The sequence below is a fragment of the Amycolatopsis sp. lyj-23 genome, from assembly GCF_046549135.1.
Taxonomy (GTDB): Bacteria; Actinomycetota; Actinomycetes; order Mycobacteriales; family Pseudonocardiaceae; genus Amycolatopsis.
Genome location: NZ_JAJPWN010000007.1, coordinates 226121 through 283791, shown reverse-complemented (window position 1 = coordinate 283791; position 57671 = coordinate 226121). Strand labels below are relative to the sequence as shown.

44 protein-coding genes (2 of these 44 running past the window's edge) are annotated in these 57671 nt (G+C 73.2%); 36 read left to right on the top strand and 8 right to left on the bottom strand.

Annotation, left to right across the window (positions count from 1 at the left end):
• On the top strand, positions 1 to 1135 hold the 3' portion of the coding sequence (locus ACLJPY_RS19470; RefSeq protein ID WP_410590295.1) for an MFS transporter. Its footprint begins 257 nt before the window's first position; only the last 1135 of its 1392 coding nucleotides appear in the window; the start codon falls outside the window, past its left edge; it ends in the stop codon at positions 1133 to 1135.
• The gene (locus tag ACLJPY_RS19465) at positions 1132 to 2727 is read left to right on the top strand and encodes a tannase/feruloyl esterase family alpha/beta hydrolase (protein WP_410590293.1); all 1596 of its coding nucleotides are present in this window, start codon (positions 1132 to 1134) and stop codon (positions 2725 to 2727) included. Before ACLJPY_RS19470 ends, ACLJPY_RS19465 begins: the two co-directional genes overlap by 4 nt.
• 46 nt (positions 2728 to 2773) lie before the next feature.
• Here the strand turns inward: ACLJPY_RS19465 and ACLJPY_RS19460 are convergent, their stop codons facing one another.
• Positions 2774 to 6430, bottom strand: coding sequence for a glycoside hydrolase family 3 C-terminal domain-containing protein (locus ACLJPY_RS19460; protein ID WP_410590292.1), 3657 nt, complete (start codon positions 6428 to 6430; stop codon positions 2774 to 2776).
• Positions 6431 to 6771: 341 nt separating this feature from the next.
• On the bottom strand, positions 6772 to 6915 hold the full coding sequence (locus tag ACLJPY_RS19455; RefSeq protein WP_410590291.1) for a hypothetical protein: 144 nt from the start codon (positions 6913 to 6915) through the stop codon (positions 6772 to 6774).
• 272 nt (positions 6916 to 7187) lie between these two features.
• Between ACLJPY_RS19455 and ACLJPY_RS19450 the strand changes: the two genes are divergently transcribed.
• Positions 7188 to 8582: an endo-1,4-beta-xylanase gene (locus tag ACLJPY_RS19450; protein ID WP_410590290.1), complete on the top strand. Its 1395-nt coding sequence runs from the start codon at positions 7188 to 7190 to the stop codon at positions 8580 to 8582.
• A 48-nt stretch (positions 8583 to 8630) separates the two neighbouring features.
• Here the strand turns inward: ACLJPY_RS19450 and ACLJPY_RS19445 are convergent, their stop codons facing one another.
• Complete coding sequence (locus ACLJPY_RS19445; RefSeq protein WP_410590288.1) at positions 8631 to 9830, bottom strand: PucR family transcriptional regulator; 1200 nt, start codon at positions 9828 to 9830, stop codon at positions 8631 to 8633.
• Positions 9831 to 10005: 175 nt separating this feature from the next.
• On the opposite strand from ACLJPY_RS19445, the gene ACLJPY_RS19440 reads away from it, so the two are divergent.
• The 8 genes from ACLJPY_RS19440 to ACLJPY_RS19405 are packed head-to-tail and all read left to right on the top strand — an operon-like array spanning position 10006 to position 17101.
• A complete protein-coding gene (locus ACLJPY_RS19440; RefSeq protein ID WP_410590287.1) occupies positions 10006 to 10263 on the top strand; it encodes a phosphopantetheine-binding protein in 258 nt (85 codons plus the stop codon).
• Positions 10260 to 11507, top strand: a complete 1248-nt coding sequence (locus tag ACLJPY_RS19435) for a beta-ketoacyl-[acyl-carrier-protein] synthase family protein (RefSeq protein ID WP_410590285.1) — start codon at positions 10260 to 10262, stop codon at positions 11505 to 11507. Before ACLJPY_RS19440 ends, ACLJPY_RS19435 begins: the two co-directional genes overlap by 4 nt.
• 13 nt (positions 11508 to 11520) lie before the next feature.
• Complete coding sequence (locus ACLJPY_RS19430; protein ID WP_410590284.1) at positions 11521 to 12531, top strand: 3-oxoacyl-ACP synthase III family protein; 1011 nt, start codon at positions 11521 to 11523, stop codon at positions 12529 to 12531.
• Entirely contained in the window at positions 12528 to 13286 is a 759-nt protein-coding gene (locus tag ACLJPY_RS19425; protein WP_410590283.1) for a glycosyltransferase family 2 protein, read from the top strand. The genes ACLJPY_RS19430 and ACLJPY_RS19425 overlap by 4 nt, the downstream gene beginning before the upstream one ends.
• Complete coding sequence (locus ACLJPY_RS19420; RefSeq protein WP_410590282.1) at positions 13283 to 14464, top strand: cytochrome P450; 1182 nt, start codon at positions 13283 to 13285, stop codon at positions 14462 to 14464. Before ACLJPY_RS19425 ends, ACLJPY_RS19420 begins: the two co-directional genes overlap by 4 nt.
• Complete coding sequence (locus tag ACLJPY_RS19415) at positions 14461 to 14664, top strand: hypothetical protein (protein ID WP_410590280.1); 204 nt, start codon at positions 14461 to 14463, stop codon at positions 14662 to 14664. Before ACLJPY_RS19420 ends, ACLJPY_RS19415 begins: the two co-directional genes overlap by 4 nt.
• A complete protein-coding gene (locus tag ACLJPY_RS19410; RefSeq protein ID WP_410590278.1) occupies positions 14661 to 16196 on the top strand; it encodes a class I adenylate-forming enzyme family protein in 1536 nt (511 codons plus the stop codon). The genes ACLJPY_RS19415 and ACLJPY_RS19410 overlap by 4 nt, the downstream gene beginning before the upstream one ends.
• Positions 16193 to 17101, top strand: coding sequence for an NAD-dependent epimerase/dehydratase family protein (locus ACLJPY_RS19405; protein ID WP_410590276.1), 909 nt, complete (start codon positions 16193 to 16195; stop codon positions 17099 to 17101). The genes ACLJPY_RS19410 and ACLJPY_RS19405 overlap by 4 nt, the downstream gene beginning before the upstream one ends.
• 222 nt (positions 17102 to 17323) lie before the next feature.
• Here the strand turns inward: ACLJPY_RS19405 and ACLJPY_RS19400 are convergent, their stop codons facing one another.
• On the bottom strand, positions 17324 to 18283 hold the full coding sequence (locus tag ACLJPY_RS19400) for a LysR family transcriptional regulator (RefSeq protein ID WP_410590275.1): 960 nt from the start codon (positions 18281 to 18283) through the stop codon (positions 17324 to 17326).
• A gap of 105 nt (positions 18284 to 18388) precedes the next feature.
• On the opposite strand from ACLJPY_RS19400, the gene ACLJPY_RS19395 reads away from it, so the two are divergent.
• Both ACLJPY_RS19395 and ACLJPY_RS19390 read left to right on the top strand, forming a co-directional pair.
• Positions 18389 to 19183 carry an alpha/beta hydrolase gene (locus ACLJPY_RS19395; RefSeq protein WP_410590273.1) on the top strand — a complete coding sequence of 265 codons (795 nt, stop codon included), beginning with the start codon at positions 18389 to 18391 and terminating at the stop codon, positions 19181 to 19183.
• A gap of 4 nt (positions 19184 to 19187) precedes the next feature.
• Positions 19188 to 19982 carry an SDR family NAD(P)-dependent oxidoreductase gene (locus ACLJPY_RS19390; protein ID WP_410590271.1) on the top strand — a complete coding sequence of 265 codons (795 nt, stop codon included), beginning with the start codon at positions 19188 to 19190 and terminating at the stop codon, positions 19980 to 19982.
• A gap of 52 nt (positions 19983 to 20034) precedes the next feature.
• Here ACLJPY_RS19390 and ACLJPY_RS19385 read toward each other — a convergent pair whose 3' ends face one another.
• Positions 20035 to 20448, bottom strand: a complete 414-nt coding sequence (locus ACLJPY_RS19385) for a nuclear transport factor 2 family protein (protein ID WP_410590270.1) — start codon at positions 20446 to 20448, stop codon at positions 20035 to 20037.
• A gap of 225 nt (positions 20449 to 20673) precedes the next feature.
• On the opposite strand from ACLJPY_RS19385, the gene ACLJPY_RS19380 reads away from it, so the two are divergent.
• The 12 genes from ACLJPY_RS19380 (at position 20674) to ACLJPY_RS19325 (ending at position 33158) form a co-directional block, all read left to right on the top strand.
• Positions 20674 to 21159, top strand: a complete 486-nt coding sequence (locus tag ACLJPY_RS19380) for a GNAT family N-acetyltransferase (RefSeq protein ID WP_410590268.1) — start codon at positions 20674 to 20676, stop codon at positions 21157 to 21159.
• Entirely contained in the window at positions 21156 to 22079 is a 924-nt protein-coding gene (locus tag ACLJPY_RS19375; protein WP_410590266.1) for an amino acid ABC transporter permease, read from the top strand. The genes ACLJPY_RS19380 and ACLJPY_RS19375 overlap by 4 nt, the downstream gene beginning before the upstream one ends.
• The gene (locus tag ACLJPY_RS19370; RefSeq protein WP_410590264.1) at positions 22076 to 22843 is read left to right on the top strand and encodes an amino acid ABC transporter ATP-binding protein; all 768 of its coding nucleotides are present in this window, start codon (positions 22076 to 22078) and stop codon (positions 22841 to 22843) included. The genes ACLJPY_RS19375 and ACLJPY_RS19370 overlap by 4 nt, the downstream gene beginning before the upstream one ends.
• Positions 22844 to 22851: 8 nt before the next feature.
• Positions 22852 to 23790 carry an ABC transporter substrate-binding protein gene (locus tag ACLJPY_RS19365; protein ID WP_410590262.1) on the top strand — a complete coding sequence of 313 codons (939 nt, stop codon included), beginning with the start codon at positions 22852 to 22854 and terminating at the stop codon, positions 23788 to 23790.
• Between the two features lie 55 nt (positions 23791 to 23845).
• Positions 23846 to 24007, top strand: a complete 162-nt coding sequence (locus tag ACLJPY_RS19360) for a hypothetical protein (protein WP_308676469.1) — start codon at positions 23846 to 23848, stop codon at positions 24005 to 24007.
• A gap of 87 nt (positions 24008 to 24094) precedes the next feature.
• A complete protein-coding gene (locus ACLJPY_RS19355) occupies positions 24095 to 24259 on the top strand; it encodes a hypothetical protein (protein WP_410590261.1) in 165 nt (54 codons plus the stop codon).
• A 236-nt stretch (positions 24260 to 24495) separates the two neighbouring features.
• Positions 24496 to 26076: an RICIN domain-containing protein gene (locus tag ACLJPY_RS19350; RefSeq protein WP_410590259.1), complete on the top strand. Its 1581-nt coding sequence runs from the start codon at positions 24496 to 24498 to the stop codon at positions 26074 to 26076.
• Between the two features lie 28 nt (positions 26077 to 26104).
• Positions 26105 to 29305: a BTAD domain-containing putative transcriptional regulator gene (locus ACLJPY_RS19345; RefSeq protein ID WP_410590257.1), complete on the top strand. Its 3201-nt coding sequence runs from the start codon at positions 26105 to 26107 to the stop codon at positions 29303 to 29305.
• A gap of 100 nt (positions 29306 to 29405) precedes the next feature.
• Entirely contained in the window at positions 29406 to 30332 is a 927-nt protein-coding gene (locus ACLJPY_RS19340) for a 3-oxoacyl-[acyl-carrier-protein] synthase III C-terminal domain-containing protein (protein ID WP_410590256.1), read from the top strand.
• Between the two features lie 10 nt (positions 30333 to 30342).
• Complete coding sequence (lysA, locus tag ACLJPY_RS19335; protein WP_410590254.1) at positions 30343 to 31638, top strand: diaminopimelate decarboxylase; 1296 nt, start codon at positions 30343 to 30345, stop codon at positions 31636 to 31638.
• Between the two features lie 4 nt (positions 31639 to 31642).
• Positions 31643 to 32458, top strand: coding sequence for a hypothetical protein (locus tag ACLJPY_RS19330; protein WP_410590252.1), 816 nt, complete (start codon positions 31643 to 31645; stop codon positions 32456 to 32458).
• Positions 32459 to 32513: 55 nt separating this feature from the next.
• A complete protein-coding gene (locus ACLJPY_RS19325) occupies positions 32514 to 33158 on the top strand; it encodes a LuxR C-terminal-related transcriptional regulator (RefSeq protein ID WP_410590250.1) in 645 nt (214 codons plus the stop codon).
• A gap of 7 nt (positions 33159 to 33165) precedes the next feature.
• Here ACLJPY_RS19325 and ACLJPY_RS19320 read toward each other — a convergent pair whose 3' ends face one another.
• Positions 33166 to 34443: a sensor histidine kinase gene (locus tag ACLJPY_RS19320; protein ID WP_410590248.1), complete on the bottom strand. Its 1278-nt coding sequence runs from the start codon at positions 34441 to 34443 to the stop codon at positions 33166 to 33168.
• A gap of 153 nt (positions 34444 to 34596) precedes the next feature.
• Here ACLJPY_RS19320 and ACLJPY_RS19315 point away from each other — a divergent pair, with 153 nt between their 5' ends.
• The 11 genes from ACLJPY_RS19315 to ACLJPY_RS19265 all read left to right on the top strand — a co-directional run bounded on the left by ACLJPY_RS19315 (position 34597) and on the right by ACLJPY_RS19265 (position 55101).
• Complete coding sequence (locus ACLJPY_RS19315) at positions 34597 to 35391, top strand: ABC transporter ATP-binding protein (protein ID WP_410590246.1); 795 nt, start codon at positions 34597 to 34599, stop codon at positions 35389 to 35391.
• Positions 35391 to 37961, top strand: coding sequence for an FtsX-like permease family protein (locus ACLJPY_RS19310; RefSeq protein ID WP_410590244.1), 2571 nt, complete (start codon positions 35391 to 35393; stop codon positions 37959 to 37961). The genes ACLJPY_RS19315 and ACLJPY_RS19310 overlap by 1 nt, the downstream gene beginning before the upstream one ends.
• 106 nt (positions 37962 to 38067) lie before the next feature.
• Complete coding sequence (locus tag ACLJPY_RS19305; RefSeq protein ID WP_410590243.1) at positions 38068 to 39744, top strand: phytoene desaturase family protein; 1677 nt, start codon at positions 38068 to 38070, stop codon at positions 39742 to 39744.
• A gap of 87 nt (positions 39745 to 39831) precedes the next feature.
• Positions 39832 to 40110: an acyl carrier protein gene (locus ACLJPY_RS19300; protein WP_410590242.1), complete on the top strand. Its 279-nt coding sequence runs from the start codon at positions 39832 to 39834 to the stop codon at positions 40108 to 40110.
• Positions 40111 to 40113: 3 nt separating this feature from the next.
• Positions 40114 to 40731: a DUF2786 domain-containing protein gene (locus ACLJPY_RS19295; protein ID WP_410590240.1), complete on the top strand. Its 618-nt coding sequence runs from the start codon at positions 40114 to 40116 to the stop codon at positions 40729 to 40731.
• On the top strand, positions 40728 to 41945 hold the full coding sequence (locus ACLJPY_RS19290; protein ID WP_410590239.1) for an acyl-CoA dehydrogenase family protein: 1218 nt from the start codon (positions 40728 to 40730) through the stop codon (positions 41943 to 41945). The genes ACLJPY_RS19295 and ACLJPY_RS19290 overlap by 4 nt, the downstream gene beginning before the upstream one ends.
• The gene (locus ACLJPY_RS19285; protein WP_410590238.1) at positions 41936 to 42901 is read left to right on the top strand and encodes a pyridoxal-phosphate dependent enzyme; all 966 of its coding nucleotides are present in this window, start codon (positions 41936 to 41938) and stop codon (positions 42899 to 42901) included. The genes ACLJPY_RS19290 and ACLJPY_RS19285 overlap by 10 nt, the downstream gene beginning before the upstream one ends.
• Positions 42901 to 53040 carry an amino acid adenylation domain-containing protein gene (locus ACLJPY_RS19280; RefSeq protein ID WP_410590237.1) on the top strand — a complete coding sequence of 3380 codons (10140 nt, stop codon included), beginning with the start codon at positions 42901 to 42903 and terminating at the stop codon, positions 53038 to 53040. Before ACLJPY_RS19285 ends, ACLJPY_RS19280 begins: the two co-directional genes overlap by 1 nt.
• Positions 53037 to 53855 (top strand): ABC transporter permease, encoded by an 819-nt coding sequence (locus tag ACLJPY_RS19275; RefSeq protein WP_410573142.1) that lies wholly within the window; start codon positions 53037 to 53039, stop codon positions 53853 to 53855. Before ACLJPY_RS19280 ends, ACLJPY_RS19275 begins: the two co-directional genes overlap by 4 nt.
• Positions 53856 to 53932: 77 nt before the next feature.
• Positions 53933 to 54136 (top strand): MbtH family protein, encoded by a 204-nt coding sequence (locus ACLJPY_RS19270; protein ID WP_410590235.1) that lies wholly within the window; start codon positions 53933 to 53935, stop codon positions 54134 to 54136.
• A complete protein-coding gene (locus ACLJPY_RS19265; RefSeq protein WP_410590233.1) occupies positions 54136 to 55101 on the top strand; it encodes an ATP-binding cassette domain-containing protein in 966 nt (321 codons plus the stop codon). The genes ACLJPY_RS19270 and ACLJPY_RS19265 overlap by 1 nt, the downstream gene beginning before the upstream one ends.
• 305 nt (positions 55102 to 55406) lie before the next feature.
• Here the strand turns inward: ACLJPY_RS19265 and ACLJPY_RS19260 are convergent, their stop codons facing one another.
• Both ACLJPY_RS19260 and sbnA read right to left on the bottom strand, forming a co-directional pair.
• Positions 55407 to 56711, bottom strand: a complete 1305-nt coding sequence (locus ACLJPY_RS19260) for an MMPL family transporter (protein ID WP_410590231.1) — start codon at positions 56709 to 56711, stop codon at positions 55407 to 55409.
• 143 nt (positions 56712 to 56854) lie between these two features.
• Positions 56855 to 57671, bottom strand: partial view of a 2,3-diaminopropionate biosynthesis protein SbnA gene (gene sbnA / locus ACLJPY_RS19255; protein WP_410590230.1) — the 3' portion only. Its footprint extends 161 nt past the window's final position; 817 of the gene's 978 nt are visible here — the last part of the coding sequence; the start codon falls outside the window, past its right edge — the gene reads right to left on this strand; its stop codon occupies positions 56855 to 56857.

Below are 57671 nucleotides of genomic sequence, written 5' to 3'. Positions count from 1 at the left end.
GCTGGCCGGGCACCTCGGGGACAAATACGGGCGCAAGCCGGTGGTCGTCGCCTGCCTGGCGCTGATGGGGGCCGCGACCTTCCTGATCGGCTGCCTGCCCAGCGCGGCCAGCGTCGGCGCCCTCGCCCCGACGCTGCTGGTCGTCCTGCGGTTCGTCCAGGGCCTCGCGGCCGGCGGGCAGTGGGGCGGCATCGTGCTGCTGCTGACCGAATCCGCCAGTCCCAAGCGGCGCGGGTTCGCCGGGACCTTCGGGCAGACCAGCGTGCCGGTGGCCGTGGTCCTGTCCAACCTGATCTTCGTGGCGGCCAGCGGCCTGATGCCCGACGCCGCCTTCCTGAGCTGGGGCTGGCGCATCCCGTTCCTGCTCAGCGTCGTGATGTTCGGGGTGGTGCTCTACATCCAGGCCAAGGTCGAGGACACGCCGGAGTTCCGGCAGCTGCAGGAACGGGTGGCGCACCAGGACGGCCCGGTGGTCCGGGCGCCTCTGGCGCAGGTGCTGCGCAGCAAGTGGGGGACCATCCTGCTCGGCTGCGGGCTGCTTTCGGCCACCAACAGCCTGTTCTACGTCAGCATTTCCGGCCTGCTGAGCTACGGCACCGGCACCCTCAAGCTCCAGCGCGACTCGCTGCTCGCGGTCGTGCTGCTCAGCTCCGCGGCGATGCTCGCGACCATTCCGTGGTCCGGCCACCTCTCGGACAAGGTGGGCCGTCGTCCGCTGATCCTCATCGGCGGTCTGGGCGTCGCCGTCTGGGCGTTCCCGTACTTCGGGCTGGTCGGCACCGCCTCGCTGCCGCTGATCTTTGTCGCGGTCGCGGTGGGGTTCGTGTTCCAGTGCCTCACCTACGGCCCGATCGCGAGCTTCCTCGGCGAGCTCTTCGCGCCCGACGTCCGCTACTCGGGTGCGTCGCTGGCCTACCAGCTGTCCGCGATCGTCGTCAGCGGCGGGACGCCGTTCCTGATGACCGCGCTGATCGCCGGGACCGGCAGCACCTGGCCGGTCGCGGTCTACATCACGCTGATGGGGCTGATCACCTTCGCCAGCGCGTGGTTCCTGCCCGAGACCAACCCCGCCGAGGTCCGGGCCGACCCGGACGCCGTCCCGGGGGCGCACCTGCACGGAACGGAGTCGCGATGAGGAAGACCGTCGTGTGGGCCGCCGTGGTGCTGGCGGCGAGTGTCCCGCAAGCCGCCGCCGCGTCGCCCGCCGGTCCGGAGTGCGCCGGGCTGGCCGGGCTCCGGATTCCCGCGTCGGCGTTGAGCCTGCCGACGTCCGGCGGGGTCGTCACGGCGGCTTCTCCCGTGCCCGGTGACTACTGCCGCGTCGACGCCGACCTCTTCCCGGTCGACCCGGCCGCGCCCGCCATCAAGCTGCGGGTCGCCCTGCCCCGCGCGTGGAACCACAAGGCGCTGATGTTCGGCGGCGGCGGGTACGACGGGACCATCCCGGACGTGACGGCGAACGTGCCGTTCGGTCCCGCCGACCGGCCGGCCCCGCTCGCCCGCGGGTACGCGACCTTCGCGAGCGACTCCGGCCACCAGCAGAACCCGGCGCGGCCGCCGTCGCTGGACGGGTCGTTCGGCGTGAACGACGAGGCTCTGAAGAACTTCGCCGCCGGGGACGCCCTGAAGAAGACGCGGGACGCGAGCCTGTTCCTGATCCGGCACGCGTACGCGGCGACGCCGACCGAAGTGTTCTTCGCCGGCGGCTCGACCGGCGGCCGGGAGGCCCTCGTCGTCGCCCAGCGGTGGCCGTCCGCGTTCGACGGCGTGATTTCCGCCTACCCGGCCTGGAACAACCTGGCCGAGATCCTCGACCTGGGCTATCTGACGCAGGTCCTGTCCCGGCCGGGCGCGTTCCCCGATCCGGCGAAGCAGACGCTGCTCTACGACAGCGTCATCAAGGCGTGCGACGGCCTGGACGGGGTCACCGACAAAGTCGTTTCGAACCCGGCAGCGTGCCGGTTCGACCCCCGCGTGCTGCGCTGCCCGGGCGGGACCGACACGGGCCCGGCGTGCCTGTCGGACGCGCAGATCAGGGCCGTGACGACGATGTCGTCCCCGTTCCGGTGGCCCTACCGGATCGCCAGCGGCGAAACCCGGTACCCGGGCTTCCCGTTCCTGTCCGGGGCGGACATGCGGACGCCGTTCCTCGGCTTCGGCACCACCGCACCGGCCGATCCCATGCCCGTGACCAGCGGCTACGGGATGCAGTACTGGGACCAGTGGGTCAAGTACTTCCTGACCCGGGACCCGGGCCACTCCGCGCTGGACGTCGACCCGCGGCACCCCGGCCGGTGGCTCGCCCGGATCAGCGCCCTGTCCTCGATCCAGGACCGCAACGACGCGGACCTGCGTCCGTTCGCCCGCGCCGGCGGCAAGCTGATCCTGCTCCACGGCGCCGCGGACGAGCTGGTCTCCCCGTACTCGACGAGCGACTACTACGAGCGGGTCCGCGCGGTGGCCGGGCCGCGGGCGACCGATGCCTTCCTGCGCTACTACGTCGTGCCGGGCGCCAACCACGCCAACTTCGGGACGCCGGCGTTCGCGGCCGGGTGGGACTCGCTGTCGGCGCTCGAGCGGTGGGTCGGCACCGGCCGGGCGCCGGTGCACCCGGTCGTCACCGACCTGGCCCACCAGCGGACCCGGCCGCTGTGCGCCTACCCGGAGTGGCCCCGCTACCGCGGGGGTGACCCGGACAGCGCGGCGAGCTTCGGCTGCGTGCGGTGAGAAGGGTGTCCCGCCGGCGGGGGGCCGGCGGGACACCTCCCCTCGGTCAGCCGATGGCGACGCTGAAGATGTGCATCGCCGCGGTGCCCATGTTCGCGCCGTCGCTGACGTCCGGCAGGGTCAGGTACCGGACGGTCTTCCCCGGCTGCAGCGGGATCGGGGCGTAGTACAGGCTGACCTGCTGCTGCAGCTGCCCGCTGCTGTTGTTGAGGTACGGCAGCGTGGTGAGGACGTCCCCGCCGGTGGCCGCGTTGGACCACCAGTCCGCGAAACTCACCGAGTGCGACTCGGTCGTCCCGTCGGTGTAGGTCACCGTCGCCGTGCCGCTCGGGCTGCCGTAGTCGCCCGCGCCGATGAGGCCGAGGGTGTGGCCGGACCCGGAGATCGCGATGGTCTGACCGCCGGCGGAGCTGCCCGCGACCACGTTGTCCGGGCTGCCCGGGCGGACGTCCGGCCAGGTGAACGTCAGCCCGTCGTGGGTGAACGTGGCGCCCGGGGTCAGGCTCGGCGTCGCCGCGGCCAGCGCCTGCGCGGAGTAGCTGGCGTTGCCGCCGTCGAAGTTGCCCGCACCCGGGGTGGCGTCGTCGCTGACGCCGACGTTGTCGTACGCCGCCGCGAACGACGGGTACGGCGGGTGCGGCAGCAGCACGGTGGTCGCGTCCACCGACGACCCGCGGCCGTTGGCCGACGTGAACGTGGCCTGCGCCGAGACGTCGAACTTGCCGGGTTCCGCCGACGCGGGCACGCCGATCTCCCACGTGGTGCTGACGGTCTGCCCGGGCTGCACGGTGGCGAACGTCGAAGGCGAAGTGGCCTTCACGGTCCAGCCGGCGGGCACGCTCAGCGTCATCGCCACGTCCCGCAGCGGCCGGGCACCGGCCGGGTTGGGCAGCGTGGTGGTGGCTTGGTACGTCGTGCCGGCCTGGACCTGCGCCGGGGCGGTGAGCGTGAACGGCTGCTCGACCACCACCGGCGTCGTGCCGGTGACGCCGTCGACCGTGACGCTGATCGTCGCGACGCCGGGCGCCACCATGGTCACCCGGCCGTCCCGGCCGACCTGGGCCACCCGCGGATCGCTGCTGCGGTAGCCGATCCGGGCCCGCGAGAGGTCGACGAAGGACTGGTCGTCGTGCACGGCTTCGACGACGTGGTCGGCGGGCACGTGCTGGGCCGCCTGGGCGGTGTCGTCGGCGATCCACGGGTTCTTGCCGGTGAGGTCCAGGCGCTGCCCCGGCGTGAACACGACCTGGCCGGGCTGCACGGTCACGTACTGCGTCTTCGGCTTGAGCGCCCCGGTGACGGCGACCGTCGCGGTGCCGGCGAGGTGGCCGGAGTCCGCGCCCACACCGAACCGGTAGGGGCCGGGGTACACCACTTCGCGGCGCTTGCCCTCGTCCCAGAACGCCAGCTCGGCGATCCGCACCGGGATGGCCAGGTGCTGGGTCCGGCCCGGAGCGAGCACGTCGGTCTTCTGGAAACCGGCCAGCCGCTGCCGCGGCAGTTCCACCCCCGGCACGCCGAACGCGGTGGCCGCGTACAGCTGGGCGACGGTGGCCCCGGGCGTGCGGCCGGTGTTGGTCACGTCGACGTGCACGGTGATCCGGCCGTTCGCGTCGACGGCCCGGGTGTCCGCGTGCACGTGGGAGTAGGTGAAGCCGGTGTAGGAAAGGCCGTAGCCGAACGGGTACGCCGGCGTGCCGGTGAAGTACTGGTAGGTGCGGCCGAGCCCGGCGGTCTGCGACGGCGTCAGCCCGTAGTTCTTGATGGCGGGCAGCTGCGAGTCGTCGGCGTACCAGGTGAAGTTCAGGTGCCCGCTCGGGTTCTGCTTGCCGAAGAGCACCTCGGCCAGCGCGGTGCCCTGGCTTTCGCCGTTGTACGAGCTGAACACGATGCCCGGGATCCCCGCGGCGTGGCCGAGGGAAACGGCGCCGCCCGCCTGCACGGCGAGCGCGGTCCGCGGGTTGCCCGCCGCCTTGACCTGGTCGATCAGCGAGTCGTAGTTGCCCGGCATGGCGATGCTCGTGCGGTCGCGGCCCTCGGTGGCCACGTTCCCGTCGGTCCCGGCGACCACGACGACCAGGTCGGCCGTCTTCATCGCGGCCAGTGTCCCGGCCGAGCAGCTCGCGGCCGTGGTCGTGCCGGTGGAGGTCCCGCACGCGTCGAACGTGACCGTGGCGTCCGGGCGGGCGGCCTTGACCGCGGACGTGATGCCCTGCACCGCGCTCACCTGCAGCGCCGGTTCGCCGGAGTAGCCGCCGAGGGTGACCTTGCCGGCGAGATCGCCGACGACGACCACGCTGCCGAGCTTCGCCGGGTCGGCGGGCAGCAGCGGCGCACCGGTGCCGGCGACCGGGTCGTTCTTCAGCAGCACCAGCGAGTTCGCGGCGACCTTCTCGGCCAGCGCCTGGTGCTCGGCGCTCTGGATCGTGTCCTTGGTGATCTTCGTGTACGCCACGCGGTCCGGCGGGTCGAACTCGCCGGTCTGCATCCGGGTGGTGAACACGTGCACCAGCGCGGTGTCGAGGACGCCTTCGGACAGCACGCCGGCCTTGATGGCCTCCTGGATGTTGGCCACGGTGGCTTCCGAGCCGGTGCAGTTGAGCTGGGTGCCCGCGCGCAGCGCGTACGCCTGGCCACCGGCGGCGCCGGAAACCTGCTGCCCGGTCGCGGTGTTCGTCCACTGCGTCGCCGCGCCGGCGGTCGACGTGGTCCAGCCCGGTGGCGCCCAGTTGTGGCTGCCCGGTGCGTAGACGTCGCCGACCGCGCCGCAGTCGGAGGTGGTGTAGCCGTCGAAGCCGTAGGTGCGCTGGGCGATGGCGTTCGCCGTGTACGTGTCGGCGGGCGAGGGCGTGCCGTTGATGGCGTTGTACGACGTCATCAGGCCGGACACGTGCGCGTCCTGGATCAGGTGCCGGAACTGCCGCGTGTAGTAGTCGCGGATGTTGGCTTCGGTCGTGTCCGAGGAATCCGCGTGCCGGTCGTTCTCGACGTTGTTGAGCGCGTAGTGCTTCGCGGTCGCCGCGACCTTCAGGTACGGCGTCTGCGGGCGGCCCGCGGCGGTCTGGCCCTGGTAGCCGTTGACGAACGCGCCGGCCATCTTCGCGACCAGGTACGGGTCTTCGCCGAAACCTTCGTCGGTGCGGCCCCAGCGCGGATCGCGGTCGAGGTTCACCGTCGGCGCCCAGTAGGTCAGCGAGCCGTAGGCGTTCTTGTCCGGGCCGATGTTGTTCTGCGCGACGCCCCACAGCGACTTGTCCAGCATGCCCCGGGCTTCGTCGGAGATCGCGGTGGTCTCCTGCTGGATCAGCGCCGGGTCCCAGGACATCGTGCTCGCGAGGTTCGTCGGGAAGCTCGTGGCGTGCACGCCGCCGCTCGCCGTGCCGTGGTCGGTGTTCGCGCCGAGCGTGTTGAGGCCGTGCTGGCCCTCGCTCCAGTACGTGTACTGCTGCACGCCGAGCCGCGGGATGGCCGGCGCGCTGTTGGTGCGCAGCTGCAGCACCTTCTCGGGCAGCGTCATCCGCGCGACGAGGTCGGCGGCCCGTTCGGCGAAGCTGTAGTGGGTGTCGCGGTAGACCGGCACGTCGGCCGCTGGGGCCGGGGCCGCCGAAGCGGCCGGGACGAGCGTGGCCGCGGTCATCGTCACGGCGAGCAGGGGTGCGGCAGTCAGCCGTACCCGTCGCCGGCCGGGGAAGCGCAAGGACATCGGATCTCCGTCGCAGAAGTCTGGACTGGGTGCTCCGGCCGTGCCAGGGCGACTGGCGCGCCGCCGGCCGAGGGGAACCGCCGGTTCGCGGGCTGGTCCGTCACCATCGTTGGCAAGGGATCCGGTTCTGGCAAGTGGTTCACCGCCGCCGCGGCGTCCCCGCTGGCCGGAGCGCGGCGGCGGCTGAAAGTTTCACGGGCGGAGGAGCAGGAGCGCGGCACCGCGGCCGGTGCGCTCGTCTTCGACGGGCACGTCCGCGACCACCAGGGACATGGCGACGGCGGACCACCATCGCTGCCACCGCCAAGACGTCCGGCGGCGGCGATGGTGGAGAGCGGGCCCTACGCCGGGGCGGCGAGCAGGAACGCGTCGATGATCGTTTGCTCCACCCGGCTGCTCGCCGGATCGGTCGCGGTCGCCTTCAGGGACACCGTCTTCGCCCCCGCCGGGTGCACCAGGAGCGCGCCCCGGTCCGTGAAGAGCACCGCGAACTTCCTGGACGCACAGGGGAAGCCGCCGCCGAACTTCTCCTACTCCTTCACCGATCTCGACCAGCGTCGCGACTTCGGCGGCGAGGCCACGACGGCCCGCGTGCCGAAGGGGCGGTTCTCCCTCCAAGCCACCACCTGGACCGCTCGACGTTTCGGCCAGGGCGGGGGGTGCGCCGGTCCGAAAGTCGACCGAAACTTTTTGCGTGGCGCTCCGGCGGCGTGCTCTGCTGCTGGGAACGGGGGAATTTCACCGAAGGAGACCACGGATGGCGGAAAGTTCGTCGGACCTGCGCCCCAGGCGCTGGTGGCGGTCGACGACCACTCGAGTACTGGCGGGCGTGGCGACCGTGGCCGCGACCGCAACCGTTCTGGTGGCGGCGCCCGGCGCGGACGCCGCGGCGAGCACGCTGGGTGCCGCGGCCGCGCAGTCGGGCCGGTACTTCGGCACCGCGATCGCCGCCGGACGGCTCGGCGACTCGGCCTACACCACCATCGCGGCACGCGAGTTCAACATGGTGACGCCCGAGAACGAGATGAAGCCGGACGCGACCGAGCCCAACCAGAACCAGTTCAACTTCTCGTCGGGCGACCAGGTCTACAACTGGGCGGTCAGCCACGGCGCGCGGGTCCGCGGGCACACACTCGCCTGGCACGCGCAGCAACCCGGCTGGATGCAGAGCATGAGCGGCAGCAACCTGCGCAACGCCATGATCAACCACATCCAGAAGGTGATGGCCCACTACCAGGGGAAGCTGGCCTACTGGGACGTCGTCAACGAAGCCTTCAACGAAGACGGCAGCCGCCGTCAGTCGAACCTGCAGAGCACCGGCAACGACTGGATCGAGGTCGCGTTCCGGACCGCGCGCGCGGCCGACCCGTCGGTCAAGCTGTGCTACAACGACTACAACATCGACAACTGGAGCTACGCCAAGACCCAGGGCGTCTACCGGATGGTCCAGGACTTCAAGTCCCGCGGCGTGCCCATCGACTGCGTGGGCCTGCAGGCCCACTTCACCGGCGGCAGCTCCGTGCCGGGCAACTTCCAGCAGACGATCTCCAGCTTCGCCGCGCTCGGCGTCGACGTCGCGCTGACCGAGGTCGACGTCACGAACGCGAACACCTCGCAGTACTCGGCGCTGACCCAGGCGTGCATGAACGTCGCGCGCTGCGTCGGCATCACCGTGTGGGGCGTGCGGGACAGCGATTCCTGGCGGTCCAGCGAAAGCCCGCTGCTGTTCGACGGCGGCGGCAACAAGAAGGCCGCGTACAACTCGGTGCTGAACGCCCTCAACGCCGGCGGCACGACCGCGACACCCACCACCACCCCGACGGGTCCGACGACCACCACCACGACTCCGACGGGACCCACGACCACGACCACCACCCCGGGCGGCGGCAGCTGCACCGCAACGCTTTCGGCCGGGCAGTCGTGGGGTGACCGGTACAACCTGAACGTCTCGGTCAGCGGCTCCTCCTCGTGGACGGTCACGATGAACGTGCCCAGCCCCGAGCGGATCAGCACCACCTGGAACATCAACGCCACCTGGCCGAGCAGCCAGGTGCTCGTCGCGACACCCAACGGCAGCGGCAACAACTGGGGTGTCACCATCATGACCAACGGGAACTGGACCTGGCCCAGCGTCAGCTGCAGCGCATCCTGATCGGTCCGCAGGGCGTGCAGGCCACCTCGGGAACCTCCGAGGTGGCCTTCACGGCGTTTCCCCGTGCACCATCAGGGCCAGGCGGCAGCACAGCTGGTGGCGGTCGTCCTCGAGGGACGCGCCGGTGAGCTGCTCCAGCTTGCGCAGCCGGTTGAGCACGGTGTTGCGGTGGCAGTACAGCAGTTCCCCGGCGCGGGTGGCGGACCGGTCCGCGCGGAACCAGGCCCGCAGCGTGTCCAGGAGCACCGCCCGTTCGTCGTCCTCGAGGTCGAGGACGCGGCCCAGCGTCCGGGCCGCCAGGCGCTGCGCCAGCCGCGGGCTGGCGGCGACGAGGGCCTCGGGCAGCCGGTCGTCGAGCACGGCCAGGCCCGGTACGCCGGGCGCCTGCGTGTGCAGCGCGAGTTCCGCGAGCCGGTGCGCGATGCCGATCTCGGCCAGTCCGTCGACCTCGCCGGACAGGCCCGCGCGGTGGTGCAGGTGGGGTGCCAGGACGCCGGCCAGCCGGTCGGCGGAGACCCCGCCCAGCTCGGCCAGCCACACCACCCGGTCCCGGTAGGGTGCCGCGACCACGCGCACGCCGAGCGCCGCCAGCTCGGGCCCGGGCGGCGCCACGTCTTCGGCCGCCGGATCGCCGGCCACCAGGACCACGACGTACCGGCCGTGCCCGGGCAGGCCGAGGTCGGCCTCGGCGTCGGCCGCCACCGCCGGGTCGGCGCCCCGGCCCTCGACGAGCACCCGGACCAGCCGCTCCCGGCGCCGGTTCGCCCGCGCCTGCAGCTGGATCTCCCGCGACCGGTACCCCTCGACCATCGCCGTCGAGACGCGGTCGGTCGCCTGCCACAGCACCATCACGCTGTCGACGAACTCGGCGAACTCGTCCGGTGACCGGCGGCGGGCGGCGGCCAGCAGCATCTCCCACAGCAGTTCCGTGCCCAGCCGGAACAGGTGCAGCACCGCCTCCAGGGGCACGCCCTGTTCGGCGCGGCGGCGGCCGGTGGTCAGCGGGGCCGAGAGCCAGTCGGCCCGCGTCTCGAACCCCTCGGTCATCAGGACCAGCGCGCTGCGGGCGTTGTCCATGAAGGACTGCCGCCTGTCCGCGGGTGCCACCCGGTCACCGCGGGCGTAGAACGCCTCCTCCTCGACCGCGCCCCGCTCGGTCAGCCGGTCGGCGAACGACGGCAGCTCGGTGAGGACGACGGTGGCCACCTCGCGGATGACCCTCCTGGACGCGTGCGGATGCCCGGGCATCCGCCGACCATAGCCCGCCGGCGGTGGGCAGGTGCCGCGAAGTGGTTGTGCGCGGCGCACATCGGGGCCGGGAACGGCCCGGCCGGTCAGCCGTCGGTCAGCGCCCGTTGCCAGCCTCCTCGTCGTGGCCCGGCCGGCCCGGTTTTCCCGCACCCGCACCGTGAGAGGTGACCCCGTGAGCCCGTCCGACGACATCGAGCGCACCCTGGCCCAGCTGATCGCCAAGGTGTCCGGCACCGACCCCGTGGCGACGTTCGCCGGCCGCCCGCTGACCGGGCTGTCGCTGCGCGACGAACTGGACATCGACTCCCTCGCCATGGTCGAGCTGACCGACGAGATCGAGCTCAGCTACGGCCTGACGATCCCCGAGGACGGCCTGCACCGGCTGCGGACCTTCGGCGACGTCGTCGGCTACCTGCGCGCCGCGGCGTGAACGGTCCGCCCCGCAACGCCGTCGACGTCGTCGTCACCGGCGTCGGCGCGACCACCCCGCTGGGCGGTGACGTGCCCGCCACCTGGCGGGGGCTGCTCGACGGCCGCCCCGGAGCGTCCACACTGGACACCGAATGGACGCGGGCGCACGCCTTCCCGGTGCGCATCGCGGCGCGGCTGGCCGTCGAGCCCGGCGAAGAACTGGACCCCGTCGAGCTCAAGCGCATGGACCGCGCCGAACAGCTGGCGGTGCTCGCGTCCCGGCAGGCCTGCCGGGACGCGGGACTGGCCGAAGACACCGTGGACCCCGTGCGCTGCGGGGTGGTGATCGGCACCGGCATCGGCGGCGCGACGACGCTGGTGACGCAGCACGACGCCCTGCGGGAGCGCGGGCTGCGGGCGGTGTCGCCGCAGCTGATCCCGATGATCATGCCCAACGGGCCGGCCGCGCTGGTCGGGCTGGCGCTGAAGGCACGGGCCGGGGTGCACGCCCCGATGTCGGCCTGCGCGTCCGGCGCCGAGGCGATCGCCTGGGCGTGGCGGATGATCGTGGCGGGGGAGGCCGACGTCGTGGTCGCGGGCGGCACGGACGCCTGCATCACACCCGCCATCATGGCCGGGTTCACCCGGGCGCGGTCGATGAGCACCCGCAACGACACCCCGGAGACGGCCTCCCGCCCGTTCGACGCGGACCGCGACGGGTTCGTGCTGGGCGAGGGCGCCGGCATCGTCGTGCTGGAACGCGCGGACTTCGCCGCGGCGCGCGGCGCGAAGGCGTACGCCAGGCTGGCGGGCGCGGGCATGAGCAACGACGCCCACCACATCACCGCCCCGGACCCGGACGGCGCCGGGCAGTGCGCCGCCATCACCGCCGCGTTGCACCGCGCGGGCCTCGCGGCCGCCGACGTCGGCCACGTGAACGCGCACGCGACGTCGACCCCGCTGGGCGACCTGACCGAAAGCGCCACGATCCGGCGCGTCCTCGGCGACGGCCCGGTGGTCACCGCCCCGAAGGGCGCATTGGGCCACCTGCTCGGCGGATCCGGCGCGGTCGAAGCGATCGCGACCGTGCTGTCACTCCGCGAGGGCGTGGTCCCGCCGACGGCCAACCTCGAGACGCTCGACGACCGCATCGGCCTCGACGTCGTGGCCGGCGAGCCGCGGCGGGTCACGCTGACCGCGGCGATCAGCAATTCGTTCGGCTTCGGCGGCCACAACGTGACGCTGGCGTTCGCCGGTGTCTAGAAAGGACGGTCCCATGCACGTGGCGATCGGCGGCGTGTCCGCCCACCTGCCCCCGGCCCTGGTCGGCGACCGGGAGATCGAGCAGCGCATCGCGCGCGAAAGCCCCGGCTTCACGCCGCGGCCGGGGGCCATCGGGAAACTCAGCGGGATCCGGACGCGGCACCGGGCCGCCGACGGCGAGCTCGCCTCCGACCTCGCCGTGGCCGCGGCCGGGAAACTGCTGTCCGACGCCGGGCTGGGGGCGGCCGAGGTGGACCTGCTCGTGTTCGCCTCCGCCGCCCAGGACCTCGTCGAGCCGGCCACCGCGCACGTCGTGGCGGCCAAGCTCGGTGCGTCCTGCCCGGTGTTCGACGTCAAGAACGCCTGCAACAGCTTCCTCAACGGCGTGCAGGTGGCCGAGGCGCTCATCCTGGCCGGGCAGTACCGGCGCGTGCTGGTCTGCGCCGGTGAAACCGGCTCCCGGGTGGTCCGGTGGGCGGTCGAGGACCGCGCGCAGTTCGTCGACTCCCTCGCCGGGTACACCCTCTCCGACGCCGGGGCCGCGATGCTGCTGGAGGCATCCTCCGCGCCGGGCATCTTCCACCGCGAGTTCTCGGCGGACTCCTCCCGCTGGAACGTCAGCTCGATCCCGGGCCACGGCGGGGCGAACTCCCGCGACCCGCGCACCGACGGGTACATCCGGGGCGACGGCCGCGCGCTGATGGAATCCGTCGTGCGCGGCATCCGGCCGCAGCTGGACGCCGCGCTCGCCCGGACCGGCCTGAGCCGGGACGACTTCGCGCTCTTCTGCGTGCACCAGGTCGGCGTCCCGCACTTGCGCGTGTTCCTCGACTGCAGCGGGGTGCCCGAGGACAAGCTCGTCGTGACGGTCGCCGACCACGGCAACGTCGCCTCCTGCAGCCTGCCGCTGCAGCTGAGCCTCGCGCTGGAGTCGGGCCGGTGCGGGCCCGGTGACAAGGTCGCGTTCATCGGGCTGGCCGGCGGCGTCAGCGTCGGCACCGTGTTCGCGGAGCTGCCGTCGTGACCGGCCGCCTGTGGGTCGTCATCCCCGCCTACAACGAGGAGAAGTGGATCGAGGGGCCGCTGCGCTCGCTCGCCGCCCAGCGCCACCGCGACTTCACCGTGCTGGTGGTGGACAACGCGAGCACGGACGCCACGGGCGACATCGTCCGCGCGTTCGCCGCCGCACACCCGAAGATGGACGTGCGGGTGATCAGTGAGCCGCAGAAGGGGACCGGAGCCGCCTGCGACACCGGGATGCGCCACGCCATCGCGAACGGCGCCACCCACCTGGCCCGGACCGACGCGGACTGCCTGGTCGCTCCACAGTGGACGGAAGCGGTCGTGCGCGGCTTCGCGGCCGGGCTGGAGCTGATCGGGGGCCGGTTCAAGGCGCGCACCGACGACTTCGCCGTACCGCGGACCGAGCGGGCCGTGCTGGCGTTCCTGGTGGCGTTCGGCGGGTACACCGCGCGGTTCCGCCGCACCAACCGCGGGCCGGACTACCTCGGGCCGTACCTGCTGTGCGCGGGCGGGAACACGGCCATCACGGCGAGCCTGTACGAGCGGTGCGGCGGCTACCCGCGCTCGTGCATCGAGGAGGACCACGAGGACCGCACGCTGGTCAACCGCGTCCGGTGCGTCACCCGGGCCTACGGCAGGCGCCGCGACATGGTCGTGTACTGGTCGCAGCGGCGGACCAAGGCCTGGGGCATCCGCAACACCTTCGCCTGGTACACCCACCACGGCTACCGCGGCGAAACGGTGGACGTCCGATGAGGGCGGGCGGGCACGAACTGCGGCTGCAGCTGGCGGCGCACCCGCTCGGGTACCCGGTCGTCCGGGTGCTCGGCCGGCTGGGCCCCGCGGTGCGGGTGCCCGGGCTCGGGGTCGTCGTCAACGACGCCTCGATGGCCAGGGAAGTCCTCACCGACACCGGCACCTTCCGCAGCGGCGGCGGGACCGAGGCGGACCTGTGGACGCCGGTCTTCGGCCCGTCGATGCTGGTCAACATGGACGGGCCCGCGCACCGGGCGATGCGGCGCAAGCTCGCCGACTTCTTCACGCCGTCCTACGTCCGCCGGCTGATCGACACGGCGTGCACCGAACCGCTGGCCCGCACGGCCGAGGCGCTGCGCAGCGGCCGTTCCGTGGACGTCGTGCGGACGACGAAGGTCGTCGCGGGGGCGGTGACGAGCGCGCTGGTCGGGTTCGCCGTGACCGGGTCCACGGCGGAGCGGGAGGCGGCGTACCTGCGGATGGCCGGCCAGGCCACGGCGATCATCGGGCTGGTCAAGCTGGGCAAGCTCAGCCTGACGGCCCAGCAGGTCGCCCGGGCCCGCGCGATCGTCGCGGAAATCGGCGTCACGACGTCGATGGCCTGGGAGGAGGGCGACGAGACCACCGCCGTCGGCCGGATGCGCCGGTTCGGGCTCTCCGAAGCCGAGGCCCGGGGGCTCGCGTCGGCGTTCCTGATCGCGGGCACCGAGACGATCACCAGCCTGCTGCCCCGGATGATCGCGCTGCTGCACGACCACGGCGAACTGGCCGGCGTGGCCGCGGCGTACCGCGACGGCGATCCGGGACCGGTCGAGGCCGCGATCGACGAGACCGCCCGCCTGATCACCCCGACCCCGATCATCCTGCGCAACGCCGTCCGGCCCGGGCGGATCGGCGGGGTCGCCGTCCGGGCCGGCGACCGGATCGTCCTGTCGACCCTCAACTGCGCCCGGGCGCCCGGCGGGTTCGACCTCGCCCGCGCGCACCCGCCGGAGCTGCGGCGTCTGTGGTTCGGCGCCGGCCCGCACTTCTGCCTCGGCTACCCGCTGGCCATGGCCGAGATCCACGCCGTCCTCGGCGCCCTGTCCGGCGCGGGAGCGCTGCGGATCACCGCCCGCCGAGCCGCACCCGGCGTGCTGTTCCCCGCTTACCGGCGTCTGGAGGTCAGCTGCGCGTGAACGATTTCGTGACCCGCTTCCTGGACACGGCGGGCGAGCGGCCTGCCGAGGTGGCTGTGATCGACCCGGACGGCCGGACGACGAGCTTCGGTGAGCTGCGCCGTCTGGTCGTCGAGGTCGGTGCCGGGCTGCGAGCCGAGGGGCTCGAGTCCGGTGTGCTGTTCCCCGCTTACCGGCGTCTGGAGGTCAGCTGCGCGTGAACGATTTCGTGACCCGCTTCCTGGACACGGCGGGCGAGCGGCCCTCCGAGGTGGCTGTGATCGACCCGGACGGCCGGACGACGACTTTCGGTGAGCTGCGCCGTCTGGTCGTCGAGGTCGGTGCCGGGCTGCGAGCCGAGGGGCTCCAGCCCGGTGACGGCGTGCTGTTCGCCGTCCGGAATTCGGCCACGGCGATCGGCCTGTTCCTGGGCGCGCTGCAGGCGGGTGCGGTGCTCGTTTCGGCGGACACGGCCGTCGGCCCGGCGCTGGTGTCCGCGCGGCTGCGGGCCTGCCGCCCGCGTTGGCTGATCGCGGAGTCGGTGTTCTACACGACGAGCGTGGTCGGGGCCGCCCGCTCCTTCTGCCGCCGCCGGGGCTGGCCGGTGCCGGACCTGCGGCAGCCGATCGGCGACCCCGGCATCCGGCACGTCCACATCGGACGCCGGTTGCCCGGGGTACCGCGCTCGGCGCTGTCGCTGAAGCACCTCTACGGTCGTCCGCCGGCCGCCGCTGCCGAACGGGACCCGGACGCGCCCGCGTTGATCGTCTTCACCTCCGGCACGACGGAGGAGCCGAAGGGGGTCGTGCACTCGCTGCGGTCGCTCACCGCGGCGGTCACGATGCTGGGGGAGCACCTGCCCTTCGCGCCCGGGGACGTGATGCACGCCGACGGCATCATGGCCGGCCTGCCCGCGCTGCTCGGCGGGGCGACGCTGTCCCTGCCGAAGCCGTCCGCGCCGCCCGAGCGGTTCGCGAAGGACCTCGCGGACCGGCGGGTGACGCACGCCTACGGGGTGCCGGTGCACCTGGCCGAGGTCTTCGGCGTCCTCCCGCGGTGGCCCCCGCACGTCCGCCACCTCGTGATGGGATCCGCGCCCGCGGCCCCGGCCGTGCTCCGGCAGGCGCTGGCCGCGGTCCCCGGCGGCCAGGTGCTCTCGATCTACGCGATGACCGAGGCGATCCCGCTCGCGGTCGCCCGCGCGGAGGACAAGCTCGCGCACGTCGAGCGCGGCCTCCCGGGCGATCTGCTCGGGACGCCGTCCCGCGGGGTGACCGCCCGCACCGCCGCCGACGGCGAACTGCTGGTGTCCGCACCCAACACGTGCCTGGGCTACCTCGGCGCGCCACCGCTGACCGAGCTGGCCACCGGCGATCTGGCCCGGCTGGACGACGACGGCCGGATCGTCATGACCGGCCGCAAGAAGGACATGCTGATCCGGGGTTCGTACAACATCTACCCCGGGCTGTACGAGCCGTCGATCGCGCTGCTGGAAGGCGTCCGGGAGGCGGCGATGGTTGGGACGCCGGATCCGGTGACCGAGGACGAGAGCGTCGTACTGGCGGTCGTGGCCGATCCGGCGGCCGATCCGGTCCGGCTCGTCCGGCGGCTGCGCCGTCAGCTGCCGGACCTGATCGACGCCGAAGCCGTGCCCGACCGGATCGTCGTGGTGCCGGAACTGCCGCGCTCGGGCCGGTCCCGCAAGCTCGACCGGGCCCGCCTGCGCGAGCTGATGACCGCGAGCCGGCCGTGAGGCTGGCGGTGACCGGCGCGACCGGGTTCGTCGGCGGCGCGGTCTGCCGGGCCGCGGTGGCCGAGGGCTGGCAGGTGACGGCGTTCGGCAGGCGGCCCGAAGCGGACGCCCGGCACGTCGGCGGGGCCGCGTACCGGTCGTGGGACATCGGAGCGGGCCGGCTGGCCGACCCGCCCGGCGTCGACGCGGTGGTGCACTGCGCGGCGTCGGCGACCGACACGGGCGTGGCCCGGGAGGTGTGGCGGACGAACCTGCTCGGCACCCACCACGTGCTCGTGTCGTTCCCGGCCTGCCGGCTCGTCCACGTCAGCAGCGCCAGCGTGTACGACCCGCGCCGGCCGACCGTCCGCGCGAAGGAGCACGAAGCGCCGGTGGACCGGTACTTCAACGCCTACGCGGCCGCGAAGGCGGCGGCCGAGCAGCTCGTGCTGTCCGTCGCCCGCGACCCGGTCGTCCTGCGGCCCCACGCGGTGTACGGCGCCGGGGACACGACACTCCTGCCGAGACTGCTGGAGAACGTGCGGTGCGGCCGGTTGCTGGTCCCCGGCACCGGCCGCGTGCTGGTCAGCATGACCGAAGTGGACAGTCTCGCCCGCGCCTGCCTGCTCGCGGCGGCGGCCGCGAAGGCGTGGCCGAGTGTGTATAACGTCGCAGACAGCGCCCCGGTGACGATCGACTGGGCGGTGCGCGGCCTGCTGGCCTCGGCCGGCGTGCGAGCGCGGCCGGTCTACCTGCCGGCCTGGCTGCTGACGCCACCGGCCCGCCTGTTCCCGGGTGGACGCCTGAACCGGTACGTGATCAGCCAGTTCGCGGTGGAACGCACCTTGGACATCACCGCGGCGATCGACCGGCTCGGCTACGAGCCGGTGCCGACGAAGTTCCCGGCGAAGTTCCCGGCGGCGTGAGGGTGGCGGGTGCGGTGCTGGGGTTCCCCCGCACCCGCCACGGGTTCGGGGTCCCGGCGAATCCGGCTGCGGTCGGTGCGGGCCCCCCGAGCCGACGACAGTAACGTCCGGGCCCGACCGGAGGCGGGCTCGGCCGGGGCCGCGGGACGGTGCCCTGAACTGGGGTTTCCGCTGGGGTCGGCGGAAGGGCACCGGCAATTCTGCCGGTGCGGGCCGCTCGGGTCACGCGACGGCGAGGTCCTCCGGCGGGGCCCACAGCGGTACCCCGTCCCCGCGCTCGGGGTGCAGCCAGTGCAGCCGCGCGGCGACGTCGTGGGCCACGTCCAGGAACGCCCGGACGCTCTCCGGCTGCTCGCCCTCCCGCCAGGCCAGCGACCACGGGTACACCGGCTGCAGCTCCTGCGGCCGGTACGCCGGGATCCCCAGCTCGGCGTACCGGCGGGCGTAGCTGTCGAACTCCAGCAGGTAGGCGCTGTCCGGCGCACGGGTCAGCGCCGCGTGGCACGTGTCGAACGTGCCCGGGTTGCCCAGCCAGTTCAAGGCCAGGCCCGTGTGCCGCTCCAGCGAGCTCAAGTAGCGGCCGTGCACGTTGTACAGCGCCGTGCCCGGGGCGTCGGCGAACACCTCGATCGGACGCTCGTGCAGCGACACCGACGACCGCCGGGCGTCGCCGGGGCGGCCGACCAGGCGAAACGGCTCCAGGCGCAGGAGCCGGTGCTGCCAGCCCGCCGGGTGCGCCGCCGTCAGCGCGCTCGTGACGCGGATGATCGCGACGTCGAGCTGGTCCTCGAGCAGCGCCGCGAGCTGGCGGGCGCTGTCCAGCTGGCTCTGGACCAGCCGGATGGCGGGGTGGGCGGCGTGGAACGCGTCCGCGACCACCCGGCTCGTGTCCAGCTCGAAGATGTGCGCCAGCCGCAGGTGGTGCGGGGCGGGCTCGCGCAGCATCTGGTCCGCGGTGGCCAGCAGCTGCCGGGCCAGGTGCAGGAACCGGTCGCCGCGCGGGGTCAGGGCCACGTGGCGGCTGTCGCGGACCAGCAGGGCGCCGCCGACGTCGGTCTCCAGCTTGCGGATCTGCTTGGACAGCGTCGGCTGGCTGATGAAGAGCTTGGCCGCCGCGCGGCCGAAGTGCAGTTCGTCGGCGACGGTGACGAAGTACCGCACCAGCCTGAGGTCGAGGTCCACGCCGACGATGCCACCACGGCTATCGATCCGGGCGCAACAGGTCTTGGACGCGGCCGGGCCGATCCGGTTGGCTTCGGGGACAACCGGGACGCACTGGAGGATCCGATGGCCGACACCCCCGTCGTGTTCATCCACGGGCTGTGGCTGCACGCCACCTCGTGGAACCCCTGGCTCGACCACTTCCGGGCGGCCGGCTACGCGCCCGTCGCGCCCGGCTGGCCGCACGAGCCGGAGACGGTCGAGCTGGCCCGGGCGAACCCGGACGCCGTCGCGGACATCGGCATCGACGACGCCACCGAGCACTTCGCCTCGATCATCGACGGCCTCGGCACGCCGCCGGTCGTCATCGGGCACTCCTTCGGCGGCCTGATCACCGAAAAGCTGCTGGGGCAGGGGATCGGGCGGGCCGGGGTCGCCATCGACCCCGCGCAGATCAAGGGCGTGCTGCCGCTGCCGCTGGCCCAGCTGCGCGCCGGCCTGCCCGCCCTGGGCAACCCGGCGAACCTGCACCGGTCGGTGTCGCTGACCGAAAAGGAGTTCCGGTTCGGCTTCGGCAACGCGCTGAGCGACGAGGAATCGGCGGAGCTGTTCCGGCGGTGGACGATCCCGTCCCCGGCGCGGCCGCTGTTCCAGGCCGCGGCCGCGAACTTCGTGCTGCACTCCCAGGCGGCCGTGGACACCCACCGCGCGGACCGCGGCCCGCTCCTGCTGATCTCCGGGACGGCCGACCACACCGTCCCGGACGTCGTCACCCGCTCGACGTTCAAGCAGTACCGCGACTCCACCGCGGTCACCGAGCTGAAGCAGTTCGAAGGCCGCGGGCATTCGCTCACCATCGACAGCGGCTGGCGCGAGGTCGCCGACGCCGTGCTGGGCTGGCTGCGCGAGCAGGGGGTCTAGGCCGGTGGACCTCGGACTGGACGGCGCGGTCGCCGTCGTCACCGGAGCCAGCCGCGGCATCGGCCTGGCCGTCGCCGAAGCACTCGTCGCGGAAGGTGCGCACGTCGTGGCCGGCGCGCGCGTCCCGGGGCCCGACCTGGAGGCACTCGTCCAGGCGGGGCACGGGCACGCCCTCGCCGTCGACCTCGGCACCGCCGACGGCCCGGGCCGGCTCGCCGAGCTGGCACTGGCCGAGTACGGGCGCATCGACGTCCTGGTCAACAACGTCGGCGCGGTCACCCCGCGGCCCAACGGCTTCCTGCTGGTCACCGACGAGGAGTGGACGCGCTCGGTGACGCTGAACCTGCTGAGCGCGGTCCGGGCCACCCGGGCGGTGCTGCCGACGATGGTGACCGCGGGCCGCGGCAGCATCGTCACGGTGGCGTCGGTCAACGCGGTCCTGCCCGACCCCGGCGTCATCGACTACAGCGCGGCGAAGGCGGCGCTGGTCAACTTCACGAAGTCGGTGTCGAAGGAGTTCGGGCCCCGCGGCATCCGCGCCAACGCGATCAACCCGGGCCCGGTCGCGACGGACCTGTGGCTCGGCGCCGGCGGCGTGGCCGAGACGCTGGCCGCCACGACGGGCGCGGACCCGGATGCAGTCGCGGCGGAGGCGGCCGGCCACGCCGCCACCGGCCGCTTCACCCGGCCGGCCGAAGTGGCGAACCTGGCGGCCTTCCTGGCGAGCGACCGGGTGGCGGGCAACATCACCGGCGCCACCCTCGCGATCGACGGCGGCTACGCCACGGAAGTCCACTGAGCCGTTGCGCGCAACCGTTCGGGGGTGAACCGGGTGCCGGCGAGTGGCTCGGTCATGACCGTCCGCCCGCAGGAGTGCGGTTCGGGGTGATGACCCGCCGGCTGATCCGCCAGGCGCCGTCGTGGCGGACCAGTCCGTCCAGGTGCGTCACGCCCGCGAACGTCCCGTCGGCCAGGATGACGAGGCCCTTGGAGCGCGCGGTCGCCCGGTCGTCCTCCTCGCCGGTGATGACGATGTTCGTCACGTGGTGGGCGATCGGGTTGTCCGCGCCGAGGTGCCGGGCGGCGTTCCTGATCGCCTCGATCCCCTCGAAGGTTCCTTGCCCGAGGGCGCTCATGTCGTAGACGACGTCCGGCGTGAAGACCTCCCCGAGCCGGTCCAGGTGGCCTTCGTCGAACAGGTGCCCGTGCCGGGACAGGGTCTCGCTGATCGCCTGGCGGTCTTCCGCGTGCAGCTCGTGTGCCACTGTGTACTCCGTTCGTTTTGGATCTCAGTACCAAACTGTACTCAGTGTCGTCTGGAACGGCAAGCCGGGTGCGGTCGAGCTGGTCGGCGGGTGAGTGCCCACGGTCGGGGCCGCCGTCCAGGATTTGGAACCGGCGGGGTGCTCGTTGACCGGGCCGCTCCGGGTTCCTAGGGTCGGAGACGTCAGCGCGTTTTCTCCCTCCCTTTTTCCGGAGCAGGTATTCCCATGCCCGAATCCGTCTGGGTCGCCCAGTCTGATCCGCGGGTCCGGCCATTGCTCGCCGACCTCGCGCGCGAATATTCGACGCGGTACCACCGCGTGCTCAATGACGTCCACTTCGAACTCCGCGAATATCCAGCGGACCGGTTCGCGCCGCCGGACGGCGGTTTGCTGCTGCTCGTGCAGGACGGACTGGCGCTGGCCGGCGGGGCCTTCCAGCGGTACGACGGGGAAACCGCGGAACTCAAGCGGATCTGGACCCACCGGGCGCACCGCGGCCGCGGGCTGGCCCGCCGGGTCGTCGGCGAGCTCGAGGCCGAAACCGCGCACCGCGGGTACCGGCGGATCCACCTGACGACCGGGCCGAACCAGCCCGAGGCGCGCGGGCTGTACCTGGCCACCGGGTACACGCCGCACTTCGACCTCGACGTCGTTCCGGTGGCGCCACTGCGGTTTTCCAAGGCGTTGCCCGCCGCGGTGGGGGTCCGGTGAGCAGCGATCTGGGCACCCGGCCCGCGCCCGCCGCGGTACCGGAGGAGTCGCTGAAGATCGTGCCGGCGCGGCACCCGTTCACCTGGGTGGCCGCCGCGGTCGTGGCCGTGCTCGTCGCGATGGCCGGCCACGCGCTGGTGACGAACACCGCGTTCGACTGGCCGAACTTCAGCCGGTTCGTCTTCCAGAAATCGATACTGGAAGCGGTCGCGCTGACGCTCGAACTGACGTTGTTCGGCGTGGTCGCCGGATTCCTGCTCGGCACCGTGCTGGCGTTGATGCGCATTTCCGGAAATCCGCTCCTGCGCGCGGTCAGCTGGACGTACACGTGGATCTTCCGGTCCGTGCCGCTCATTCTGCAGCTGCTGTTCTGGTACAACCTGGCCATCCTGTACAACGAGATATCCTTCGGGGTCCCGTTCGGTCCGTCGTTCGTGTCGGTCGGGACGATGAGCCTGATCCCGCCGTTCCTGGCGGCCGGCCTGGGGCTCGCCCTGCACCAGGGCGCGTACGCCGCGGAGATCGTGCGCGCCGGGTTCCTCTCGGTGGACGCCGGGCAGCGGGAGGCCGCGGCGGCGCTGGGCATCCCGGCCGGACGGCAGTTCCGCCGGATCGTGCTGCCGCAGGCGATGCGCACCATCGTGCCGACCGCGGCCAACGAGATCGTCGGCCTGCTGAAGGCGACCTCGCAGGTCTACGTGATGGCCCTGCCCGAGCTCTTCTACCAGGTCCAGGTGATCTACACGCGCAACGGCCGGGTGATCCCGCTGCTGCTCGTCGCCACGGCCTGGTACCTGGCGCTGACGACCGTCCTGTCGGTCGCGCAGTACTACGTCGAGCGGCACTTCGGCCGGGGCGCGCAGCGCACGCTGCCGCCGACGCCCCTGCAGCGCCTGCGCGCGGCTCGGCGGCGGGCGTGAGCGCGGACTACATGGTGGACGTCCGCGGCGTCCACAAGAGCTTCGGTGCCTTGACCGTGCTCGACGGCGTCGACCTGCAGGTGCGCCGCGGCGAGGTCACCGTCCTGCTGGGACCGTCCGGGTCCGGGAAGTCGACGCTGCTGCGGCTGATCAACCACCTCGAGCGGGCCGACCGGGGCTTCATCAGCGTCGGCGGCGAACTGATGGGCTACCGCCGCTCCGGCGACCGCCTGCACGAGCTCAAGGAACGCGAGATCCTCAAGCAGCGCACCCGGATCGGGTTCGTCTTCCAGAACTTCAACCTCTTCGGGCACCTGACCGTGCTGGAGAACGTCGTCGAGGCGCCGATCTCCGCGCAACGCCGTCCGCGCGCCGAAGCGGAGATCCGGGCGCGGGAGCTGCTGGCCCGCGTCGGCCTGGCGGAAAAGGCCGGCGAATACCCGAGGCGGCTCTCGGGCGGGCAGCAGCAGCGCGTGGCGATCGCGCGGGCGCTGGCGCTCGAACCGGACGTCCTGCTCTTCGACGAACCGACCTCCGCCCTCGACCCCGAGCTGGTCGGCGAGGTGCTGGCGGTGCTGCGCGACCTCGCGCAGGCGGGCACCACGATGGTCGTCGTCACCCACGAGCTCGGCTTCGCCCGCGAAGCCGCCGACACCGTCGTGTTCCTCGACGAAGGCCGCGTGGTCGAGCAGGGCCCGCCCGCCGAGGTGCTCGACCACCCCCGCCACGCCCGCACCCGGGCCTTCGTGGAAAAAGTCCTCTGAGGAGAGTCATGAAACTGAGAACCCTGCTGCTCGCTTCGGTGTTCGCGCTCGCCGCCTGCGGCAGCCCCGAAGCGGCGACCGCGCCCGCGGCCGGCCAGCCCGGCGGCGTCAACATCACCGCGAACCAGAACCGCGTCCGGGCGCAGCAGGTGGCCGCGATCGCCGCGCTCGTCCCGGCCGACGTGCGCGCCCGCGGCACCCTGGTCGTCGGGACCACCGGCAACGGGACCCCGCCGCTGTCCTTCCGCGCCGACGACGACAAAACGGTCATCGGCGTCGAACCCGACCTCGCCCAGCTGGTCGCCGACGTCCTCGGCCTCAAGCTCGACCTGCAGGCGTCGTCGTGGGAGAACCTGTTCCTTTCGGTGGAGAACCGGCAGTTCGACGCCGGGTTCTCGAACATCACGGTGACCGAGGAGCGCAAGGACAAATACGACTTCGCGACCTACCGCCAGGACACCATCGCCTTCGAAGTCCGCACCGAAAAGAACATTTCGGTCAAGGAACCGAAGGACATCGCCGGGCTGACCGTCGGCGTCAGCGCGGGCACGAACCAGGAGCAGATCCTGCTGCGCTGGGACCAGCAGAACAAGGCGGCCGGGCTGGCGCCGGTCAAGTTCCAGTACTACCAGGCGGCGTCGGACTACTACCTCGCGCTGCAGTCCGGGCGCATCGACGTCTACGTCGGCCCGAACCCGACGTCGGCCTACCACGTCGCCGTCGACAAGAAGACGAAGATCGTCGGTACGGTCTCGGGCGGCGGGACGATCCGGGCGGACATCGCGGCGATGACGAAAAAGGACGACGGCCTGGTGAAGGCCCTGCAGCAGGCGCTGGACACCCTCATCAAGAACGGTCAGTACGCGGAGGTCCTCAAGCGCTGGAACCTGACGTCGGAGGCGCTGCCCGCCTCGGAAATCAACCCGCGGGGCCTGCCCCGGAAATGAGTGAACCGCGCGTGCGCGGGGTATTTCCCTGCTGACCGTTCAGAAGGGAATCGCCATGGGAATCCTCGTCGCCCTGCTCGTGATCTGGGCCGTGCTGGTCGTGCTCGGCATCGTCGTCAAGGGGCTGTTCTGGCTGATCATCGTGGGCGCGGTGCTGTTCGTCGCCACCGGGGTGATCGGGTTCGTCAAGCGCGAGGCGCTGGGCCGCCGGCACTGAACCCGGCTGCCACCTGACCGACGTCGAGGGCCGCTCCCCGCGGGGAGCGGCCCTCGACGTCGTCCGGTTTGTGGCGGAATCCGCCAATTGTGCCGCCCTGCGGCCATCACCGAGCACGGCCACGCCACGGTGGGCCAGGTCGAGGAGGTCTCGAGCGCGGTGACCGGTGAGCTGCTCGCCCGGTTGAGCCCCGGTGAGCGGGAGACGTTGCACCGGCTGCTGCTGAAGCCCTTCGGCGAGCTCCCGGCCTGATCCGGGCGCAGGTGCCCGAGCGGATCGTCCGCCCTGGTGACGGCTTGGCGAAATGGGTGGTTTCGCCGGCGGATCTTGGCTAGCGTGGGCCCAGCGAATCTGCACGCGAGGGGGGACGCAGAGTGCTGGGAGTTCGCCGTGCCGTCGTGCGCGTCGCAAGGGACGGCCGAGCGAGGCCGCCACCTTCGGGAACCGCCCGTCGTCCGCACCCTTCCGAGCTACCAGCAGGGAAACCCATGCGAAGATTCCGAATTCCGCTCGTCGCCGCCGCCGTCTGCGCCGGGGCGGTGCTCGTCCCGTCCTCGGCCGGTGCCCTCGCCGGCGGACAGCCGGTCGCCGACGGGGCCGACCGGTTCGCCGTCAAGATCACCACGGACACCGCGGCCTGTTCCGGCGCCCTGATCGCTCCACAGTGGATCGTCACGGCGGCGGCCTGCTTCCCGGGTGCCACCGCCCAGCCGGCCGCGCCCGCCAAGCCGACCACCGTGTACGCCGGGCAACCCGACCTGCGCTCGGCCGGCGGGCAGGTCTTCCGGGTGTCCACAGTGGTCGCCCGCGCCGACCGGGACCTGGCGCTGGCGAAGCTGACCCACCCGGTCCTCGACGTCGCCCCGCTGCGCGTCGGCACCCAGGCCCCCGCCGCGGAGACCGTGCGGGCCGTGGGGTACGGCCGCACGGCCACCGAATGGGTGCCGAACCGGCTGACGACCGCGTCGTTCGCCCTCGGCGCCGCCACGCCGACCACGGTCGCGGTCACCAGCCCGGCCGGCCAGGACCCGTGCCTCGGCGACGCCGGCGGCCCGCTGCTGCGGCCGGACGGCGCCGGCGGCCTCGAGCTCGCCGGCGTGCTGAGCCGGTCGTGGCAGCACGGCTGCCTCGCCGTCTCCGAGACGCGGCAGGGCGCGGTCGCGGCCCGCACCGACGACCTCGCGAGCTGGATCGCCGACCAGGTCACGCCGCGGGCCGTCCGGTTCGTCAACCACTACTCGAAGCGCTGCCTGGCCGTCCGGGGCGCGGACTCCGGCAACGACACCCCGGCGTTCCAGTTCGACTGCCCGTCCGCCTACGCCGACCAGGCGTGGAACCTCGAACCGCAGGCCGCGGGCGGCACGCTGCTGCGCAACCAGGCCACCGGCAAGTGCCTGATCGTCCACGCGGACGGCAGTGGCAACGGGACACCGCTGCAGCAGTACGAGTGCCTGCCGCAGTTCACCGACCAGCTGTGGGACGTCGTCGGGGTCGACGGCGGGGTCCAGCTCAAGAACCGCGCGACCGGGCGCTGCGCCGTCGTGTTCGCCTCGAACAACACCAACAGCGCCGGCGCCGCCCAGTACGACTGCCTGCCGCAGTTCTCCGACCAGGTCTGGGAGATCGCGCCGGTGCCGGACCCGGTGCAGGCGGTGAACCGCTCCTCGGGCCGCTGCCTGATCGTGCACGGCGCGAACAACACCGACGACGCGCCGGCGTTCCAGTACGACTGCCTGCCGCAGTTCACCGACCAGGCGTGGGAGATCGACCCGCAGGCGGCCGGCGGGGTGCTGGTGCGCAACCACTTCACCAAGAAGTGCCTGATCGTGCACGCGGACGGCAGTGGCAACGGGACGCCGCTGCAGCAGTACGAGTGCCTGCCGCAGTTCACCGACCAGCTGTGGGACGTCGTCGCGGCCGACGGGCACGTCCAGCTGAAGAACCGCGCGACCGGCCGGTGCGCGGGGTTCGGCGCCTCGGCCAACGACGTCGCCGCCGCCCAGTACGACTGCGGTCCGCAGTCCGCCGACCGGGTGTGGGACCTGATCCCGTTCCCGGGTACGCCGTGACCCCGTCGGCGCTGGCAGAATCGGGCGGGTGGACACCGGCAGGGGAGGCCATCCGCACACCGAGCCCTTCGCGGCGCTGCTGGGGCGGCGCCGGGCCGAGCTGGGCCTCACGCAGGCCGAGCTCGCGCGGCGGGCCGGGGTCAGCGTGCGGGCCGTGCGCTACCTCGAACGAGGGGAGACGCGCAACCCGCGGAAGGCGTCGATCCGGCAGCTGATCGCCGCGCTCGAACCGGGGACGCCGGCCGGGGCCACGACCCGGGTCGGCGTCCTCGGGCCGCTGCTCGTGGAGATCGGCGGCGAACAGCTGCACCCCGGGGACACGCGCTGGGCCCGGCTGCTCGGCCTGCTGGCCCTGCAGCCGAACCGGCCGGTGGGCGTGGACGACATCGTCGAGGTGCTCTGGGGCGCCCGGCCGCCGCGGTCGCACCCCGACCTGATCGGCCGGGCGGTGCGCCGGCTGCGCGGGCTGCTGCATCCGCAGCTGCGGCTGGCCGCCACCGGCGCGGGCAGCTACCGGCTCGAGGGCCCGGCCGACCGGTTCGACGTGCTGCGGTTCGACGCCCGGCTCGAGGAAGCCCGGGCCGCGGGCGATCGCGAAGGCGCCTTCGCGGGCCTCGCCGAGGCGCTGGCGTGCTGGCGCGGCCCGGTGCTGACCGGCCAGGACGCCCTGCGCCACCACCCCGCCGCGGCCGCGCTGTCCCGGCGGCGGTTGTCCGCCGCCCTCGCCCACGCCGACGCGGGAATCGCCCTCGGCCGACACGCCGAAGTGATCGCCCAGCTGGAGCCGGTCCGCGACGACGAGCCACTGCACGAGGGGCTGCACGCCCGGTTGATGGTGGCGCTCGCGGGCAGCGGACGCCAGGCTGCGGCACTCGCACTGTTCGACGACCTGCACACGCGGTTGACGGCCGAGCTGGGGATCGAGCCAGGACCGGAGGTGCGTGCGGCCCAGCTGCACGTGCTGCGGCAGGAGGTTCCGGCTGCGCGGCGGGGGACTGGGCTCGGTGCCGAGCCGGGGGCTGAGGTGGGTGCGGCGCAGCTGCATGTTCGAGGGCTGGAGGTTTCCGCCGCTGCCGTCCGGTCGGTCGGCGACCCGCCCGCGGGGGTGCCGAGCGAGGTTGGCGTCGAACCGGAGCTGCCCAATGTCGTGCGGCCGTTCGGCAGCAGCAACTTCCTCCCTCGTGACGTCGAGCCCTTCGTCGGCCGCGTAGCCGAAACAATGCGGTTGACCGGCGGGGCAGCGGTCTACGGCATCTGCGGGATGGCCGGCGTCGGCAAGACCGCGCTGGCCGTCCACCTCGGGCACCGGTTCGCCGACCGCTTCCCGGACGGGCAGCTGTTCGCCGACCTGCAGGCCCACGGTCCGGATGGCGCACTGGCGCCCGAGGCCGCGCTCGACTCGCTGCTGCGCCAGCTCGGTGTGGACGGCGCCCGGATCCCCGAACGGCTCGACCAGCGCGCCGCGCTCTGGCGGTCGCTGCTGGCCGGGCGCAACGCGCTCGTCGTGCTCGACGACGCGGCCGACGCCGCGCAGGTGCGTCCGTTGCTGCCCGGCGGTTCCGGTTCGCTCGTGCTGATCACCAGCCGCGCGCGGCTCACCAGCGTCGATGCCGTGACGACCCTGTCGCTGGACGTCCTCGGCCCGGACGAAGCCGGGCAGCTGCTCACCGGGGTCGCCGGTCCCGGCCGCACCGGCGGGGAGCCGGCGGTCGGGGAGGTCGCCCGGTTGTGCGGCTACCTGCCGCTCGCGCTGCGGATCGCCGCGGCGCGGTTCCGCGACCGTCCGTTGTGGACCGTGGCGCACCTGGCCGGCCTGCTGCGCGACGAGCACCGGCGGCTGGCCGAGCTCAGCACCGGCGACCGCAGCGTCGGGGCGGCCTTCACGCTGTCCTACCGCCGGCTCACCGAGCCGCAGCAGCGGCTCTTCCGGCGGCTGGGCGACTATCCGGGCACCGACGTCGACGTCTTCGCCGCCGCGGCGATCGCCGGCCTCGAACCTCGCGAAACCGAACGGCTGCTCGAAGAGCTCGTCGACGTTCACCTGCTGGCCCAGCCCGCGCTCGGGCGCTACCGGTTCCACGACCTGATCCGCGACCACGCCCGCGCGACCGGCCTCGCCGATCCCGCCGCGGCGAAGGAGGCCGCGGCGAGCCGGCTGGCGGACTACTACCTGCACGTCTCGGCGCGGGCGGCCGATGTCCTGGAACCGACGAGGAAGCGGTTTCCGCCGGTCGGGACGCCACCGGCGGCCGGGCCGGAGTTCCGGAGCGCGGCGGAGGCGCTCGCCTGGCTGGAGGCCGAGCGGGCGAACCTCGCCGCGGTCGCCGCGGTGGCCGGCCCCGACCACTGCTGGCGGCTGGTCCAGACGTTGTGGCGGTTCTACTTCATCCGCGGGCACGTGGACGACTGGCTGCGGACGCACCGGCTCGCCCTCGGCGTGGCCGGGGATCCGGAGGCGGAAGCGGAGCTGCGCAAGAACCTGGGCCTCGGCCTCTGGCGCAGCGGCGACTTCGCGGGGGCGGTCGAGCAGCACCTGCGCGCGCTCGAACTCGACCGCGCGCACGACGACGTCTGGGGCGCGGCCAAGACGCACAACCACCTCGGGTTCATCCACGCCCGCGGCGGCAGCCACGGCGAAGCGCTCGTCCACCACGCCCGCGCGGCCGAGCTGTACCGCGCGGCCGGCGACCGCTGCGGCGAAGCCCGCGCCCTGATCGGTCTCGGCGACCTGCACTACCACGCCGGCCGCCACGCGCAGAGCGCGGCGGACTTCCGGCGCGGCCTGGACCTCGCCCGCGAGGTGGGCGACGACTGGGGCCAGGCGCTCGCCGCCGTCGGCCTCGGGTTCACCGCCCCACCCGCCGAGGCCCGCGGCCACCTGGAGAACGGCCTGGCGTACGCCCGCGTGGCCGGGGACCGCTGGGCCGAAAGCCTGGTCCTGACCGGCTTGGGCGTGGCCGGTCTCGCCCGGGGCGACCTGGCGGAAGCCTCGAACCTGCTGCGCCAGGCGGTCACCTTGACCCAGGAGGTCGGCGACCGGTGGTGGGAGCGCCTGGCCACCACCGCGCTGGGCCGGGTGCACGCGGCGGCGGCCCGGGCGGCCGAAGCCGTGGTGTGGCACGAGCGGGCGGTGAAGCTGGCACGGGAGCTGGGCGACGAGGCCGCGGCGGCCGACGCGCTGGCCGCGTTGGCCGAAACCCGCGCCACCGGCCGGGAAAACCGCCGCTGACACCCGGTCAGCAGCCCGTCAGTGGGCCGTCAGCGTGCGCCGCGATTCTGGTGCGGACCGAGAAACCCTTGGCGGACCCCGATGGGAGCTGAACGGCGCGATGACTTCGCTGGTGGCGGTGTCCACTTACGTGCCGACGACCGTTCCGATCGAGTCGCTGCAGGACGAACTGGCGCTCGAACCCGGGCAGCTGCGCCGCTTCCGCCGGATGTACGGCCTCGACGAGGTCTGCCGGTCGGACGAGTCCGAAGCGGACATGGTGCTCGGTGCGGTCAGCAAGCTCGAATCCCTGCGCGGCCGGGAAGAGCGCGTCCGGTACGTCGTGCGGGCCAAGACGATGCCCGCCGCCAACCCGTACCCCGTCGATCCGATGATCGACGTGCGGGCCGCGCTCGGGCTCACCCACGCCACCCTGTTCACCCTCACCGACCACGCCTGCGCGTCCGGGCTGCTCGCGGTCGACCTGTGCGGCACCCTGCTGGCCGCCGACGGCGATCCCGACGCGCTCGCCCTCATCCTCACCGGCGAGAAGGCCTTCACCCACTCCGCGCAGGTCATCCCCGACACCGCGATCATGGGCGAGGCCACCGCCGCGGTGCTCGTCGGGCCGGGGGAGGACCAGGACACGCTGCTCGGCTACGCCACCACCACGCTCGGCGGTCCCGGCGGCGAAGTCATCCTCGACGACGAGCAGGCCGCCGAGTTCCGGCAGATCTACCCCGGCGCCGTCGCGGAGGTCGCGCTCGAAGCCATCGCGGCCGCGGGCCTGACCGTCGACGACATCGACCTCGTCCTGCCGCACAACGTCAACAAGATCTCCTGGGTCCGCGCGAGCGCGGCGCTGGGCATCCCGCGCTCGAAGATCTTCCTGCGCAACGTCGGGGTGACCGGGCACTGCTTCTGCGCCGACCCCTTCCTCAACCACCACACCGCCGACGGCCTCGGGCTCATCGCGCCCGGGGCCCGCTACCTGATGATTTCCGTCGGCCTGGGGTCGACGTTCTCCGCCATGGTCTTCCGGAAATGAGGAGCGCTGCATGAGTGTCGAATTCGAGATCTCCGGGGTCGGCATCGCCGAGCTCGCGGAGCGTTACGGCACCCCGCTCTTCGTCTACGACGGCGACGAACTGGGCGGCCGGCTGCTCGGCCTGCGCGAACAGCTGCACCCGCGGCTGGAGATCTTCTACTCGCTGAAGTCCAATCCGAACATCTCGGTGTGCGCCCTGCTGCACGCCCACGGGGCCCGGGCCGAGGTGTCGTCGATGGCCGAGCTGATCACGGCCCGCCGGGCCGGGGTCGCCGGCGAGGACATCATCTTCCTCGGTCCCGGCAAGAGCGCTGCGGAACTGGCCGCCTGCCTGGACGAAGGCGTCTACACCGTCGTCGTCGAGTCGTTCGGCGAACTTCAGATCCTCGACGACCTCGCCCGCGAACGCGGGATCGAAGCCCGCGTCGCGCTGCGCGTGAACCCGAGTTTCGCGGTCAAGGGCTCGGGCCTCACCATGGGCGGCAAGCCGCGCCAGTTCGGCATCGACGAGGAGCAGCTGCTCGCCGCGACCGACCTGGTCGACCGGCACCCGAACCTGCGGCTGATGGGCGTGCAGGTCTACATGGGCACCCGGATCCTCGACGAGGAACCGATCGTCGAGAACACCCGGCGCATCTTCGAACTCGCCGAACGCGTTTCGCGGCAGCTGGGGTTCCCGCTCGACCTGGTCGACGTCGGCGGCGGCCTCGGGGTCGCCTACTTCGACGGCGAACGAGACCTCGACCGCGATCGGCTGGCGGCCATGCTGAACCCGGTGATCGACGAGTTCGCGCAGCGGCACCCGGCGACGCGGCTGGTCATGGAACTCGGCCGGTACCTGGCCGCCACGGCCGGCACCTACGTCGTCCGCGTCCGCTACACGAAGACTTCGCTTGGCCAGAACTTCGCGGTCGCCGACGGCGGCACGAACCACCACATGGCCGCCGTCGGCATCGGCTCCTACGTCAAGCGCGACTTCCCGATCCGGCTGCTCAACCGCATCGACGAGCCCGCCACCGAAACCTGGCAGATCACCGGGCCGCTGTGCACGCCCAACGACGTGCTCGCGAAGAAGGCCGCGCTGCCCCCGGTCCGGCCCGGCGACCTGATCGGCGTCACGCGCTCCGGTGCCTACGGCCCGACGGCGTCCCCGGTGCTGTTCCTCAGCCACGGCTACCCGGCCGAGGTCATCGTCCACAACGGACAGCACTACCTGGTCAGCGAGCGCGACCAGCCCGCGGACCTGCTGCGGCGCCAGCACCTGCACGAGTTCGCCGCGCCGGTTGCCGTGGGCGCGGAGCGCTAGGCAGATGTACCGCGCGTCCGCGACCACCCTGTCCTCCGCGCCCGCGCCCGCGCCGGGTCTACAGCCGCTGCCGCTGCGCCTGGCCCTGGCGACCCGGCGCGAGTTCCCGCCCGGCGACCGCGGGATCGACGTCCCCGAGCTGCACCGGTACTTCGCCGACCTCAGCCGCGGGCACGACATCGGGTTCCGGCCCGACCGGGTGACGCGGGCGCGCGGCAACCCCTTCCTCGCGATGGCGCGGGAACTGCTCGCCGGGCAGCTGTCCGGCGATCGGATCGACCTCGCGATCGTCGCGCACGCGGCACCCGAATTCGACCCGCGGCTGTCGGCGCCGGTGAACCTCACCGCCGTGCTGCCGGGCCACCCGCTCGTGTTTTCCGTTTCGGGGCAGGGGAGCCTGGCCCCGTTCACCGCCCTGCGGATCGCCGGCTCGTACGTGCGGCGCCACGGTTTCCGGCGCGCCCTGGTCCTGATCATGGACCAGGGCGTCACGCCGTACGACACGCCGGACCCGATCGGCGACGCCGCCACGGCGCTGCTGTTCGAGGCCGGTGGCCGCCGGACGGTCCGCGTCGGCTACGCACCCGAAGTGGCGCCGGACGCCCTGCCGGAGTTCGAGCCGGCGGAGACCGTCGTCATCGGCCGCGGGCTCGCCGGGCTGGGTTCGCGGCCGGACGCGGTCGTGGCGCCGCCGGAGTTCCCGTGCACCGGGCTCTGGGCACCGCTCGCCGGCGGCACGGCCGCCGGTCCGGTGCTGCTGGCCGACTACGACCCGCGCCGCCGCGCGCTGGGGATCTGCGTGGTCGCCGAGTCCGATTGACGCTTCCCTAAGATGGTCGTGGTCGGCGGTCGGGTGCGAAGCGGGGGACGGACGAGTGCGCGTGGTCATCGGTGAGGACCAGTTCCTGCTCAGGGACGGTCTGGTGCGGCTGCTCGAAGCGCACGAGTTCGAGGTCAGCGCGGCGGTGGACAACGGCCCGGACCTGCTGGAAGCCATGCTGCGCGAGCGGCCGGACATCGCGATCGTCGACATCCGGCTGCCGCCGTCGTTCACCGACGAAGGCCTGCGGGCCGCGATCGAGGCACGCCGCCGGATCCAGGGTTTCCCGGTGCTCGTCCTTTCGCAGTACGTGGAACGCCTGTACGCCGACGAACTCCTCGCCGACGGCGAAGGCTCGGTCGGCTACCTGCTCAAGGACCGCGTGTTCCACGGCGGCCAGTTCGTCGACGCCGTCCGCCAGGTCGCGCTCGGCGGCACGGTGATGGACCCGGACGTGGTGACCCGCCTGCTGACGCACAACACGCGCGACGACCGGCTGGAACGGCTCACGCCCCGGGAGCGCGAGGTCCTCAAGCTGATGGCCGAAGGCCGGTCCAACAGCAACATCGCGGGCGAGCTGGTGGTCTCCGAGAAGGCGGTTTCCAAGCACATCAACAACATCCTGGCGAAGCTGAACCTGCCGCAGTCCGAGGACGCCAACCGGCGGGTGCTGGCCGTGCTCGCCTACCTGAAGCACTGAGCGGCGCTCAGGGCTCGAGGCTGCAGGGGATTTCGATCGTCACCATGGTCGGGCCGCCGAGCGGGCTGAGGATCGTGATGAAGCCGTCGAGCGGGGCGAGCCGCTTCTCGATCCCGCGCAGTCCCGTGCCGCCTTCGGTGTTCGCACCGCCGCGGCCGTTGTCGCTGATGTTCATGACCAGGCGGCCGAAGTCGTAGTGGACGTTGATCGCGCCGCTGTCGGCACCGGAGTGCTTCATCGCGTTGTTCAGCACTTCGGACACCGAGAAGTACGCGGCGGTCTCGACCGCCAGTGACGGACGGCCGGGCAGGTCGATCGTCGTCTCGATGCGCAGCGGGTTTTCGATGGCCAGGGTGCGGATCGCGTCGGCGAGGCCGCGGTCGACCAGCACCGGCGGCTGGATGCCCCGGACGAGGTCGCGCAGCTGCTGCAGCGCCTTGGCCGAGCTGTTCTTCGCTTCGTCCATCAAGGACCGCGCGGCCTCGGGGTGGGAATCGAGCACGCGCATGGCGGCGTCGAGCGTCATGCCCATGGCGACGAGGTGGGTCTGCGCGCCGTCGTGCAGGTCGCGCTCGATCCGGCGCAGCTCGGTCGCCTGCGACCCCACGGCGTCGTCGCGGCTTTCCGCCAGGTGCTGCACGCGGTTGGTCAACCGGGTCACCTCGGTCGGGGCCAGCAGGGTGGCCGCGAGCCGCGCGTGCAGCTTCAGCAGGTGCGGTGCGCTCCACAGCGCGAGCGGGAAGTGCGCCAGGCCCAGGATGGCGGCGAACCAGGCCGTCGGCTGGTCGTCCACCGGGAGCACGACGTACCAGCTGCCGAGCCACTCGCCCGCGTCGGAGCCGACGACGAACGGCATCGTCAGCCCGCGGATCCCGTGCAGGACCAGCAGAAGCGGGGTCAGCGTGAGCAGGATGCCGACGGAGCTGTCCACCAGCAGCCACAGCGCGTCGCGCCAGTTCGCGCGGTCGCCGAGCAGGTGGTGGCAGCGGCGCAACGCCGTGCTCCCGGCCGGCTCCGGCAGGTACGGGGAAGGAATCCGGACACCCGACCACGCGTCGGCCGACGCGCGGACCCGGTCGGTCAGCGACCGCACCAGCAGCACCGCCGGCGGCAGCATGAACAGGCCCACGCCCACGCCGATCAGCGAGCCGGCGGTGACCACGACGACGAACATCACCAGTTCGGTCACCGCCACCACGGCCAGCGCGCCGCCGCGCACCGTCGCCAGCCCGCCGTCGCGCAGCAGCGACCGCGTCATCGTGGCGACCGGGCTTCCGCTAGTCATGGCGCCCATTATGCGCAGGCCGGGGCGTTCCCCGCGGTAGTGCTAACCCCCGCAAACATCCGCTCCCTAGCACCCTCGGAAACCGGCCCGCGGCTTCGTAACGTGATCGCGGTAACGAACGGACGAAGCGAAGCCGCCGCAGGGGAGCCGCAGATGTACCACCAAGACGACACGGTCGACGTCGTGCGGCTGCTGTCCGTACGCAAGGCGTACGGCAAGGAACGGGCCCAGGTGCTGGCCCTCGACAACGTGACGGCGGGCTTCGCCGGCGGCACCTTCACCGCGGTGATGGGGCCGTCCGGTTCGGGCAAGAGCACGCTGCTGCACTGCGCGGCCGGGCTGGACAAGCCGACGTCCGGCTCGGTGGTCCTGGGCGGCACGGACCTCAGCGTGATGCGCGAGGTCGACCTGACCCGGTTGCGGCGCGACCGCATCGGGTTCGTCTTCCAGGCCTTCAACCTGCTGCCCGCGCTCGACGTCGAGCAGAACGTGACGCTGCCGCTGCGGCTGGCCGGTCGCCGGGCGGACCCGGCGCTCGTGCGCCGGGTCATCGAGCAGGTCGGGCTCGGCCAGCGGCGGCGCCACCGGCCCGCGGAACTCTCCGGTGGGCAGCAGCAGCGGGTGGCCATCGCGCGCGCCCTCGTCACGCACCCCGAGGTGATCTTCGCCGACGAGCCGACCGGCGCGCTGGACACGCGCTCGGCCCAGGAAGTGCTTTCCCTGCTGCGCGAGGCGAAGACCGTGTCGCGCCAGACGATCGTGATGGTCACGCACGACCCGGTGGCCGCCTCCTACGCCGACCGCGTGCTGTTCCTCGCCGACGGCCGCGTCGTCGACGAGCTGCGGCAGCCGAACCCCGAAGAGGTGGCCCGCCGGATGACGAACCTGGTCGCCCGCACCGAGCAGCGGCCGCAGGAAGGCCCCTGGCTGAGCGAGCTGACGCGCTGATGCTGACCCTCGTCGTACGCACCCTGCGCCACCGCACCGGCGGGTTCATCGCCACCCTGGTCTCGGTGTTCGTCGGCACGGCCGTCATGCTCGCCTGCGGCGGCCTGATGGAGACCGGCATCCGGACCGTGATCCCGCCGCAGCGCCTGGCCGCCGCGCCGGTCGTCGTGGCGGGCAACCAGTCCTACAACCTGCCCACGGTCGGGCACGGCGAGGACGCCGACCACGAGACCGCGACGCTGTCCGAGCGCGTCCGGCTCGACGAACGCCTCGCGAGCTCGATCGGCGGCGTGCCCGGGGTCGCCCACGTCGTCCCGGACGTCTCCTTCCACGCCGAGGTGCTCGGCCTCTCCGGCGGCCCGTCGGTGCCCGGCACGCAGGCCGGCCACAGCTGGGTTTCCGCCGAGCTGGCCCCCTACCGGCTGGTCGACGGCGGCGCGCCGATCCGCGAGGGCGAAGTGGTGCTCGATGCCGCCACCGCGGCCCGGATCGGGGCGCACGCCGGCAGCAAGACCGACATCGCCGTCCGCGGGGGCGTGCACTCCTACCTGGTCACCGGGATCGCCGACGCCGGCCGCAAGATGGCCGCCGACGCGGTGTTCTTCTCGCCCGCCGAAGCCGCCGGGCTGCGGCCGGCGGCCGGGCAGGTCGACGCCTTCGGGGTCCAGCTCGCGCCCGGGGCGGACGCCAAAGCCGTCAGCGCGCAGATCGCGACCGCGCTGCACGAGAAGAACGCGGTGACGCTGACCGGCGACGCCCGCGGCTCGGCCGAGTTCGCCAAGGCCGCCGGCGACGGCGAGCTGCTGATCATCCTCGCCGCGGTGTTCGGCGGTCTCGCGGCGCAGGTCGCCATGTTCGTCGTCGCGAGCACGCTCACCCTTTCGGTGCAGCAGCGCCGCCGCGAGGTGGCGATGCTGCGGGCGATCGGCGCGACCCCGCGCCAGCTGAGCCGGATGATCACCGGCGAGGCGATGATCATCGGCGCGCTGGGCACCGCGCTGGCCATCTTCCCCGGCATGCTCCTCGGCAGCTGGCTCTTCGGGCGGCTGACCGGGTTCGGCGTGATCCAGCCGGTGCTGAAGTTCGAGCAAGGCTTCTACCCGGTCGTCGCCGCGGCGATCGTGGGCCTGGGCTCGGCGTGGGGCGCCGCGTTCGTCGCGGCCCGGTACGCCGGGCGCACCCGGCCGGTCGAAGCCATGCGGGAGACCGCGATCCCGACGCGCTGGCTGACCCCGACCCGGCTGTGGCTGGGCGTGTCGAGCCTGATCGGCGCGGTCGCGCTGGCCTACCTGACGATCACCGTGGTCGACGGCCCGCTCGCGGCGAGCACGGCGGGGCCGGCCGTCACGCTGGTGGCGACCGCCGTCGCGCTGTTCGCGCCCGGGCTGACCAAGCTGCTGGTCGCGGTGCTGCGCCGGCCGATCCGCGCCTTCGGCGGCCTGCCCGGCTACCTGGCCTCGCTGAACGCGCGGGCGCGCTGGATGCCGATGGCCGGTGCCGTCACGCCCATCATGCTCGCCACCGGGCTCGCGATCTTCATGCTGTACTTCCAGACCACCGAGGTCGCGGTCGCGGAGAAGCAGTACACCGATTCCCTGCTCGCCGACGCCGTGGTGACGTCGGCGACCGGTGACCTGCCGCCCGGCCTGATCGCGAAGGTGCAGCAGGCGCCCGGCGTCGCCGGGGCCACGGCGTTCGTGACGAGCAAGGGCTACAACGAAAAGCCGTCGGACGCGACGCAGGACGAAGACGGCGTCGACCTCACCGGCATCACGGCCGACGGCGTGGCGAAGGCGTGGGAGAGCATCGTCGCGACCGGACAGCTCGACGCACTGCACGGGAACACCATCGCCCTGCCCGCGGACCTCGCGCAGCGGCTGGGCGTCGGAGTCGGCGCGAAGATCGTCATGCGGCTGGGCGACGGCTCGCTGGCGACCCTGGACGTCGTCGCGACGCTGCGGAGCACGGCGGCCTCGGCGTCCGCGCTGATGCCGGCCGACACGCTGGCGCCGCACACGGCCGCCGGGTCGGCCGACCGGATCCTCGTCGTGGCGCAGCCCGGTACCCCGGAAGCCGATCTGCTCGCGTCGCTGCGCAGCCGGGCCGGGGACGTCGACGGCGTGCAGGTGGCCGGTCGCGAGGCGCTCACCAAGGCGTTCCTCGCCGAAGTGCAGGCCAACGCCTGGGTCAACTACCTGATCGTCGGGCTGCTGCTCGTGTACGCCGCGATTTCCATGGTCAACACGCTGGTGATGGCGACGGCGGACCGGCGGCGGGAGTTCGGGCTGCAGCGGCTCATCGGGTCCACGCGCGGGCAGGTGATGCGCATGATGGCCGTGGAAGCGGGGATCGTGGCGGCCATCGGGGCGTTCCTGGGCACGCTGGTCGCGGCGTCGATGCTGGTGCCGTTCAGCGCGGCGGTGTCGGACAGCCCCTTCCCGTCGGGTCCTTTGTGGATATATCTTGTGATACTCGGGCTGGCCGTCGTGCTGACGGTGGTGGCCACCTGCGCGCCGACGTGGTTCACGTTGCGCACCAGGCCGTCGCCTTCGACGCTCGCCCCTGAATAGGTGACCTCGGGCCGGCCGGAAGACCCCAGCGCCGCGCTGACGACTCTCCCCCAGATTGTCAGCGCGCGGTCAGCCCGAGGTCACCGCTCCGGCATAGCGTCGCGGCGTGGACACCGAAGAGAAAGCCGCCGGGCGCTGGGACGCCATCGTGGTCGGCTCCGGGATCGGCGGCCTCGTGTGCGCCGGCTACCTGGTGGCGAGCGGGATGCGCGTCCTCGTGCTCGAACAGCACGACGTCGCGGGCGGCAACAGCCACGTGTTCCGGCGGCGGCGGGCCTACCAGTTCGACGTCGGGGTGCACTACCTCGGCGACTGCGGACCGGACGGCCTGCTGCCGAGGGTGCTCTCGGGCCTCGGCCTGGGTGACCGGGTGCGGTTCCACCCGATGGACCCCGACGGGTTCGACCGGATCGTCCTGCCCAGCGTCACCGTGGACGTGCCGACCGGGTGGGACCGCTACGCCGACCGGCTGCGGGCCGCGCTGCCCGGGGAGGCCGACGGCCTGACCCGCTACACCGGCATCTGCGCCGCCGTCGCCCAGGCCTGCCGCGAGTCCGCCTTCGCGGCGGGTCCGGGCGCGAAGGTGCCGGCCGTGCTGCTGCGCTGGAGCCGCCGGACGCTGGCCCAGCTCTTCGACCACTGCGGGCTGTCGGCCCGGGCGCGCACGGTCCTGGCCGCCCAGTCGGGGAACTACGGGTCCGCTCCGGCCGGCACGCTCGTCGTCGCGCACACCATGATGCTGGACGACTACCTGCGCGGTGCCTACTACCCGGAGGGCGGCGGCCAGGTGATCGCCGCGTCCTTCGTCGAACTGCTGGAGTCGCACGGCGGCACGCTGCTCACCCGCACGCGGGCCGACCGGATCCTGATCGACCGCGGCAGGGTGACCGGCGTCCGGCTGACCGACGGGACCGTCCACACCGCACCGGTCGTGGTGTCCAATGCGGACTACCGGCGCACCGTCCTGGAACTGTGCGGCGGCCGGGAAAACCTGCCCGAGCCCGTGGTGGCGCGCGCGGAGACGGCGACCATGCGCCTGCCGCTGGCCGTCTGCTACGTCGCACTGGACCGCGAACTGCCGCTGCCGAGCGCGAACATCTGGTACTGGCCGGGTGAAGACGTCGACGCGGCGTACGCGCAGGTCGAGGCGGGCCGGCTCGACGAGCTGCCGTTCGCGTTCCTGTCCTTCGCTTCGCTGAAGGACCCGGTGCCGGGTTCGGCGTGCCCGCCGGGGCAGATGAACTTCCAGATCATGACGGCCTGCCCGCCCGGGTACGCGCACTGGGGCCTCGAGACCGGCCCGACGCACGGCGGCCGCTACCGCCGCGAGCCGGGGTACCTGTCCGCCAAGAACCGGCTGACCGAGCAGATGCTGGACCTGGCCGAGGCGGCGATCGGGCCGTTCCGCGAGCACCTCGTGCACGTCGAGACGTCGACGCCGCTGACGCAGGAGCGCTACACGCTTTCCACCGGCGGCAGCGCCTACGGCCTGCACACCTGGGGCCGGGTCGGGCAACGGCCGGACATCGATTCGGGGATCGACGGTCTCTACCTGACGGGCCAGAGCATCCTGCACGGCGGCGGGATCGTCGGGGTCGCGACCGGCGGCGCGCTGTGCGCTTCGGCCATCCTCGGCCGCCCGGTCCTCACGGAGGGGCCGCTGGGCAATCCCGAGCTGCTCCCGGAACGCGAACCCGGCTGGGACCCGCTGCGGACCTCACGGGGGCTGCGGCGGCGCGAGGCGCGCGGGCTCGCCCTGCTCGACCGGGTCGTCGCCGGATAAGACCCGCCACGGCGGAAAAAGAACTCGAGGCCCGGTTCCGGGCCCGTGGTAATGGCTGCTGTCTTCACGAAGGGAATGGTGAGCTAAGTGACGGAAACCGTGGCTGGATCGGCGGAGGTCCTGGACGAGCGCGTCGTCGCGGGGATCTGCGCCGCACTCGAGTCCGTGCTGGAGACCGAGGTGAGCGACCTCGGCCCGGAGACCCGGCTCGCGGACGCCGGCCTCGACTCCACCGGCGTGCTGGAACTGCTGATGCAGCTGGAAGAAGCGCTCGGCATCGAATTCGACGCGGAGAACCTCGAAATGAGCCACTTCGAATCGGTCGGGTCGCTCGCCCGGTTCGTCTCGGCAGAAATGGCCGCCTGAGCGATGACCACGATCTCGCCGCCGCTCACGGCGACCTGGCTGCGGTGCCACGACACCGCCCGTGCCGAGGGCCTGGCCCCGGCGCTGGCGGTGCTGCACGCGGCCCTGCCGGCGGGCGCGTCCGCGTCCGGGGCCGGCGGCGTCGCGGTCCGGCCGGCCGGGCCGGCGGACGGCGACGTGCTCGTGGTCCGGACGGCGCAGCTGCCGGGCGGTCCCGTCGTCCTGGTGCGGACCGGCCGTCCCGCGGGCCACCCCGACCCGGTCCTCGCGACCGGGGCGGTGTGGCTGCGGCTCGGCCTGTCCGGCGCCCTGCTCGATTCGGGCCTGGCCTACCTCGGCGGGCGGCGCAGCGGCGACACGACCCTGCTGCGCCGTCAGATGGTCCAGGGCGCCGTCGCCGAGGCACTGACCGGCCAGCTGGAGGTGCGGGCGTTCCTGACCGCGCACGAGGCGGGCCCGCCGCCCGCGGCGCTGGCCTACCTGCACCGGCGGCTCACCGAAACCGACCGCGTCCTGCTGCGCCTGCTGGGCGCCGCGGGGTTCACGCGCGGCGGCGCCGGTGAGGTCGCCGACGTCTCCGAGCTGCTCGCCGGCGCCTACACCCCGGAGGCCGTGGCGTGAGCGCGACCGTGCTGGACGACCGGCTGGTGACGCTGCGGGACGCGGCCCGGCAGTGGGGTGCGGAGTTCCGCACCGCGGGCGCCGGCCTCGACACCGACCCCGACGCCGTCGGCGAGCACCTGGACCTGGCCGGCGTCCGCTGCCTGGCCACCATGCTCGTCCCGGCGGAGTTCGGGGGTGCGGGCCTGCGCCTGGGCGCCCACCGCTTCCACGGCATGACGGCGATCGAGCGGGTGGTGGTGCTCGAAGAACTGGCCCGCGGCGACGCCGGCCTGATGCTCGCCAGCCCGGGTGCGTCGATGTCGGGCGTGCTCGTCGACGTCCTGGCCGACCGGGAGCAGAAGGAGTGGTTCTACGGACGGCTCCTCGAGCGTCCGACGTGGACGTTCTTCGCACTCACCGAGCCGGACCGGGGTTCCGACGCCACCGCGCTGGAGACGGCGCTGACGGCGGCGGCCGGCGGCGGGCACCGCCTCGACGGCCGCAAGAAGTACGTCGGCAACGCCGCCCGCGCCGCACTCGGGGTGGTGTTCGCCCGCACCGCGCCGGGCCCGCTCGGCGTGACCGCCGTCCTGGTCGACACGACCGACCCGGGGTTCCGCGCCGAGCCGCTCGAGTCGCTCGGGCTGCGCGCGGCGCGGATCTGCGAGCTGACGCTGGACGGCGTCGCCGTGCCCGCCGAGCGCGTGCTCGGCCGGGACCGCTCGCCCGCCCGGCGGGGCATGTGGGCGTGCGTGCAGACCTTCAACCGGCTGCGGCCGGGCGTCGCCGCGATCGCGGTCGGCATCGCCGCGGCCGCCCACGACTACGTGGCCGCCGAAGGCGGCCCGCTCGACCGCGCCGGCCGGGACCGGCTCGAGGAGCTGGGCCGGCGCATCGAAGGCGTCCGCCACCTCGTGCACCTGTCCGCGGTCGAGGTCGACGCCGACGGCTCCCGCGGGCACCTCGCCTCGGCGGCGAAGGCCGAAGCGTGCCGGCTGGCGGAGGAGGCCACGCTCGAAGCGTGCGGCTTCTTCGGCCCGCGGGCCCGCTGGGACCACCCGGCGCTGGACAAGCTCGTCCGGGACGCGCGCGGCGTCGAATTCATGGAAGGCGCCGGCAACATCCAGAAGCTCACCGTCTTCCAGGGGCTGCTCGCGGGCAAGGTCGGCCGCGGCGAGCCCTTCCCCGCGCACGCCGGGACGTCGCCGGCCGGAGGTTCGTCGTGCAGGTGATCACCAGGCCGGAGGAGTTCGACGTCACGGACCTCTACGTCGACCTCCACCAGGTCGTCGGCCGCCGGGTCCTGATGAAGTGCGAAGGCTTCAACTTCGCGCGCTCCAGCAAGCTCAAGCCCGCGCTGGAGATGGTGACGCTGGCCGAGCGCGCGGGCGTGCTGCGCCCGGGCTCGACCATCGTCGAGACGTCGTCGGGCAACCTCGGCGTCGCGCTGAGCCTGGTCGCCGCCAGCCGCGGGTACCGGTTCGTCTGCGTGACCGACCCGCGCAGCACGCTGCTCACCCGCCAGCTGATGCAGAACCTCGGCACCGAGGTGCTGGTCGCCCCGGACCCGGCCGCGGGCCTGCGGCTCGTCCGCCGCCTGTGCGCGGAGAACGCCGGCTACACGTGGCTGGACCAGTACGTCAACGCGGGCAACTGGATGGCCCACTTCCGCTCGACCGGCCCGGACATCCTGCGCACCGTGCCGGACCTGGACGTGCTGTTCGTCGGGGTCGGCTCGGCGGGCACGCTCACCGGGTGCGCCCGCTACCTGCGCCAGGTCCGGCCGCAGGTGCGGATCGTGGCCGTCGAATGCGTCGGCCCCGGCCCGCGGGCGGCCCGGCGCAGCACCGCCGTGCGCAGCAGCGTCCGGTTCCCGGTCATCGACATGTCCCTCGTGGACGACCTGGTCCGCGTCGACGAGGCGGCCGCGATCCGCGCGTGCCGCCGGCTCGCGCTGAGCGGCTTCCTGCTCGGCGGCGGCTCCGGCATGGTGCTGGCGGGCGCACTGGGCTGGCTGGCGGAGAACGACGCGGCCACGGCGGTGGTCATCTCGCCGGACCTCGGTGACCGCTACCTGGACACGATCTACCAGGACCAGTGGGTGAAGGACAACTACGGCCCCGAGGCGCTGCTCGCCGGGGCCGAACACGAATCCCCGTACGCCAAAACACTCTTCGAGGTGCCCTGATGACCGCGGTCGACGCGTTCCTGCCCCTGTCCACCGCACAGACCGACGTCTGGTACGACGAGCAGCTGTCCGGTGGCGGCCTCGCCTACGCGATGGCGGACTACCTGGACATCACCGGCCCGCTGGACGTCGACGTGTTCCGGGCGGCCCTGCGCGCGCTGGCCGACGAAGCCGAATGCTTCCGCGCCCGGTTCGTCGAGGTCGAGGGCGAACCGCGGCAGCTCATCGAGCCGCTGACCGAGCTCCCGATCCGCTACCCGGACGTGACCGCCGAGGCCGACCCGGCGGCCGCCGCGCTCGACTGGATGCACGAAGACATGCGGCACCCGTTCTCGCTCGAGGACTTCCCGCTGTTCCGCGGCGCGCTGATCAAGGTCGGCGCGCAGCGCCACTTCTGGTACCTCACCACGCACCACCTCATCGGCGACGGCTTCAGCGCGGCGATCTGCCACCGCCGGCTGGGCGAGCTCTACAACGCCCTGCTGAAGGGGGAGGACCCGGGCGGCAGCGCGCTGCCGCCGTTCCGGCTGCTGCTCGACGCCGACCTCGCCTACCAGGATTCCCCGCACCGGTTGCGGGACAAGGCGTTCTGGAGCCGGCACTTCGACACGACCCCCGACCTGGTCAGCCTGTCCGGCAAGGAGCCGGCGCCGGCCCGCGGGTTCCTGCGGCGCACGATGACCCTGCCCCCGGAGACGGCGAAGGCCGTGCGGGAGGCGGCCGCGGCCGCGAAGGTCACGCTGCCGACGTTCTTCATCGCCGCGATGGCGGCCTACACGCAACGGCTTTCGGGCATCAAGGACCTGCTGCTGACCGTCCCGGTCGCGGCGCGCGCGGGCGTGCGCTCGCGGGCGACCCCGGGCATGGTCGCGAACTACCTGCCGCTGCGGATGGTCGTCGAGCCGCAGACGACGATCGCCGCACTGCTGGCCCAGGCGTCGAGCGAGCTCGCCGCGACGCTGAAGCACCAGCGCTACCACGTCAACCAGATCCGGCGGGACATCGGCGTGCGCAGCGACGAGCGCCGCCCGTTCGGCGGCCCGTTCGTCAACGTGCTGCCGCCCGAGCCCGGCCTGCGGCTCGGCGAGTGCCACACGCGCGTGATGAACCTGTCGACCGGGATCACCAACGACCTTTCGCTGACCGTGCTGGACGTCACCGAAGACACCATCGAAATCCACTTGAACGGCAACCCCGACCTCTACGACGCCGACGGCGTCGCCGCGCACCTGGAGCGGCTCGCCGGGTTCGTCGGCCGCCTCGCCGAAGCCGGGTCCGCGGCGGTGCTCGGCGGGATCGACGTCGTGTCCGCGGACGAGCTCGGCGAGCTGCTGGCGTCCGGCATCGGTGCCACCGGGGAAGTCGGCGCCGACGTCGTCACGCGCGTGTGCGACATCGCGCTGGCCACGCCGGACGCGCCGGCGGTGGCCGACGGCGGCGACTGGCTTTCCTACGCTTCCCTGGTGGGCCGCGCGAGCGCGCTGTCCCGCCGGCTCCCGGCCCGCGGTCTGGTGGGCGTGCTGGCCGAGCCGGGGGTCGGTTTCGTGGCGGCCGTGCTCGGCGTGCTGTGGTCGGGCGCCGCGTACGTGCCGCTGGACGCCGGGATGCCGGTGGCCCGCCTGGCCGGGCTGCTCGCCGATTCGGGCGCGGACGCCGTGGTGGTGGGCGCCGGGTTCGAGGACCTGGCGGCCGAAGTCGTGGCGGCGGCCGGGACCGGCACCGAGGTCGTCCTGCTGGACGACGCCGAAGACGCGGACTGGGCCCCGATTTCCCGAGACGACGCCGGTCCGGACCTGGGTTACGTGATCTTCACGTCGGGTTCGACGGGCCGTCCGAAGGGCGCGATGGTCCACCGCCGGGGGATGGTGAACCACCTGCTGGCGAAGGTGGAGGACCTCGGTCTGGAGTCGTCGGACCTGGTGGTGCAGAACGCGCCGGTGACGTTCGACGTTTCGGTGTGGCAGATGCTGGCGCCGCTGCTGGTCGGCGGCCGGGTCCGGGTGGTGTCGCGGGCCGTGGCGGCGGATCCGGACGCGTTGTTCGGCTTGATCCGGGGCGAAGGCGTTTCGGTGCTGGAGGTCGTGCCGTCGTTGCTGCGGGCGGCGCTGGACTCGTGGGACCTGGCCGGGCAGCCGGACGTCTCCGGGCTGCGCTGGCTCGTCGTGACCGGCGAGGCGTTGCCGCCGGACTTGTGCGCGCGGTGGTCCGCGCGGTTCCCGGACGTGCCCTTGGTGAACGCCTACGGTCCGACGGAGTGCTCGGACGACGTGACGCACGCGGTGATCCGGTCCGCCGTCGACGTCGTCCCGATCGGCCACGCGGTGCGGAATTCGCGGCTGTACGTGCTGGGGGACGAGCTGCGTCCGGTGCCTGCGGGTGCGGTCGGCGAGCTGTTCGTCGGCGGTCTGGTGGTCGGCCGGGGATACGTCGGCGACCCCGCGCGGACGGCGGCGGTGTTCGTCGCGGATCCGTTCGGTGAAGCCGGGAAGCGGCTGTACCGCACGGGCGACCGGGTCCGGCTGCGTCCGGACGGGCAGCTGGAGTTCGTGGAGCGCCGCGACTTCCAGGTCAAGATCCGCGGGCACCGCATCGAGCTCGGCGAGATCGAAAGCGTCCTGCGGTCCGTGCCCGGCGTGCTGGACGCCGTCGTGCGCGTGCTCACCGACGCCGACGGCGGCAAGCGCCTGGCCGGTTACCTCATCGGTGTCGACGGCGAAGCCCCGATCGACGCCGGTGCCGTGCGCAGCACCGCCCAGCAGCTGCTCCCGGACTACATGGTGCCTTCGGCACTGGTCGTGCTGGACGAGCTGCCCCTGACCGAGCACGGCAAGGTCGACCGCGAGGCACTGCCCGCGCCGGACTTCCGCGCCGAGGTGGTCGGCCGCCGTCCCCGCAACACCGTCGAGACCGTCGTCTGCGACATCCTCGCCGAGGTGCTTTCGGTGCCGCGGGTGTACATCGACGACAACTTCTTCGCCCTCGGCGGCGACAGCATCAGCGCGATCCAGGTGGCCGGCCGGGCCCGCACGGCGGGCATCGAGCTCACCCCGCGCGACATCCTGGAGCGCCGGACGCCGGCCGCCATCGCCGAGCAGGTCGCCGTCCGCGAGCCGGGTTCCGAAGTCGTCGTCTCGGACGGTCCGCTGATCGACCTGACCGAAGACGAGCGGCGGGAGCTGGCGCCGGACGGCGGCCGCATCGAAGACGCCCTGCCGCTGTCCGCGCTGCAGCAGGGCCTGCTGTTCCACTCCGAGTTCGACCCGGACGGCGTCGACGTCTACACCGTGCAGGCCACCGCCGACCTCGCGGGCCCGCTGAACGTCGAGGCGCTGCGCCAGGCGTGTGCCGCGCTGCTGCGCCGGTACGCGACCCTGCGCGCCTACTTCCGCCACCGCCGCGGCGGTGACGCCGTGCAGCTGATCGCGGCCGAGGTCGGCCTGCCCTGGACCGAGCTCGACCTCTCCACGCTGCCCGAAGCCGACCGCGAGGAACGCCTGGCCCGGCTGGCCGCCGAGGACCGTGAGCGCCGGTTCGACCTCGCGCACCCGCCGCTGGTGCGGTTCACCCTGATCAAGATCGCCGCCGGGCGCTACCGGTTCCTGTGGACCGCACACCACATCGCCACCGACGGCTGGTCGGTGCCGATCCTCATCCGCGAGCTGGCCACGCTGTACACCGAAGGGCCGGCGGCGGCGCTGCCGGAGGTGGCCCCGTTCCGGAACTACCTCGCCTGGCTCGGCCGCCAGGACGAGCAGGAGGCCCGGCAGGCGTGGCGCGAGGTTCTCGACGGCCTCACCGAGCCCACGAAGGTGGCGCCCGAGGTCGACGGCCACCTGAAGGCGGTGCCGGAGTCGGCCGAGGTCGTGCTGACCCGCGAGGAGACCGCCGAACTGGTGGCGTGGGCGCGCCGGCACGAGCTCACCCTCAACACCGTCGTGCAGGCCTGCTGGGCGATCCTGGTCGGCAGGCTCACCGGCCGCCGGGACGTCGTGTTCGGCTCGGTGACCTCCGGGCGCCCGGCCGAGCTGCCGGGCGTGGAAACCATGGTCGGCATGTTCATCAACACGGTGCCGGTCCGGGCCGCGCTCGACCCGGCGCGCCCCCTCGACGACCTCCTGGTGTCCCTGCGCGACCAGCAGGCGCGGATGTCGGCCTACCAGCACGTCGGCCTCGCCGAGGTGCAGAACGACGTGCCCGGGCTGGCCGGCACCGGCGAGCTGTTCGACACCGCCATCGTCTTCGAGAACGTGCCCGCCGACGGCCAGGAGACCGAGATCGTCCTCGGCGGTGACGTGCGGGTGCTCGACGCCGTCACGGAGGACTCCCGGCACTACCCGCTGAGCCTGGTCGTCAACCCGGGCGCCGAACTGGCCTTCCGCTTCGACTACGCACCCGAGGCGTTCGACGCCGAGCGCGTCGGCCGGCTCACCGGCGTGTTCCGGCACCTGCTCGACACCGCCATCGCCGATTCCTCGGTGCGGCTCGGCGCGATCGACGTCGTGCCCGCAGCGGAACTGGAGCAGGGCGCCGGAGCCACCGGGCCGGTGGGAGCGGACGTCGTCTCGCGGGTGTGCGAGTTCGCGCTGACCACGCCGGACGCGCCCGCGGTGGCCGACGGCGGCGCGTGGGTTTCGTACCGGTCGCTGGCCGGCCGGGCGAGTGCGTTGTCCCGACGGCTGGGCGGCGGCGTGGTCGGGATCCTGGCCGACCCCGGGGTGGGTTTCGTGACGTCCGTGCTGGGCGTGCTGTGGTCCGGGGCGGCGTACGTGCCCTTGGACCCGGCCTTGCCGGTGGCGCGGCTGGCGGGGTTGCTGGCGGACTCGGGCGCCGCGTCCGTCGTCGCCGGCGCGGGCTTCGCGGACCTGGCGGCCGAGATCGCCGGCGGTGACACCGCGATCGTGGTCATGGACGACGCCGAAGACGAGGAGTGGGCCCCGATCGCCGGTGGCGACGCCGGTCTGGACCTCGCGTACGTGATCTTCACGTCGGGTTCGACGGGTCGCCCGAAGGGCGCGATGGTCCACCGCCGGGGGATGGTGAACCACCTGCTGGCGAAGGTGGAGGACCTCGGTCTGGAGTCGTCGGACCTGGTGGTGCAGAACGCGCCGGTGACGTTCGACGTTTCGGTGTGGCAGATGCTGGCGCCGCTGCTGGTCGGCGGCCGGGTCCGGGTGGTGTCGCGGGCCGTGGCGGCGGATCCGGACGCGTTGTTCGGCTTGATCCGGGGCGAAGGCGTTTCGGTGCTGGAGGTCGTGCCGTCGTTGCTGCGGGCGGCGCTGGACTCGTGGGACCTGGCCGGGCAGCCGGACGTCTCCGGGCTGCGCTGGCTCGTCGTGACCGGCGAGGCGTTGCCGCCGGATCTGTGTGCGCGGTGGTTCGCCCGCTTCCCGGACGTGCCGCTGGTGAACGCCTACGGGCCGACCGAGTGCTCGGACGACGTGACGCACGCGGTGATCCGGTCCGGTGCCGAGGCGGTGCCGATCGGCCGTGCGGTGCGGAATTCCCGGCTGTACGTCCTGGGTGACGAGCTGCGTCCGGTGCCGCTGGGGGCGATCGGCGAGCTGTTCGTCGGCGGCCTGGTGGTCGGCCGCGGTTACGTGGGCGACCCGGTCAAGACGGCGGCGGTGTTCGTGGCCGACCCGTTCGGCGAGCCGGGCACGCGGATGTACCGCACGGGCGACCGGGTGCGGATGCGCCCGGACGGGCAGCTGGAGTTCGTGGAGCGCCGGGACTTCCAGGTGAAGATCCGCGGGCACCGCATCGAACTCGGCGAAATCGAAGCCTCCCTCGCCGCGCACGCCGGCGTCGGGGAAGCCGTCGTCACCGTGCACGGCACGGGCAACGACCGGCGGCTCGTCGCCTACGTCACCGGCACCGCCACCGCCGGGGAACTGCGCTCGCACCTGACCGAGCAGCTGCCCGCCTACATGGTCCCGAGCGCGTACGTCGTCCTCGACCGCTTCCCGCTGACCGCGCACGGCAAGATCGACCGCAAGGCGCTGCCCGCCCCGGAACAGCCCGCCGGCGCCGCCGCCCGCGGCCCGCGCACCCCGGTCGAAGCGAAGCTGTGCGAGATCTGGGCCGACGTGCTCGGCGTCGAAGAAGTCGGGATCGACGACGACTTCTTCGTCATCGGCGGGCACTCCCTGCTGGCCAACTCGGTGGTGAGCCGGGTCCGGTCGGCGTTGGCCGCCGAACTGTCCATTCGCGACCTCTTCGAGGCGCGCACGGTCAGCAGGCTGGCCGGCCGCCTGGTCTCCGCGGGCCAGGCTGGGGCCGGCTTCCGGAAGCTCGACCGGCCGGACCGGATCCCGCTGTCGCACGCGCAGACCCGGATGTGGTTCCTCAACCGGCTGGAGAGCGCCGGGTACACGATCCCGCTGGCCGTCCGGCTCGGCGGCGACCTCGACCCGGCCGCACTGGCCGCCGCGCTCGGCGACGTCGTCGAGCGGCACGAAATCCTGCGCACGGTCTTCCCGGACGTCGACGGGGTGCCGTACCAGCGGGTGCTCCCGCACGCCCCGGAGTCCCCGCTCGCCACCGCGACGGTCGCCGAGGACGCGCTCTCCGCGGTGCTGGCGGCCGAGGCGAGCCGAGCGTTCGACCTCGCCACCGACCGGCCGCTGCGCGCCACCCTCTACCGCGTCGGCGACGAGCACGTCCTGCTGCTCGTCCTGCACCACATCGCGGGCGACGGCTGGTCGGTGGACGTCCTGGCGCGCGACCTGGCCACCGCCTACGACGCCCGGGTGCGGGGAACCGAGCCCGGCTGGGCCGAGCTGCCCGCGCAGTACGCCGACTACGCGGTCTGGCAGCGTGAGCTGCTCGACGACCGGCAGGCGGCGGACCGGCAGTGGGAGTACTGGCGCGACGCGCTCGACGGCCTGCCCGAAGAGCTGCGGCTGCCGGCGGACCGGCCGCGCCGGGCCGCGACCGCGTTCCGCGGCGGCTCGGTGGACTTCGCGGTGCCGCCGGCCGTCCACCAGGCACTGACGGCACTGGCCCGCCGGTCCGGTGCCAGCGTGTTCATGGTGGTGCAGGCGGCGGTGGCCGCGCTGCTCACCAAGCACGGCGCGGGCACGGACATCCCGCTGGGCAGCCTGGTCGCGGGGCGCTCGGACGAGGTGACCAACGACCTCGTCGGGTTCTTCGTGAACACGCTGGTGCTGCGCACCGACACCGGCCGCAACCCGACGTTCGCCGAGCTCGTCGGCCGGGTGCGGGACACCGACCTGGAGGCGTACGCGCACCAGGACCTGCCGTTCGAGCTGCTGCTCGAGATGGCCCGGCCCGCGCGGTCGCTGGCGCGCCAGCCGTTGTTCCAGGTGATGCTGTCCTACTACGAGGTCCCGGACCCGCGGTTCTCGATCGGCGGGCTGCAGGTGCGGCCGGAGGTCCTGCCGCCGACGGGCGCGAAGTTCAAGTTCGACCTGACGTTCCAGTTCGGCGAGCGCCCGGCCGAAGGCGGCCTGGAAGGCAGCATCGAGTACTGCGCGGACCTGTTCACCCCGGAGACGGCGGAACTGCTGGCCACCCGCCTGAACCGGCTGCTGTCGGTGGTCGCCGAGGACCCGGAGCGGCCGTTGAGCGGAATCGAGCTGAGCCCGGCGGAACCGGCCTCGCCGGTGACGGCGGAGCCGGCCGAGCTGCCGGCTCTGCGGAACACCCGCGGCCCGGCGTTGGTCTGGGAAGGCGGCCGGCTCAGCCACGCCCAGCTGCGCCGCCGCGTGACAACGGAGGCCCGGAAGCTGACGGCGAGCGGCGTGGGTCCGGAGTGGACGGTGACGGTCGCGGCGCAGTCACCGGCGGACCGCGTGGTCCACGTCCTGGCGGCCCTCGAAGCGGGGGCGGCGTACCGGCTGGCCGACCCGGCCGAGGAGCCGGGCGTGGTGCTCGAGGTAACCCGCCCGGCAGGCAACCAGGCCGCTTCCGGGCTCTCCGGCGGCATCCCGGCAGCGCGCGTGGCCGAGGAAGACCGCCCGGCGGGTGGCTTGGTGGCTTCCGGCGAGGCCGGGCTCTCCGGCGGCATCCCGGCGGCGCGCGTGGCTGAGCAAGACCGCCCGGCCGGCGCGCAGGCCGAGGTTTCCGGCGAAGCGGAACTTCCCGGCACCACACCGATCGCTCCCGGACACGCGGCCGCCCACCTGCCCGACGGCACGATCCTCACCCGCCGGGCGCTCGCCGAGTCCGTCACCGCCCTGCGCGAATCCGTTCCCGACGGTGCCCGGGTCATCGTCCCCGACCTGCCCGGTGCCCTCCCCGTGGTGCTCGCCGCCTTGGCCGCGGGTGGCTCCGTGCACCTCGCCGAAACCGAAACCGAAACCCAGACCGGGACCGGCGATGCCGCCGCCCTCGCGCGGCTGCTCGAAGGCGAACCGCCCGCGGTGCTGTTCGCCACCGGTCACCAGGTGCGGGCGCTGGCGGCCCGGCACGAACCCGCCCTCGCCGGTGTCCGCCTCCTCGTCGCCGGGGAACCGCTCGCCGCTCCGCTGACCGAGCGGCTGCAGCGGGCCGGTGCGCAAGTCCACGTCCACCACCGCGGTCTCACCGGCCGCGCCGAACCCGGTTGCCTGCCCGGATCCGCCCGCGCCTACGTGCTCGACGAGACGCTCCGGCCCGTCCCGCCGGGCGGGCACGGCGAACTCTGGCTCGCCGGTCCGGCCCTCGCCCGCGGCTACGCGGACGAGCCCGGCCGCACCGCCACGCGGTTCGTCGCGGACCCGTTCGAGCCCGGCGCCCGGATGTACCGCACCGGCGATGTCGTCCGCCGCCGGCTCGACCGCCGGCTGGAGCCGGTCACCGGGACCGTGCGGGCGCGCGGGTTCGGCGTCCGGCTCGTTGAGGTCGAGGCCGCGCTGCTGCGCCACCCCGGCGTCGCGGCGGCCGAGGTCGTGGTCCGGGACGACCGGATCGTCGCCTACGTCGTGCCCCGCGGCGGTACCGGCGACCTGCGCGAGCACCTCGCGCGGGAGCTGCCGGACTTCGCCGTGCCGTCGGCGATCGTGGAGCTCACCGCGATCCCGCTCACCGCCGCCGGCGAGCTCGACCACGCGGAACTGCCCGCCCCGACGACGAAAGCGGACCACCAGACCCCGGCCGAGGAGGTCCTGCGGCTGGCGTTCGCCGAGACGCTCGGCCTGCCCGAGGTGGACGTCGACGCCGACTTCTTCACCCTGGGCGGCAACAGCCTGCTCTCGGTGCGGCTGGTCGCGCTGGCCCGCAACGCCGGGCTGCGGTTCACCGTGGCCGACGTCCTGACGCACGGGACCGTCGAACGCCTGGCCGCACTGGCCGGCACCGGCACCGGCGACGGTGGTGGCGGGGAAGTGCTCGACCCGTTCGCCCCGGTGCTGCCGATCCGGCCGGACGGCGACCGCGAACCGCTGTTCTGCGTGCACGCCGGGCTCGGGCTGAGCCTGCCCTACCTCGGGCTCGTCCAGCACCTCGATCCCGGCCGCCCGATGTACGGGCTGCAGTCGCCGAACATCGGCGGGCACGCCGAGCTGCCGGTCAGCGTCGAGGACGTCGCCGAGGAGTACGCCGCCCGGATCCGCGCGATCCAGCCGTCCGGCCCGTACCACCTGCTCGGCTGGTCGTTCGGCGGCCTGCTGGCGCACGAGATCGCCGTGCAGCTGCAGGAGGCGGGCGAGCGCGTGGAAACCCTCTGCGTGCTGGACAGCTTCCCGGTCGACGCGGCGGGCCAGACCCCGCCGACCCGGCAGGAACTGCTCGTCAGCTTCCTCGAACACCTCGGCCACGACGCCGGCGACTTCACCGGTGCGGACCTGAGCCCGGCGGCCGTCATCGACGTCCTGCGCCGCGGCGGGTCGCGGCTGGCCGGGATCGGCGAGGACCGCATGACCCGCGTGCTCGACGTGATGAGCAACAACGGCGAGCTCGCCCTCCGGTACGAACCCACCCGGTTCGCGGGCCGCCTCCGGCTGTTCCTGGCGGCCGAGGGCCTTTCCGAAGCCGACCTCGCCGAGCGGCCCGGCCGCTGGGCGCCGTACGTCGACGGGGCGATCGAGACGCACCGCATCGGCTGCGGGCACGAATTCATGATGCACGGACCAGCACAGGCCGCCATCGGCCGCATCGTCGCCGCCGCACTGGACGGCTCTTCCGAGGAGGACGAATGACTGTGATTGCCCCGGCGGAGCGCCGCCGGTCCGCGCTGGGCGACGGCGTGGCGGAGGTGCTGGCGCTCGCCGGGCGCCGCCTCACCCACCTGCGCAACGTTCCCGGCCGCCTGCTGGCGGTCACGCTGAACCCGCTGATCACCATGCTGGCGATCGGGTACGTGTTCAAGGACGCGGTGATCGTGCCGGGCAGCGGCAGCTACCCGGAGTTCCTGTTCCCCGCCGCGCTGATGCAGGTCGGCCTGGCCGGCATCGCGCCGACCGCCATCGCGGTGGCCACCGACCTCAACGGCGGCCTGACCGACCGGTTCCGCTCGCTGCCGATCGTCCGCCCGGCCGTCCTCATCGGGCACTCGCTCGGCGACTTCGTGGTCGGCCTGATCGCACTGGCCATCACCGTGGCGTCCGGCCTGCTCGTCGGGGGCCGCGTGCACACCGGGTTCCTGCCGCTGCTCGGCGGGCTCGCCCTGCTCGTCGTGTTCCTCTACGCGATGATCTGGGTCGGCATCCTGCTCGGCCTGTCGCTGCGCAACCCCGAGGCGATCGACGGCATCGGCGCGGTCGCGACGCTCGGGCTTTCCTTCCTCTCCAACGCCTTCATGTCGACCGACCGCCTGCCGGTGTGGCTGCGGCCGGTCGCGGAGTGGAACCCGGTCAGCTCGGTGACCACCGCGGTCCGCCGCCTGTGGGGCACGCCGGTCGACGAGACCGGGTTCCCCGCGCAGCACCCCGGCGTCGTCGTGGCGATCACCCTGGTCGTCACGCTGGTGCTGGCCGGGGGGCTGAGCTTCCGCAAGTACCGCACGATCGCGTAGTCAGGTGGCGGTCAGCGCACCGTCAGCCGGTCCGAACACCATGACAGCAAGCCAGCCGACACAGACGGAGATGTGAAGTGACGAGTCCATTCGACGACGAGAACGGCCGGTTCCTCGTCCTGGTCAACGCCGAGGAAGAACGCAGCATCTGGCCGGTGTTCGCCGCGGTGCCGCCGGGGTGGGAGGTCTCGCTGGGGGAGAGTTCCCGCGCGGACGCGGTCGCCCACGTCGAGGCGACCTGGACGGACCTGCGCCCGAAGAGCCTGCGGGACGCCGTCTGATGGCGAGCGACGCGCTCGACCGCGAAGCGGCCATCGAAGTCACCGGGCTGCGCAAGGGGTTCGGCGACCACCAGGCGCTGGCCGGCATCGACCTGCGGGTGCCCGCGGGCTCGGTGCTCGGCCTGCTCGGCCCCAACGGCGCCGGCAAGACCACCACCGTGCGGGTGCTGGCGACGCTGCTGCGCCCGGACGGCGGCACCGCCCGGGTCGCCGGGTTCGACGTGGCCACGCAGGCGAAGGAGGTGCAGCGCCGGATCGGCCTGGTCGGCCAGTACGCCGCGGTCGACGAGCTGCTCACCGGGCGGCAGAACCTGCAGCTGCTCGGCACCCTGCTGCACCTCGGCCGCCGCGGGGCCCGCGAGCGGGCCACCGAGCTGCTCGAACGCTTCGACCTGACGGCGGCCGCCGACCGCGCGGTCGGCACCTATTCGGGCGGCATGCGGCGGCGGCTCGACCTGGCCACCTGCCTGATCGGCCGCCCGTCGGTGCTGTTCCTCGACGAGCCGACGACCGGCCTCGACCCGGCCAGCCGCAGCACGCTGTGGGGCATCGTGCGGGGCCTGGTCGACGAAGGCGTCACGGTCCTGCTGACCACGCAGTACCTCGAAGAGGCCGACTACCTCGCCGACCACATCATCGTGATCGACCACGGCCGCGTGATCGCCGAGGGCACCGCCGACGAGCTCAAGCGCAAGATCGGCGCGGAGCGGCTCGAAGTCGCCGTCGCCGACCCCAAGTGGCTCGACCCCGCGGTGTCGGCGCTGTCCCGGGTGCCGGGCTCGTCGGTGACCGTCGACGAGCGCAAGCGCAGCATCGCGGTCGAACTGCCCGACACGGCCGGCGGCATCGCGGCCGCGGCCGCCGCCCTGCGCGACGCAGGCGTGGAGTACACCGACTTCGCACTGCGCCGCCCGACGCTCGACGAGGTGTTCCTCGATCTGACCGGACGTCCGCCGGTCAGCTGACCGGCGGACGCCGAAGCCGGGCGGCGGCAGCAGGAGGCCGCCGCCCTGCGCGATGCGGGCCTCGAGCACGTGACTTCGCGCCGCGTTATCCGATGCTCGGCACTCGCGGGGTGCTTTCTGTCTCACCGGGTGTCGCGCCGGTCACGTGACCGGCCCGCCACCGGCTCGTCGGTCCATTCAGGACGGCGGGCGAAGGCCAGTGGGAAGAAGTTCGCGGCCGCCGGGTTACCGGACGGGCCGCCGCGAGCTCGTCGGTCCATCCAGGACGGTGTGCGGGCCGGCAGCAGGAGGTTGCGGCCGCCCGGTCACCGGACCGGCCGCCACCAGCTCGTCCGTCCACCCAGGACGGCGAGCCGGGGCAGCAGCAGGAACCGGACGACCGTCGTGTCGACCACCAGGACCACCGCGGTCGCCAGTGCGAACTCGCGGACGTCCCCGTCTTCCGTCAGCCCCCAGACCAGCCACATCACCACCGTCACCAGCAGCGCGCCGCCGGATGCCGACCAGGCCCGGCGGCACGCGTGTGCCACCGTGTTGCGCCGGGACATCCCGGCGAGGGTCTCGCTCCGCAGCCGGTGCAGCAGGTACACCTGCAGGTGGTTCGCCGGCACGAGCAGCGCGACCACGAGCACCATGGGCGCCCAGCCGGGCAGGGGATCGACGAGCAGGGCCAGCAGCCCGAGCCCGGCGAGCACGGCGACGGCGTTCAGCACGGCCGTCGCCAGCGCCACCACCGGCCGCCGGTAGGCGACGAGCGTGGCCAGGCCGAGGACGACCAGCATCGTCGTCACCCCGCAGATGTCCAGGTCGGCGGCCAGCGGACGGCAACCGGCGCAAGCGGGGGCGAACACGCGCAGCGCCCCGTAACCGGCGGCGGCGGTGAGGGCGAGCACACCGGTCACGATCGCGGCGGGCCGCACGAACCGGGGCAGGTCGCCGACCGTCAGCCGTGCGGGCGGCTGCGGCGGCAGTTCCTTCGGCGAAGCGAGCACGCGACCGTTCAGGGCGGGCAGCAGGCTCAGCGCCGCGACGGTCGCCACCAGCACCGCCACCAGCGCCGCGGTCGCCAGTGGCATCAGCTCGGCCGTCCCGGCGATCGCCACCGCGGCCAGCGACGCGGCCACGCCGCTGCCGGAGACGAGGGCGGCGTGGCCCGCCGTGCTCGCGACGATCCGCGCGGCCCGGGCCGCGTCGTGGCCGTCGGCCAGCGCCTCCCGCCGGCGGCAGAAGGCGAACAGCATGTGCTGGACCGCGACCGTGATGACGACCAGCAGGGCCGCGTCGCCGGTGCGCGGCGACATCGTGACGGACGCGGAAACCGTGTCCAGCACCGCCGCCGACGCCACCGTGACCACGCTGGTGAACACGGCGGACACGAGCAGCAGCAGCCGGGAGAACGGCACGCTCAGCAGCACCGCGATGGGCGCGGCGACCACCGGCCACCAGTTCGCCGCCACGTCGGGGTCGGTGAGCGAGCCGCCACCGAGCCGGGGACCGCCGGCGAGCCCCGGCAGTTCGGCCAGGCCCACCAGAACCAGCCAGAGGGTGATGACCGCGCCGGAGTGGCCGGCACTCCAGCAGGAGGCGCGGACGGCCAGTGACGGCTTCACGATCGTCCCCTTCGACCCGGCGGGCATGGCGGCGTTCGCGGTCGTTCCTATCCGCGCATGTGTTCGAGTCTAGTGAACCGTGACCGTTCGTTCACGGGGTGTGAGTCCCGGATCCGCGGTGGTGCTAGGCCGTGTGTGGTGGATCACAGCACGCGGACGCCGGCGTCGTCTTCGAGCAGGTCCTCGCCGTAGAGGTCCGCCACCCACTGGTCGTGGTAGACGGTGTCCAGGTAGCGGTCGCCGAGGTCGGGGGCGATCGCGACCGCCGTGCCGATCTGCTCGTGGGCGTGCGCGGCCAGCCAGCTCAGCGCTCCGCTCACGACGGTCCCGGTGGAGCCGCCGAAGCAGAACCCCTCCCGGGTGAGGGCCCGGCAGGTGCGCACGGTGTCGGCTTCTTCGACGTGGAGGACGTCGTCGACGTAGGAGGCGTCGAGCATCGGCGGCCGGATCCCGGTGCCCAGCCCGGGGATCATCCGCCGGGCCGGCGGCGTGCCGAAGGTGACCGAGCCGACCGTGTCGATCGCGACCACCCGGGTGCCGGGCCGGTGCTCGCGCAGGTACCGGGCGACCCCCATCAGCGTTCCGGTGGTGCCCGCCCCGATGAAGACGACGGCCGCGTCGGGGAAGCCCTCGGCGATCTGCGGTCCGGTCGTTTCGTAGTGGGCGCGCCAGTTCCCGGCGTTCTCGTACTGGTTGAGCCAGACGAACCCGCGTTCGGTGCACAGCTGCCGCACGAGCTCGATGCGCGCGCCCAGCAGGCCGTGCTCCGGGTGCGGTTCGGTGACGATGCGAACCTCGGCGCCGAGGGTCTCCATCAGCTGCCGGGCCCCGAGCGTGCACCGCGAGTCGGTGACGCAGACGAACCGGTAGCCGGAGCTGGCGGCGACGAGGCTCAGCGCCACGCCGAGGTTGCCCGACGAGCTCTCCACCAGCGTAGAGCCGGGCCGGAGGTCGCCGCGG

What these genes read in the sequence shown, in the direction of transcription:
- ACLJPY_RS19465 (WP_410590293.1), top strand. Translation starts at nt 1,132, where the DNA reads ATGAGGAAGACCGTCGTGTGGGCCGCCGTGGTGCTGGCGGCGAGTGTC.
- ACLJPY_RS19460 (WP_410590292.1), bottom strand. Translation starts at nt 6,430, where the DNA reads ATGTCCTTGCGCTTCCCCGGCCGGCGACGGGTACGGCTGACTGCCGCA.
- ACLJPY_RS19450 (WP_410590290.1), top strand. Translation starts at nt 7,188, where the DNA reads ATGGCGGAAAGTTCGTCGGACCTGCGCCCCAGGCGCTGGTGGCGGTCG.
- ACLJPY_RS19445 (WP_410590288.1), bottom strand. Translation starts at nt 9,830, where the DNA reads ATGCCCGGGCATCCGCACGCGTCCAGGAGGGTCATCCGCGAGGTGGCC.
- ACLJPY_RS19430 (WP_410590284.1), top strand. Translation starts at nt 11,521, where the DNA reads ATGCACGTGGCGATCGGCGGCGTGTCCGCCCACCTGCCCCCGGCCCTG.
- ACLJPY_RS19420 (WP_410590282.1), top strand. Translation starts at nt 13,283, where the DNA reads ATGAGGGCGGGCGGGCACGAACTGCGGCTGCAGCTGGCGGCGCACCCG.
- ACLJPY_RS19395 (WP_410590273.1), top strand. Translation starts at nt 18,389, where the DNA reads ATGGCCGACACCCCCGTCGTGTTCATCCACGGGCTGTGGCTGCACGCC.
- ACLJPY_RS19380 (WP_410590268.1), top strand. Translation starts at nt 20,674, where the DNA reads ATGCCCGAATCCGTCTGGGTCGCCCAGTCTGATCCGCGGGTCCGGCCA.
- ACLJPY_RS19365 (WP_410590262.1), top strand. Translation starts at nt 22,852, where the DNA reads ATGAAACTGAGAACCCTGCTGCTCGCTTCGGTGTTCGCGCTCGCCGCC.
- ACLJPY_RS19360 (WP_308676469.1), top strand. Translation starts at nt 23,846, where the DNA reads ATGGGAATCCTCGTCGCCCTGCTCGTGATCTGGGCCGTGCTGGTCGTG.
- ACLJPY_RS19350 (WP_410590259.1), top strand. Translation starts at nt 24,496, where the DNA reads ATGCGAAGATTCCGAATTCCGCTCGTCGCCGCCGCCGTCTGCGCCGGG.
- ACLJPY_RS19340 (WP_410590256.1), top strand. Translation starts at nt 29,406, where the DNA reads ATGACTTCGCTGGTGGCGGTGTCCACTTACGTGCCGACGACCGTTCCG.
- lysA (WP_410590254.1), top strand. Translation starts at nt 30,343, where the DNA reads ATGAGTGTCGAATTCGAGATCTCCGGGGTCGGCATCGCCGAGCTCGCG.
- ACLJPY_RS19330 (WP_410590252.1), top strand. Translation starts at nt 31,643, where the DNA reads ATGTACCGCGCGTCCGCGACCACCCTGTCCTCCGCGCCCGCGCCCGCG.
- ACLJPY_RS19320 (WP_410590248.1), bottom strand. Translation starts at nt 34,443, where the DNA reads ATGACTAGCGGAAGCCCGGTCGCCACGATGACGCGGTCGCTGCTGCGC.
- ACLJPY_RS19315 (WP_410590246.1), top strand. Translation starts at nt 34,597, where the DNA reads ATGTACCACCAAGACGACACGGTCGACGTCGTGCGGCTGCTGTCCGTA.
- ACLJPY_RS19310 (WP_410590244.1), top strand. Translation starts at nt 35,391, where the DNA reads ATGCTGACCCTCGTCGTACGCACCCTGCGCCACCGCACCGGCGGGTTC.
- ACLJPY_RS19295 (WP_410590240.1), top strand. Translation starts at nt 40,114, where the DNA reads ATGACCACGATCTCGCCGCCGCTCACGGCGACCTGGCTGCGGTGCCAC.
- ACLJPY_RS19280 (WP_410590237.1), top strand. Translation starts at nt 42,901, where the DNA reads ATGACCGCGGTCGACGCGTTCCTGCCCCTGTCCACCGCACAGACCGAC.
- ACLJPY_RS19275 (WP_410573142.1), top strand. Translation starts at nt 53,037, where the DNA reads ATGACTGTGATTGCCCCGGCGGAGCGCCGCCGGTCCGCGCTGGGCGAC.
- ACLJPY_RS19265 (WP_410590233.1), top strand. Translation starts at nt 54,136, where the DNA reads ATGGCGAGCGACGCGCTCGACCGCGAAGCGGCCATCGAAGTCACCGGG.